We start from the raw sequence: 57,671 nt of genomic DNA on the forward strand, positions 1-57,671 counted from the left end.
AAGCCTCAAATGATGCCTAACTCATCGCCTACATAAAAACGAACTTAAATTTAGATTAAGATATCCTGAATTTTACCTTAACTTTTTTGCATTTAATGCCGCCCTCTTCCATAACAGCTCACAACTTTCATAAAAAGCACTGTGAGAAATAATGCATCATCTCTTTAATCTTCAATTAGTACAAGATATTTGACAATCTATAAACAGACTTATCCACAGAAAATGTGTATAACTTATAGAAATAAACTTATTTAAATATGTCGAGAACCCAGATAAAACAAAGGCTTTTAAAAAATTAGCAAAAAAGTTCAATATTTATTTGGAGAAGTATCCACAGGTCTGCAGCATTAGGAAGAGAATTAATCCATCGTTATTTTATACAAACAATAATTAAAAAAACAGTCTTGACTAGAACTATTTTTTTCCGCTTGGTTCGAAAAATTTTTATCCAAATAGTTTATATCCAAATTCACACTTTCTTAATTCGAACAGATCAAGATAAAAACTAATTCTTTATTCCGAAACTGACGTTGCGTATCATAAGCGCTTCCAAACTCATTTAGCGAAAATGAATGACACATCCTTTTCATAAAACGATATATATTGAACAAACATTCACACAATTAAATATTACAAAAGAACGAATAGAGTTGATAACTTTTGAAAATTGCCAGTTCAAACAATGCAAATTCCTTGAAACAATTTTCGGTAATACCAAATTTATTGATTGTGATTTTGAATCTTGTGATCTTAGCCTCACAAAATTTCCAAATTGCAAATTTTCAGAAGTCTCTTTTAATCACTCAAAACTTATAGGAATAAATTGGACCGAATTGAATTGGCCTCTAGTCAAACTTACAAGCCCGCTCTATTTTTATAACAGTAATGTGAGTCACTCTAGTTTTTATGGTTTAGAACTCTCTGATCTGCAGATGGAAGAGTGTAAATCTCATGAGGTTGATTTTCGAGAAGCCAATTTAAGCCACGCATGTTTTTCAGGAACTGATTTACTCAATAGTTTATTTGTTCATACGAATCTAACTTCTGCTGATTTTACAAACGCAATGAACTACAGCATTAATCCAAACGAAAATAGCATCAAAAATGCACATTTTTCATTCCCAGAAGTTATTACCTTATTAAACTATTTCGAAATCAAAATTAATGACTCTCCATTTAATTAACGTGAGTTTCGTATAAGAAAACGTGGATTTACTTCAAACCGTTCGGGCTGAGGAAGAAGGAGTATTGTGACTTCCAGTTGATCAGGTATAATAGCTGCTTTTTCAGCCGATCAGCCAAGCCATGCCCATAAGTACACTGCTCTTCCAACCCACACAAGCCAAACAAACATGGGGACAACTTCATGGAAGCAGCTTAGCGCTTGCACTGGCTGAGTATTGCCAGCAAACATCTGGAATTAAGCTGTTGATCGCACAAGATAATCTGAGAGCCAATCAATTACAAGCAGAGTTAACCTTCTTTCTCAATTCAAATTCGTCTCAAGAGTTACTGTTTTTTCCTGATTGGGAAACATTACCTTATGACCAATTTTCTCCACATCAAGATATTATCTCTGAACGACTGTATGCTTTAAGCCGTATCCAACAAGTTACTGACGCGATTATTATCACCTCAGCAAGTACCTTAATGCATAGGCTATGTCCTCCTGAGTTTTTGAACCAATATGCATTAATGCTTAAAGAAGGACAAAAATTAGACTTAAATGCTTTTCGTAATCAACTCCAGCAATCTGGATATCATTGTGTCAATAAAGTACTCGAACATGGCGAGTATGCTTTACGTGGCTCCATTATTGATGTCTATCCTATGGGTTCTGGTTTACCATTTCGTATCGAACTCTTCGATGATGAAATTGAAAGTTTACGAGAGTTCGATACTGAAACGCAACGCACCATAGAAAAAATCAAAGAAATTAATGTATTACCTGCCAGAGAATTTCCTTTAAACGAACAAAGCCAACTGATGTTTCGACGTGCGTTTAGAGAGTTATTTCCGGGAAACCCAAGCCAATGTCCGATTTATGAAGCAATCAGCGAGGGACAATTTCCATCTGGCATCGAATATTATCTTCCTTTGTTTTTTGAAAAAACAGTCACTTTTTTTGATTATCTTCCAAGCACAGCTAAGGTATGCTTCATTGAAAACATTCAAGATAAAGCAGAGCAATTCTGGCAAGAGTTAAATGAACGTTTTGAACAAAGACGATACGACATCAGTAGGCCTATTTTGTCTCCCTCAGCCTGTTTTATTAATCCAAATGAGCTACTAACCTTAGCAAATACTTACGAACAATTACGCTTATTTCATCATGCCTCAGATAAAAAAGGTGCAGTGAATTTTGAGATTGCCCCTGGTCCACAATTACCCATCGATAGGAAAACCCAAGAGCCTTTAAGTCATCTCCGTGAGTATTGCTCTAACTCTTCTAGACGCTATTTAATTGTGGTTGAAAGTGCCGGACGTCGTGAAGTATTACTTGATCTGTTAAAACCAAGTGGACTCACTGCTAAAGTACACTCATCATGGGATAGTTTTATTCATGATACAGCCAAACTCAATATCAGCACTGGGGCCCTTATTTACGGATGTGAATTAATACAGAATAATATTGTAATTATTGTTGAGTCGCAATTATTTGGAGAACAAAGTACACCCCAAAGACGTAGTTCACAAAAAATGGTTGATCCAGATCTAATTATTCGGGATATGGCTGAACTACGTATCGGTGCTCCTGTAGTGCATTTGCAGTTTGGTGTAGGACGTTATCAGGGATTACAGCATATTGAATCCAATGGGGTAGCTAGCGAATTTTTAGTTCTCGCCTACGCAGGTGAAGATAAAATTTATGTTCCAGTGACTTCACTTCATCTCATTAGCCGTTATACTGGGATGGATAGTGAGCATGCACCACTCCATAAACTCGGAACCGATCAATGGCAAAAAGAAAAGAAAAAAGCCGCCGAGAAAATTCATGACGTGGCGATTGAACTCCTTGACCTCTACGCCAAAAGAGAAGCACAACCTGGATATCAATATCAAGTCGATCATAATGATTATGCTAAATTTGCAAGTGATTTCCCCTTTACAGAAACACCTGATCAACTACAAGCAATTGAACAAATTATCAAAGACATGGAGTCTTCGAGACCCATGGATCGCTTAATTTGTGGCGATGTGGGTTTTGGTAAAACTGAAGTAGCTATGCGTGCGGCTTTTGTGGCCGTTCAAAGCAATAAACAAGTGTGTATCTTAGTACCAACTACACTTTTGGCGGGGCAGCATTTTGAATCGTTTAGAGATCGGTTTGCTGATTTTCCTATTAATATTGAGCTACTTTCGCGTTTTCGCACCAACAAAGAAAGTGAAGCCGTGCTTGCTGGATTAAAATCAGGAACCGTAGATATCGTTATAGGCACACATAAACTGTTTCAAAGCAGCATCGCTTTTAAAAACCTGGGACTTCTTATTATCGATGAAGAGCATCGTTTCGGAGTCAAACAAAAAGAGCACATCAAAGCACTACGTACCCACGTAGATATTTTATCGATGACAGCCACACCTATTCCCAGAACATTGAATATGGCTATGGCAGGAATTCGTGATATTTCATTAATGACCACCCCTCCCGCAAAACGTCTAGCGATTAAAACTTTTTGGCAGGAAAAAAAGGATCCTATTGTTCGTGAAGCCATTTTAAGAGAAATCTTAAGAGGCGGCCAAGTATTTTTCTTACATAATAATGTGGAAACTATTGAGCGCATCTGTGAGGACTTGCAAACCTTAGTGCCTGAGGCCAAAATTCGTAGCGCTCATGGGCAAATGCGCGAGCGTGAGTTAGAACGAGTGATGTCTGATTTTTATCATCATCGTTTTAATGTTTTGGTATGTACAACGATTATTGAAACGGGTATCGATATCCCTACAGCAAATACAATTATTATTGATAGAGCTGATAAATTTGGCTTAGCACAACTTCATCAGTTACGGGGGCGTGTAGGACGCTCTCATCATCAAGCGTATGCCTATTTGCTTACACCAAATGAAAAGTCATTAACTTCGGACGCCGTTAAACGTCTCGAAGCAATTGTCTCCTTAGAGGATCTGGGAGCTGGATTTACTTTAGCAACACATGATCTGGAAATTCGTGGCGCAGGAGAGCTTTTAGGTGAGGAGCAAAGTGGTAACATGCACGCCATAGGATTTAATCTATTCATGGAAATGCTTGATAGAGCCGTAAATGATTTAAAAGCAGGGAAAATACCCGAGTTATCTGCACCCATGCATCAAGGCCCGGAGATCGATTTGCGGATTAGTGCAGTCATTCCTGATGAATACATTTCTGACGTCCATAATCGACTTATTATGTATAAACGAATTTCTAATGCAAAAGATAATCAGCAATTACACGATTTACAAATTGAGCTTATCGATCGATTTGGTTTGTTACCCCAACAAGTGAAGCATTTATTATTGATTACTGAATTAAAATTAAAAGCAGAAAAAATGGGGATCCAAAAAATCAGTGCTGGAGCTCAGCAAGGCAAAATAGAATTTGGTGAAACTCCTTCCATAGACACTGGCGTTTTGATCAGTTTGATTCAAGTACATGCTAAAAGATATAAAATGGACGGGCCTCAATGTTTACGTTTTACCTTGGACAGTACTTCCGCGGAAGAGCGTCTTTTTGAGATTAGCTCCTTGCTTCATAAATTAGCAGGTCAAAAAAGTTCTTGAAGAATAAAATAGCTGAGAGGAAAATGCTCTAATTTCATGCTTAGTGAAACTTAATATGCATAATATTTTTGATAAATAGAAACGTAAGATCCGTCTTTTTCTATGCTTAGAATCGCCCCATTTATTTTCTTGATTAAGGCCTCTTTATCCGGAAGAGCGATTATTCCATAACCATCACCCATGGATAAAGAAGAGCCTACAAGTTTAATGTCGTAATAATTATTATTGAGCAATATATAAGCAAGAGCATTATTAAGCGCAATAACATCTATTTTATGATGTACTAAATTTAATATGAGGTCTGAATTTGAATTATAGGGGATAATCTGATTGGAGTTATGATAAGGAGATTGAGTTAACAGGCTATAAAAAGTATTTTTAATTACGCCAATTTTTTTATTTTTTATATCAGTTACTTTATTGATAGGGCTCCCTCTTAAGGCAATAAACTGTATTTTGCTTACAGCATAGGGAACACTCATAGCATATTGGGTAAAGTCAAGTGAGGTATAAGGCCTTGGAAGAATGAGCAAATCGATCTTACCCTGTCTTAAAACCTCAAATTGATTGCTCAACGTTATTTCACGATAAGTACATTTTTTATCAATCCGTTCGCATATCTCATTCATAAGATCAATACAAAAACCAAAGTAATAAGGACCATCAGCCGTATCCACTTTCTCAGAAATAGGAAGTCCTGAAACAGCAACCCCAACTTTTAACGGATTACAATAAGAAAGAGTGCTGATGAACAACATCATGATACATATTATTTTTTGTCTCATTTTAGAATTTGACTTAAGTCCATGTCATGCTGATATATTTTACTTTAGGAAGTTAAGTATGCTTTGTCAAATTCTCTCCCAGAGCCTGAATGTAAAGACCAAATAGAATCGCAAGTTGGGCCTTAGCCCAACAAAACAATAAGAAGTGAAACCCGATAAGTAGGTTTTTAATGAGTGCCGCCCACTGTCAAAGCATCTATTTTTAGTGTTGGTTGTCCTACACCAACTGGAACTGACTGCCCTTCTTTTCCACAAACACCAATTCCTCGATCCAATCCTAAATCATTTCCTATCATACTGATTTTTTTCATCACATCAGGACCATTACCAATTAAGGTAGCTCCCTTAACTGGAGCAGTAACCTTCCCATCCTCAATAAGATAAGCCTCGCTCGCGGAGAACACAAATTGGCCAGAAGTGATATCAACTTGCCCACCACCAAAATTAACTGCATACAAGCCGCGCTTCACAGAGCGAATAATTTCTTCTGGTTCATATGAACCAGCTAACATATAAGTATTTGTCATTCTCGGCATAGGTACATGCGCATAAGATTCGCGTCGACAATTACCTGTAGATTGCATGCCCATCAATTTGGCATTCAATTTATCCTGCATATAATTCACCAAAACACCATTATCAATTAAGGTAGTACATTGCGAAGGAGTGCCTTCATCATCAATAGTAATTGAACCACGTCTGTCTTTTAAGGTACCGTCATCTACTACGGTAACTCCTGGAGCAGCAACCTGTTCACCAATACGACCAGAAAATGCGGACAATCCCTTGCGATTAAAATCACCTTCTAATCCATGCCCTACTGCTTCATGTAACAAAACACCTGGCCAACCAGGGCCAAGTACAACTGGCATGGTTCCTGCTGGTGCAGGTCGAGCTTCCAAATTAATTAAGGCTTCACGTACCGCTTCACGGGCGTAGCTTAAAGCATTTTCTTTTTCGAGAAAATAAGAGTAAGCTACTCGACCACCGCCTCCAGAGCGGGCAGACTCTCTTCTTCCATGTTTATCCTCTACAATGACACTTACATTGATACTTACTAATGGTCTAACATCTGCGATCATCTGTCCGTGCATCCCTGCTACCATTACAACCTCATAACAGCCACTTAATGCAGCATTAACTTGAATTACGCGAGGATCAATCTTACGTGCTTCTTTATCGATTGCTTCTAATAAAGCAATTTTTTCTTGTTTACTCATACCTTCAATGGGATTTAAACCTTGATAACGACTTACAGCAGCACTTTTTACATGAATCGATTGAGTTGGCATAGAGCCAGTCAGTGCAATGGAGCGAGCAGCATCAGCTGCTCGTAACATTGACGGCAATAAAATATCATCACAATAGGCGAAGCCTGTTTTATCACCGCTAACTGCGCGAATCCCTACCCCTTTATCCAAAGAAAAGCTACCACTTTTCACTACTGAGTCTTCTAGGTACCAAGACTCATAATGACAGCTTTGAAAATAAAGATCTGCATCATCAATATGGTGATTCATCATGGTTTTAAATAATTTTTCAATCCCCGTCTCATCCAAAGCCGCGGGAGCCAATAAAACTTTTTTCGCTGTAATCAGTGCTTCTGTCATTTAATTACCTATAATAAAATATTTATCAAATTTAAACTGTATTAAGCAGACCTTATATCTATAAGTTTAATACATGATGGTCTAAACAAGGGAACTTTTGGCGTAAATCTTGCTGATTTTTTAAATCAATATCTGCAGTAACAAAACCAATCCCCGTTTTTTTTTGTCCAAGCACCTTACCCCAAGAATCAACAATCATGCTATGGCCATAGGTAGTTCGTCCGTTTTCATGTATCCCACCTTGATTTGCTGCCAAAACATAACACAGATTTTCAATAGCTCTTGCCCGCAATAAGATATCCCAGTGCACAAGGCCTGTTGCTGCTGTAAATGCGGAAGGAACAGTAAACAACTGAGCTCCTTGAAACATTAATTGCTGATAAAGTTCAGGGAAACGTAAATCATAACAAACAGTTAAACCTATTTTTCCAATTGGTGTATCGACAAGAGCAAGCTCATACCCACGCTCAATAGATGAGGATTCCAAGTAAGATTCATGCGGTGATACATGTACATCAAATAGATGAATTTTATCGTAACGCGCGGCACATTTACCTTGCTCATCATAAACAAGGCAACTGGCGCGAACTTTAGAGCCAGAACTTTTCAGAGGAATAGTTCCGGCAATTATCCATAAACCTAACTGCTTTGCTAATTGACTCATTTTTTGTTGAATTGGACCTTGGCCATAGATTTCCCCTATCTCCAATTTGTCCGTCTCATGTAGTCCCATAAATGCAAAATTTTCGGGCAAAAGAACAAGATCAGATTGAGCCTCTCGTGCTTGGAACACGATTTTTTCTACTTGTTGCAAGTTATCAGTGACTTTTGCTGAGGAAACCATTTGTACTACTGCTGCCCGCGCCATATAAATCCCCAATTTATGACATCAAACTGTCAAACTAATGCCTATTGTAGACATAGGATGCAATAATGTAAAACCTAACGAAACTAAGCGCTGCTTCTTTAGATCTATGCTATATACTTGAATTTATAGTTTATTTCACTTTATGGAGAGACAATTTTTTATTGTACCAGCCTATTCTCTAAATTTTGTCCAGCGCAAAATAGTCCGCTAAGTTCCGTGCTTTACTTAAAGAGTCTAAAATTTTATTTATAATATTAATGGAGTATTATTGAATTTAAAATAAAAATAATAGGTTTTAGACTTGAAATATGGGAAACTTACCCTTAGATATGCTAGACTAAATATATAGAAAAAGAGGAGATCTAAACAATGAACCGAAATAATGTCACTGTACTTACGCGACGTAATGAATCTGTACTCGCAAGCAACAAAGTATTGCGTAATACTTATCTGTTACTAAGCCTAACCTTCTTCTTCAGTGCGTTTATGGCCTTTATCTCCCTTACAAGTGGTGCTCGGCCGATGAATCCCCTACTTATGATAGTTGGCGTGTATGGGTTAATGTTTTTAACTCAAGCACTGCGCAATAGTGTTTGGGGCTTGGTAAGTGTTTTTGCTTTCACCGGATTTCTAGGTTATACACTAGGTCCAGTACTTAATTTTTATATCAGTAGTTTTACAAATGGGCCACAATTAATTGCTACTGCTTTAGGCGGTACGGGTATGATTTTCTTTGCATTATCAGGTTATGCACTAACTACTAAAAAAGACTTTAGTTTTCTTGGCGGATTTCTTTTTGTAGGTGTAATGGTTGCATTTTTAGCAATGATTGCAGGAATTTTCATTCATATTCCCGCATTACAACTCGCTATTTCTGCTGCCTTTATTCTTATTTCTTCTGGATTAATTTTGCTACAAACCAGTGAAATTATTCATGGAGGGGAAACAAATTATATTTCAGCTACAGTAGGTCTTTTCGTATCCATATACAACTTATTTGTAAGCTTGCTTAATATATTAAGCGCCTTTTCTGGCCGCGACTAGTTATCAGTCTCCTCTACCTAAATCCCGGTTGTTTATCGCCGGGATTTTTTTATCTGAATAGTGTATCTGGTGATGTAAGCGAATAATGACATAATTCATCCAATAGTCATTTTACTTATCCCCCAAAAATAGTTGATAATTTTCATGTTACTTTTTAAATACCCTAGTGCTCACGATATTTTTAATAAAATTATCAAATTGAACTTATATTAATATATATCGATCAAATTAAATCGTTTAGAAAAACTTATCGTATACTAATCCTTATGCTATAAGTTAGTGGAAAATATACGCATGGCTTGCCGAGGCGAAATCTCAGTAGTGATTAGTTGATGATCTTTTAATACGATGAAATTAGATGGTGATTTTTTTATAGTCTTAACATCTAATCTATTTAATAGGACACTATATGAAAAAAGTAATCACGTTTTGTTTTTTATAGAGTATGACAATGCTAGTCTATGCTCAAACCTGCCCAACAGTAAATGAGTGATTGGTGAAAAGAGGTGGATTATTATGTTGTTCCACCATCTTGCTCATGAGGAGATTAATTTTGTTTCCAAGTGGTTTTAGTCTTGAATAGATTTGGTAGCTCAGCAACTGTTTTCTTTACTGTTTGCTCTAAAATAAATAGATCCCTTATTTTTCGGTAATAAACACCCAATGGAACAGGATAGTTCGGGAAAGATAAAGAAGCCAATTGCATAGCAGCAACAAAATTACTTGGATCGTGCTGATAAAGCTTCTCATCAGCGGTTGAAACACAGACAAACTCATCGCCGTGTCTATGAAGTACTTTCTCTTTTTCTAAGCCGTATAACAAAGGTTGTCCCTCTTCTAATACTACTGTATTTTCAGCCCGATTATTTTTTACTGCAAACTCATCAAACGCACCATGATTAAATATATTACAATCCTGATAAATTTCTACAAAAGAACACCCTTGATGTTCATGTGCCTTCTTTAATATAGAACCTAGATGTTGCGGATCTTTATCTACTGCACGAGCAACAAAACTTGCACCGGCAGCTAAAGCTAAAGCAAGTGGATTCACAGGCTCATTTGTCACACCTTTAGGCGAAGTTTTAGTGACTTGTCCTTTTTGTGACGTGGGTGAAAATTGACCTTTAGTTAAACCATATACTTGATTATTAAATAACAGTATATTTACGTTCACGTTACGGCGCAAAATGTGAATTAAGTGATTGCCCCCAATACTTAAGGCATCACCATCACCAGTAATTACCCAAACACTTAAATCATCACGCATCGTTTTTAAACCAGTTGCTACTGCAGTAGCTCGACCATGAATAGTATGAAAGCCATAGGTATTCATGTAATAAGGCAATCTGGCTGCACAACCTATTCCGGAAATAAAAACGTGCTGTTCTGGAGACAAACCCAATTCAGGAAACATTTTTTGTAATGCCATCAAAATGGCATAATCGCCACAACCAGGACACCAGCGCACCTCAGTTGTATTAGTAAAATCGTCACGTTTTAAATTCTTATTCATAATGTGCTTCCGCTTTTAGAGTATTCACTAAATGACTAACAGTAAACGGCTGACCATTCACTTGGCTAATCACTTGCACATTCACCAAATAAGTCGCACGAAGAATTTGGCATAAATGGCCTGAATTTAATTCTGCAACAAATACCTTACTGTAATTTTTTAATAATTCACCTAAATCATTAGGCAAAGGATTTAGATAGCGTAAATGAATAAACGCAATGGCTAATCCTTGTTCTGAACACTGTAAAACCGTAGATTTTAAGCTACCATAAGTACTACCCCAACCAATTAATAAGATTGAAGCGTTAACCTCTCCTTCAATGATCAAAGGGTTATATTCACGGGCCATTCCATTAATTTTTTGCTGACGTAAATGAACCATTTTTTGATGATTCTCTGCATCATAGCTTACCCGTCCATCATCTCCTTGCTTTTCTAATCCACCTAATTGATGAATATAACCAGGTGTACCTGGTTTATTCCAGCTACGACTTAAAAACTCGTCGCGAATAAATGGTTTTGGAAAACGATTAAATTCGATTTTAGGGAGTTTTAATGATCCTATCTCGGGTATTTTCCAAGGTTCAGCAGCATTTGCTAAATAAGCATCAAGTAAAACAATCACTGGAGTCATATATTTAATCGCTAAATAAAATGCGTCCAAAACAGTATAAAAACAATCAGCAGCAGATTGAGCTGCTAAAACAGGCAATGGTGCCTCTCCATGACGCCCATATAGAGCTTGTCGTAAATCACTTTGACTTGTTTTTGTTGGTAATCCAGTGGAAACACCTGCGCGTTGTACATCAAGTACAACGATAGGTAATTCAGCTGCTACCGCCAATCCAAGACTTTCACTTTTTAAATCCAGTCCAGGTCCTGAAGTTGTAGTCAAAGCCAATCTACCCCCATAGGCAGCTCCAATACACGCACAAATCGCTGCAATTTCGTCCTCTGCTTGTAACAACTGCACTCCAAAATCAGTTAATCGTGCACATTCATGCAGGATCGCTGAAGAAGGTGTAATTGGATATCCAGAAACCAGCATGGGTACTTGTGTCGAAGTAGCAAGTGTTGCGAGAGCTAATCCTACCGCCTCAACCCCAGTGATTTGCCGATACTCTCCTGCCTCTCGACGTGCTTCACCTAACATATAATCACGCCGACTTAATTCCAAAGTCATAGCATAATTATACCCAGCCAATAAAGCCAACTGATTGGCTTGAGCAATTACGGGATTGGTTTTGAATTTTTTAGCAATAAATGCTTCACAAGCTGCTGTAGGTAAATCAAATAACCACAATACCAATCCTAAAACATAAAAATTTTTAGCTTTTATGGCTTGAGGTTTTGTTAATTCAAGAGCAGAAACAGCCTGTAATGTTTGAGTAATTAAAGGAAATGAAATAATCTGGTAGTGTTCAGAGCAATTATCAAGAAAGCTTTTATCGATACCTGCTTTTTGCCAATCTTTTTCCTGATAACTGTCCTCATTAATAATCAGTAAACCGCCCTGATTTAAATGTTGTAAAGAGTTTTTCAAAGCTGCAGGATTTAAAGCAACAAGCACATCAAGAGATTCACCCGCAGTAAAAATAGCATGTTCCGCCATTGCTAATTGAAAACCAGATACCCCAGCTACTGTCCCTGCCGGTGCCCTGATTTCTGCAGGAAAATCGGGTAAAGTTCGTACATCACGTCCAGTAAGTGCGGCACTAAGAGTCAATTGCTCACCAACCAATTGCACTCCATCGCCAGAATCCCCAGCAATCCGAATTACAATCACGTCAGTTAGTGACATAAAGTCTCGCTTCTTGCATTAATTGGCGCATGTGTCTTACTGCTTCTTTCATACCACAAAATAAAGCCCGAGCAATAATAGCATGGCCTATGTTAAGTTCATGTAACTCTTTTATAGCTGCAATAGGCTGCACATTATGATAGTTGAGTCCATGACCCGCATTGACAATGAGATTTAAGCTTGCTGCATATTCTGCGGCGCGCTTCATTCGCTCTAATTCATACTGCTGCTGCTCAACTCCTGTTGCGTCTGCATAACATCCTGTATGTAATTCAATTACAGGAGCACCTATTTCTGCAGCAGCCTTAATCTGTTCCAAATCAGGATCAATAAATAAAGATACCTCACTACCCATCACTTGCAAACGTTTTACTGCTTGTTCTACGATTTTCTGGTGAGTAATAATATCTAAGCCACCTTCTGTGGTTAACTCTTCTCGCTTTTCAGGAACTAAACACGTGTGTTCGGGAGAAATCTCTTCAGCAAAATGAAGCATCGCCTCAGTAACTGCTAATTCAAGATTCATCCGTGTTTGTAGCACTTGTCTAATTAACCGAACATCACGAGCTTGTATATGCCGTAAATCCTCTCTCATATGCAAGGTAATCCCATCTGCACCCGCTTCTTCTGCATCAATCGCAGCTTGAACAGGATCTGGATAACGAGTACCCCGTGCTTGACGTACAGTAGCTATATGATCAATATTAACACCCAATAATATCGGCTTGTTCATTCTACACCTTACATATCAAAATTAAGAGTATACGGCCCATCTGGAGTTAAAAACAAGTTGATTCAATATAAGCTGCACGCCTCTTAACGCGGTAACTTATTTAGCTTCAACAAAATACAAAGCTCGTGATTTAATCTCACGCCCTCCTATAAGATGATCTATGGCCTGACGCATAATTATTTTTGCTGATTTAAGATAAGCTGCTTCACCTAAATCATCTTGTGCCAATGCAAGAATATGCTCACCAGGGATGCCTCCACTATCGATCACAAATCCTTCGCCTGCAACAAATTGATAATATAAATCAGCAACAATTACATTTTCGGTTCTCGCTTCCTGCGTTAATGAAAAAGAATAGCCACAAGTGCGCAGCAAAGTCCATTCAAAGCGTCTTAGTAACGCCTCTAATACTAATCTATCTTTTGCTGAGACTAGGTTATTTAAAGTAAATAAATAAGCATCAAACAACATCGAGTCAGAATAATTAGGACTTAGAGCATAATAGAGAACTTCATTGATATATAAACCGGCAACAAGGGCATTACCTATAAGGGGCAATGTTGGTGAAATGCTTTCAATAGATTGTATGTAATATCGCTCATAACGCTCAGTAATATTTATCCATAAAGGAGTAAAAGCTTGTAAAAGCGCCTGTTTTTTAGGAGTACGACCTCCTTTATAAAGACATTGAACTACCCCAAACTCTCGCGTCAAAAAACTGACTCGGGCACTGGTGTCTCCAGACCATTGTTTGTGTAACACCCATGCCTCTACAGCCCTAATGGTCATAACCGAGTTGTTTTAGAATACGCTCGTCATCTGACCAGCCTGATTTCACCTTACACCAGCATTGGAGAAAAACCTTTTTGCCTAATAACTTTTCCATATCCATCCTGGCAGTTGTTGCTATTTCTTTTAACTTTTGTCCTTTATCACCAATAATCATGCGCTTATGATTATCTTTATCAACTAATATTAATGCATGAATGCGTACAAGAGTACCCTCGTCCTTAAACGCTTCAATATCTACAGTAACAGAATAAGGCAATTCTTGCCCACAGAAGCGGAATATTTTTTCACGTATAAGTTCTGCACATAAAAATTTTGTGGGTCGATCGGTTAATTGATCATCTGGAAACAAATGCGGTCCCTCAGGTAAATAAGCCTGTAATTTTGCTTGTAATTGATCAACCTGCATCCCTGTTTTTGCCGATATAGGAATAATTGCTGCAAACTCGTGTTTTGCATTCATTTCCTCCATCCATGGTAACAATTGATCTTTATCATCAATTTTATCCACTTTATTCACAACCAAGAGACTGGGTACTTTAGCTTGTTTCACCAAACTTAGAACATATTCGTCTTCTTCCTTCCAATGGGTGCCATCGACTAAAAAAGCGATTACATCTACATCACGTAATACACTAATCGCTGTTTTATTCATCATACGATTCATTGCTTTTTTGTTTCCTTGATGAATACCAGGTGTATCCACGTAAACAAATTGATAGTCTCCTTCAGTACATATACCTAAAATACTGTGCCGCGTGGTTTGAGGCTTTTTTGAGGTAATACTTACCTTTTGCTGCAAAATACAATTCAATAAGGTTGATTTGCCCACGTTAGGCCTACCAACTAAGGCGATATAGCCACAATAACTTGTCATTAATTAGATCCCTACTCGTATAACTACTCTGGTTGCCCTACCCCAACTATTTAGTAAAGAGGCGCGCTCTTTTAAATCTACATCCTACGACTCGCTCTAAGCAATCCTTTTCTCTCTCAGGGCTTGTCTGCAAAGTGTCAATCATAAAGAGAATAGCTATTCTGTTTATTTTTAAAACATTGTATCAGTGCCCCTATAAAATTTCTAGTTATACGGTTTGAGCCACTTGATATTTCACTAAAAAACCAAGTATCCTGTGCACTATGTGAACAACGGAAAGTTCTAATGCCTGATTTTGTAACAACAAATGGCCACACCCAAATTATCGTTCCCTTAACCATTATGCCCCATCGCCATCAGGCATTGCCTACTTTAACAGGCAGTCCTTTTAGCTATGAAGCAGGAACAGTGTTATACGGCCATTATAATATGGAATATCTTCTCCCTGGAGGTGACATACTTCGTTTAATTGCCAACCATAATCAAAAAACTGTACAGCTTATGTTATTCACCCATCAACCGGACTTAATTCAACTTCTTCCGGGTGATCGCCCTTCTTCGTTAGTAGCAAATGTAATAAGTAAAATTCATCGCTACCGGATACGATCTACAAGTTACAACCAACCCCTGACGCAGCTACAAGAACAAAAATTACAACTGGCTAACGAATGCATTGCTTCCTTAAAAAAATTGTTAAAAAAAGAACGGCGATTGCACAACCAGGATCACGAAGGCCACGAAGCATTAAGAAGAAAAGTAATTGAAATTGTAGGGCATTGCTCCGATCAAAATCGCTTGTTGGCGACCTCGCCCTTGATATCAGAAGGATTTCTAGGCAACCTTCTTTATGAGGCTCATAAAACAGCACAACATTATTCCTTCAATCGTGTCTATTCAGTGTCACGGCAAGATCAAATGGATTTTAGTAAAATAATAAAAAATTCCGCGATACAACAAGAATTACCCTGCCTTGTTTGGGATAGTGAACTCCACATAGGTCATAATAACAAAGACTTGGATGATGCTCTAAGAGTCATTTGTGATTACTATAAATTACCTCCTGCAACCAATTTAAGTAATGTTCCAGCAAACAGATTTGCACAACTTACAACATTTTTCAGTAAATTATGGGATGATGGTCATGATTGGATCAATTACTTGGCTATGGATGCTAAACCTGAGCATAAAACAGAAGTACAACAACGCCTAGATGGGGTTACTATAACGCAGATAAGCCCCTACTATCGATTACAAGGATTTCCACAACAAGGTTATCCTGATTTAAAAAGCCTAATTTACAAACTCACCAGCATTTCCAGCGCACCAATTCTTGCAAAAAACAGCAAACATGCAAAAAAAATAATCAGTCAACATCCTCATGGCAGCTGGGCAATTATTCCAAACAAAGAACTTATTCTGATAAGACTAGAAAACAAAGTGGTGGAATTGCGCTATTTTGTTCACGATAACCTTTTCTACCCATTACCCGAGGGACAAGATCTATATACTCTGGGACAAATTAGTAAACGCCATCTCTATTTACCTGAGCGGGCAAGTCTAAAGCTCAAGGCATTTATTTCACGTATCCCAGGATTTTTCAATAAATTTTACAAAAGTATGCACCGATTTATTGTTCATGATTTACAGGATGATTTTTTCAATCATATTCATGAAACACATACCCAAAAACCGATGAAACACAATTCAGACGAACTCAAGAAGCAAAGGGTTAACATACGAAACTCTCTCATTTTGGCCCTTGAAAATAAAGGATTTTTAACCACTGGCCAAACTTTGGAAGAGTTTATTAAGGAGCAAATTAGCAAAAGTCCCTATATAATTGCCCGCCCCAATCATCCCCCCAGCCCTCATCCCTATGATAATCCTGTACATCGGGTTTTAGGAGTAATACGCCATGCTGCAGGTTTTTTTATAGATATCAGCGAACAAAATCCTTTAATCGGTACTTTAGCAATGGCAGCCTATGCCTATGGCGGCGGCGCGGTACTTGCTCCTGAATTACTCAAATCAATTTTAACCAAACTCCATTTACACGGTTTAATTGCAGGTATTGAACCCACCCAAAAGTTAGCCCGTTGGATGAGTCATGGAACCATTTCCGAAGCCATTTCGGCATCAGCAATCTACTGGCAAACTACGGTAGCAGGAGGTAATCTCGATAAATTTTTTGTTGAAGCAATCAGTATACTCAAAGAAGATCCTGGAGAGGTTGCGATTATTGCATCCTTAGCTCTTGGCTTAGGATATAGTTTGACCAAACTTATACCCTCCTTAGGAGAAGAAATGGGCGATTTTCCCTATACCAACTATGCAGCTTTAGGTGGAAAAGGAGGTGCTGCTCTATATGATACAATTATGCATCCAGGAAATGATTGGTTTCTTGGTACCTGTAAATGGTTATGCAAAGGCTTTGTTACTTTAGGTAAATTATGCATTGCTCCTTTTTTTGAAGGCTATTATTATGGTTTGGATAATGGTTTTCTTAATGGATGGAGAAAAAGCGGAGTTCTTCTTAAGAGCTTAAGTAAACAAATATTAGCAGCCAGTATTGATTTTGTCTTAGCCTTATTGACTATTCCACTACTCGAGTTAAGTGCTCTTTTGATTCACGTGCCATTTCGGGGTATTACTAATTTATGTACAAAAATTCTTGCTATTCTTGGCAATGTTAGTGCATCTGGTGAATTATTAATCTCTTTTTCTGCAAGAGAGCCCTCAGAAAACTTAATTGCTAATTTCAGATTTTCACCACTTTACGGTTTTACCTCGCCTTTTGGACATTTTTCAGATAATCCATTGGTCAATATTAGTATCAATATTATTCGTGCGCTCTATTTACCACCGTTACAATTAATTAAAAACTTAATTGTGTTACCTATTCTTGATGTTATTTCTTTCTCCACTCGATTATTTCTTACTGTTCTAGACCCCATAACTCGAATAATTACCTATGCTTTAGGCAGCGTATTAATTACAATAGGTGAAGCTTGGGATAATTCGTTTGGTATATTATTTACAGCAAGTTCAAAAGGAATGGTCTCTGCATGTAATTGGATAGACAATAAGGCAGGCTCAGTAAAACAAACTGCATTATCATTCATTGAAAATCAAAGGGGTCAATTATATCACTGGGCTTTTGCGCAAGAAGATCTTAAATTACACACTACCTTGGATGATGCAAAATATTATTCCAGCGATCCTAGACGCTACGAACTAATTCCTCATTCAAACAGTCATTGCTTATTAAATGCATTATTAAATACCCATAATGAGGCCTCGTTTAAAGATGAATGCCATCATACTCCCTCTCATTATCAAAGATTATTCGCAATAAAAAAATCGAGTAGGGAACAAATCACTAACTCTCAAAATCAATCAGTTAACAGTTGTACTTAGGGTGTTATTCTCAGGAAACACCGCAGAGGGCTCATGTTTTATCGAGCAATATTGTGTATAATTAGATCAAGATGATGTGAATAGGATATAAAACTTATGACAACCGAACTTTTAGAAATCGCTTCTGAAGCTCCTCAGCTTACACCATTGGAACTAGAAACCATCAATCAAAAATTGGATAACGCGATACAATTAAAACAAGACTCTGGTGAGCTTCAATTAAAGCAAGATACTAGTGAACTTCGATTGTCTTCCTCAGAAAGTGATATGGATCCTAATCCTTCAAGTATCGATCTTAGTAAATATGGCTTAAAAAATCCTGAGGATATAAAGATTTTTTTATTAACGCCCGCAGGCGAAACAGTAATTCATGAAATTGGTACCGAAATATCTCTTGACCGGGCCCGCGAAGAAGAACTGCAATTTGAAATCCAGCAGCAAATTTTAGAGCAGGAGCGGATAAGAGCTTTTTTATTTCATTGGCTATTAGAAGAAGAAGCTGAAGCCCAAAAAATCCAAGACGAAATAATCATGGAGCAACAGGAAAAGGTTCTTAATAAAAACGAACATACCCCCTCAACCCAGCCTTCTAAACCTAAATCGGATTTTAATACTACATTAAGAGGTTATGATAGTTCTATAGACAAACTTTCAAAAGAACAACGCGCGCTTAGTGAACGTATAGAAAAGTTAGAAAAGGAACAACAATTACTTGTCGAAAAATATGATGATTATGAAAAAAGTCTTGATGATTTTTATGAGTCCTCTCATTTATATACCAATGAAGAACAAATCAATGAAGATGTCGCTAAACTTACTAAAGAAAAAGATGAGATTAATGAAACAATTAATGTTACAGATGACCCGCAGGAAAAACACCAATTAGAACATAAGTTAAAAAAATGCGACCACAAAATAAGAAACCTGGAAGATATACGATCTGTTCTAAAAGGTGAAAAACGATTTGCTGATGCGAATGGACGTTTTGAGGATGAAAATGGTAACCCAATTACCTTCAAAAACGCAGCTTTTGTTCTTTCTAAAAATCAAAAGATAGAAAAAGAACACGATAAATGTTATCTCCTGGAAGAAGGACAAACATTAAGTGCGATGAATGAAGAGGAAAAAACTAAATCTCACCAAATGTATACCCATGCAAAAAAAGATCTCCAAATTGTTAGGCATGGCCTACATGATGCCAAAAAGGAGGAATTACAATTAAATGCATTGCAACTCGCAAGAGATAAAGCAGAACACAGAATGCTCCAAAATCAAATTAATTTGATGCACGCAGCTAGGGCAAAGTTAATACAACAGGCATTAACCCCAAACACTCATTTAAATGTTCCTCAATCAACCATGACCCCACAAAAAGTAGCATCAATTAATCATCCTACTGCGGTATCTAAGCCCTCACCAAAACCAGCACGACCTATGCAAGAAGTGTTTGGTGATTTTGTAAAGAACGCTCCAAAACCTATGACCTGGGGTATGTTATTTAAATTTGTAGAAGAAATTCCTAATCCCAAAGCGAGAAATGATGCAAATAAAGTTTTAGTCGATCAGTATCAAAAAGAGAAAGATCAGGAACTGGATCAAGATCCTAAAAATACCAAACAGAAAGAAAATTTAGCAGATATATTGAAACACCCAGAAAAATTTAAAGCATGGTTAAAAAACACATTAAGCGCAGCGCCTGTCCCTGATGCAACAATGCAAGATCTATTGAAAAATATGGCTACTAACTCACAAAACCCATATGATCCTGACGTAACCTCATTAAAGAGTCCATTAGAATTACAACAAGACCCCCAACAAGAGCAGAGCAACACTCCTATGAAGCAATAAAAATCATGTAGCCTAGAGAATACAAAAACAACGTCTAGGCTACAACGCATTTATGGCTCAGAAAATTTCCTTATTATTTATAAAACAAAGAAATATTATTAATTTATTTGAATAAGAATAACAATATACTTGCCATTACAAGCTAACTCTTCTAACATTGGGTTTTGCGTCTTAACCAATATGAATATTGTTTACTAAAAATATAATTATCGGCGGAATTTACCATGATCTTAGATAAATTACTGGGCAATCAATCTGTAATCATATCACTAGATGTAGACAATTTTTTATTTGAAAGGTTAGAACAAATTCGAGAAGCTGGATTCAGTTTAGTAGAAATTAACTCTACAGATCAAAAACTATTGGAACAGGCAATCAAACATTGTCCATCGATTAGAATTGGTGCTGGTAATATTATTGATACGCAACAATTGGAAAACTGTTATCAGGCTGGCGTACACTTTGCGACCAGCCCTGGTTATTTACCCGCGATAGCACAAACAGCAAATGTTTATTCAATGAATTATTTACCTGGAGTTGCAACTATTTCCGAAGCGATGGCGGCGATGAGCCTGGGATATATGCATGTTCGCCCTTTTCCTGCCGATCTGACTTTTTGCACACTTTTAAATAAATGCCTTCCCAACTTAAGATTATTCCCTGCTGAAATTGAATGGGAAGAAGCAGAACATTTCTTAAACTTACCTGCTGTAGCGGCAGTAAGTATTCATAATCCCGATGCCAAACAACTAAGTGCGCTTACAACAAATATTTTAGCATAAAAAGTATTATTTAAATCTAGAGTTCAACATGGTGCGCATAGCCAATTGATTGGTACGCATCAATTATTAATGACACTTGGAAATGACGGATACATTTGTTTGTTGATGTTTCGTTTGAAGTTCACGGCTGATATTAGAGATCTTATTTTCATTAATTATCAGAGGTAAAAAGGCTTAACCCACTGGCTGTACTAACCCAATTTACTAAATTATCAACAAAAATACGGATAAGTCGTTCGTCAGCACGCTTTTTTAGAAAATGACAATAGAAATCAATCGTGGGTGTATAATTAGCTAGTCTTAATGGAATAAGATTAGGGTTCAATAATCTTTCAAAAATAATACACCAGCCCATTCCATATTCCACAAGAGCAATATTATTATAAATAATGTTGGCTTCAGCTCTTATTTTCAGGGTCAATTTTTGTTTTTCGACTTCTTTATCGATAATTTTACGTATCATAAAGTTTTTTTCCATAAGTATGGCATCAAATTCTGCCAATTCAGCCAAGGATAATTCTTCTTTAATCTTTGCCAATGGATGTGATGGCCCTACTACAAATATAAGTTTTTCACTCCACAATCGAATGGATTTAGTTTCAGGGGTATTGTCCACAAATGGTGAAATAATAAGATCATTGCCCCCTTCCTTTAAACTATGAACTACGTCTTTATCAGCTGTAAGATTAGTGTTAATAAAGTAATTTAAGCCTAGAGAACTCATATAAATCATCATAGGAGGAACAATAGTTTTTGCTACATATGCGGTGGTACCAAGGTTCAGTAACATTTGTGGTTGGTTTACATTTTTTCCTGTATTTTTAAGCAATTCAGTATTAAGGTGCATCATTTGGCGGACATAAGGCAATAATTGCTTTCCCTTCTCCGTCAGCTCGGTTCTTAATCCAGAAGAAATAAAAAGCTGGGTATTCCATTCCGATTCAAGTTTTTTAATCCTTTTACTTAAAGCAGGTTGAGTAATATGTAGCTTTTTAGCTGCTAACGAGATGGAATGAAGTTCTACAACTGCTAGAAAGGATTGCAGGTCGGTAATGTTCATTTATTTAAACATCCTTTACGATACGCTTAAATTAATACTAGGCCAATTTTGATTGCCGCACAAAAAATATACATAAATTGGTTATAACTAATAAAAATAAGTAATAGCATTCTAATTCCACCATAATGTTATGCTGTCATAATATGTTTAATATTTACACATTAAGGTAGAATTATGACAATAGTAGAATTATTATCTCATTTCAATAATAAAGAGCCTAAGAATCTAACTCCAGAAATAGCCCATAATATTGCTCAAGTAAAAGAAATATGTGACCACGAGTTTTATAATCAGTCTTTTTATGGTAACAGTGCGTTAAATCGGCTCATGCTTTTGAATGAAAAGATAGCTAATCTTCTTACTCCAGAAGTTATCGAGTATTTATTTACTAATGAACCAACGGAGGAGAGTAAAATATTCCGTAATTCAAGCGGTATGATTGCTCTTAAAGATGCTATTTTTCATGGCCTTAATGACGGTTTAATGGTCATTAAATTCATGACCAACAATGAACAACAATTTGGACCCGAGCAATACGAAGCTCAAAAAGCAAATTATGATAAAAATACTACTCGAATCGTAGAAAATATTAAAATTGCGGCGGGTATTACTGAAAATATTGTGGATAACAGCTCTAATGAAATATCACTTATTGACAAATTTGATCATATTGTTGCCACTATTGATAACATAAAAAAAGCTGATAAATCAGATAAATTACTTTATGTTCCTGGATATACTTCTCGAAGTATGCGTAGTCAGGTCAAGGGCGGTTTCAGCCATCTTTGTTCAGCTTTGGAAATTGAATTTGATCCTGAGTTTAACGAAGTAAAAAATGAAACTTTGGATTCTTTATGTGAGAAATTTCTTAATAGTCCTAATGCAATGCTAGAAGGGACAGTTATCCATCTATTTTATGATCGTGCTCACATAGAAGCGGCGCTAGAACAAGATACCGTCATAACCATCGGCAAAGTTGATTATCATTATCAAGATATTTTCAGGACTATGGTGAACAAAATCACCTCAGCTCCCGAAAAATATCCTGCTTGTGCCAAAGAGCAATTTGATTTACGTTTTACTCTGGTTATGAATGATTTGGAAAAACGTAAAAAAGAATTTGAGCCTGATTCATTGATAATTAGCTTGGATGCTAAAATTCAGTTTTTAAATCTTTTACATGAGATTAAGAATAAAGCTACAGCATTTAAGAATAATAATCAACCCGAAGCAGCCAAAGTAGCTTCTCAGCTGCATACTCGATTATTTACAGCAAGCATGGAGTACTTTAAGGCTCAATATGTGACACAAAAAAACTATAAGATATTTAACGAGCTCTGTACTAATGCCATTGATGAAGCAAGGCCAGTATTGGAAAAGCATCGTGGATGGAAAGATTTCTTTGCCAAACTCATAGTGGGAATCGCAACTTTGGGGATTGTACCCGCGGCTTTGGCAATAAAAAGCAAGATACAAACAGGAAGTTTTTCATTTAGGCTGTTAAAGACTGCAAGTCAAAAACAATTGGATTGTATCGAAGAACAGGCTCAAATATTAGAACCGATACACGCAATGTCTATGAATTAAACTCATCCTCATAGAGTGAGCCCCATCCCTATCTTGTTACACAGATAGGGATATCTTTTGCTACGAATACATCTAAGTTCTAATTATTTTTTATTTATTAACATATCCAAAACAAAAAGTCCGGCACCAATACAAATAGCGCTATCTGCTATATTAAAGGTAGCAAAATGATGGTGCTTATAATAAAGATCGATGAAATCAATCACATAGCCATGAAGGGCTCTATCAAATAAATTACCAATAGCGCCCCCTAAAATAAGGCTAATACCTGCGGAAAGTAAACAGGTTTGATTTTCAGCCTTATACAACCAAACAGCAAGAATAATACTTACAATAAAACTAAAGACTGCAAAAAACCATCTATGCCAATCTCCTGCGCCACTTAAAAAACTAAAAGCAGCGCCGGTATTATAAGCCAAAGTAAGATTAAACATTGGGAAAACAGGCAATGGATGGTATGGAGTTAAAAATATGCTAACTAAGTATTTGCTTAGCTGATCACAAACGATTACAGCTAAGCTCAGCATAAACCAATACCATTTTTTCATATAAATTGCCTCGTTTCCTCTTGGCCCTGAATGTTTCCTACACAGCGTAAACATAAATCGGGATGGTGCTCATTTTGGCCTACATCAGAACGCCTATGCCAACAGCGAGCACATTTTTCATACTGACTTGCTGCAACTGCAATAGAAATGCCATATTCAGTAGTTGCCAATCCAGCCGGAGCTAAATGTATAGGATGTACTTTTGCTTCCGAAGTAATTAATAAAAAACGCAACTCTTCACCCAAACGAGTTAATTTAGGTAAGGCTGTATTGTCTGCATATAAAGTAACTTCTGCAGCCAAAGCAGAACCAATCTCACCTTTTTGTCGTGTTTCTTCTAGGGCTTTATTTACTTCATCACGGATAAAATGCAACTCTTCCCAATTCTTCATATTTACTGAATCAACTTTAGGCCATGCCTCATACCAAAGCTCAGTAAAGATTGATTCTTGTTTATAACCCGGTATATAACGACCAATTTCTTCAGCAGTAAAGGATAATATCGGTGCTAACCAAAGAGTAAATGCTCTGATCATATGATACATAGCTGTTTGACAAGAGCGCCTGGCTCTGCTGTGTTTTGCCGAGGTATATTGTCTGTCTTTAATCAAATCAAGATAAAAACTGCCCATGTCAACGGCACAAAAATTATGAATCTTTTGGTAAATAATATGAAATTGATAATTATCATAAGCTTCAATAATTTCCTCTTGAAGTAGCTGACAACGCCTTAAAGCCCATTTGTCGAGCTCCAAAAGATCGTTTGCTTCTACACAATCTTTAGCAGGATCAAAATCGAATAAATTAGCTAATAAAAAGCGAGCCGTATTACGAATACGTCGATAAGCATCTGCATTACGCTTTATAATTTCATCTGAAATACTGACTTCATGACGATAATCCGTAGATGCTACCCATAAACGCAAAATATCGGCCCCATACTGATTAACGAGCTGATCTAACGCTACATAATTTCCTTTGGATTTCGATAATTTCTTACCTTCTGCATCTACAGTGTAACCGTGTGTTAATACAGTCTTATAGGGCGCTACATCATACATCGCCACCGAAGTAGTTAATGAAGAATTAAACCAACCGCGATGTTGATCAGAACCTTCAAAATAAATATCTGCAGGAAAAGCCAAATCTATATTTTGTTGCAATACACAGAAATGAGTAACACCTGAATCGAACCATACATCCATAGTATCAGTGATCTTTTCGTAAAACTCCGCATCATTGCCCAATAATTCTTTAGCATCCAACTCAAACCAAACATCAATTCCCGATTTTTCAATAAGTAAAGCAACTTTTTCAATCAATTCAAGCGTATCAGGATGCAATTCACGTGTTTTATGGTGTACAAATAAGGGCATAGGAGTTCCCCAAGCTCTTTGTCTTGAAATACACCAATCAGGCCTGTTTTCAACCATATTATAAATGCGTGCCTTCCCCCAATCAGGGACCCAATTGACCTTGTCAATTTCTCTGATAATGTTTTGTCTTAATTGACTTTTATCCATAGAAATGAACCATTGCGGTGTAGCCAGAAAAATCATCGGAGATTTATGCCGCCAACAATGAGGATAACTGTGTTTAATGCTCTCCTTCGCGAAAAGAACACCTTTTTCTGCTAAAGCTGATAAAATACGCTCATTAGCCTTGAGCACATGAAGTCCAGCAAATAGCGGAACATCTTCTGCAAAACAACCATTTGTTTTAACTGGATTTACTAAAGGTAAATTGTAGGCTTTACCAACTAAGTAATCATCGGGGCCATGAGCAGGCGCAGTGTGTACACTTCCAGTACCCGATTCAGTAGTAACATGCTCACCTAAAACTACAGGAACGATACGCTCGTATAGTGGATGATTTAGTTTTAAATGCTCAAAAACACTTCCTTTTGCAGAACCAAGAATCGTGTATTGGCTTATGCCATAACGCGCCATAGCGGATTCAACTAAATCTGTAGCAAGAATCAAATAAGACTCACCACCATCTACTAAAGAATAATCGATTGCTGGATGCAAACACACTGCTTCATTAGCAGGTAAAGTCCAAGGAGTAGTTGTCCAAATAGGAAGAATAACGGGTTTAACTTCTAATTTTAATTGAAAAGAATGAATAAATTCTGCAGAATTTACGGCAAAAAAAGCAACATCTATAGATGGCGAAACCTTCTCATCATAATCAACCTCTGCTTCAGCCAGCGCCGAACCGCAGTCAATACACCAATGTACTGGCTTGAAACCTTGCTGTAAATGACCATTTTTGATCATCAAACCTAAAGCACGGACTATATTGGCTTCATAACGAAAATCCATAGTAACATACGGATTATACCAATCACCAAAAACACCAAGCCGTTGAAACTCATCACGTTGAATATCAATTTGGCTCGCAGCATATTCACGGCATTTTGCACGAAAATCGCGAGCAGATACTTTATCTCCAACTCGACCTATTTTTTTTTCTACATTGAGTTCTATAGGTAACCCATGACAGTCCCAGCCAGGAACAAACGGCGCATCATATCCACTTAATGATTTGGATTTAACAATAATATCTTTAAGAATTTTATTTAACGCATGTCCGCAATGCAAATGGCCGTTCGCATAAGGAGGTCCATCATGTAAAATGAATTTTTTATTTCCTACTCGAGCTTTACGAATTTTTTCATAAACTTTTTTTGCTTTCCAATCAGCTAAGACTTCTGGCTCTCGAGTTGCCAAGCTAGCTTTCATTGGAAATGAAGTATTAGGAAGATTTAATGTATCTTTATATTCAGCCATAAGAGTTCACTCTGCGAAATCGTTAATTTTATAGTAATTATTTACCTGGAATTATGGAACAGCTGACCGCTCACTAAAGTTTTGTAGTGAATAGCTATAAGTCCCTAGATATGTTTTAGCTGCTTTAATATCCTCATGAATCTGCGCGAGCAAAGCATCCACTGCAGTGAATTTAACCTCATCTCGCAATTTGTGCAAGAAAAACACTTGCATTAACTCACCATAGATCGATTGATCAAAATCAAACAAATGAACTTCTAGAATATTTTTACTACCATCTACTGTAGGACGACATCCCACATTTGCGACTCCATATACCATTTTAGAGACAACACGAACTTGAACAACAAATACTCCATGCAAGGGCAAAGAGCAGCGATGAAGAGCAAGATTTGCTGTAGGAATACCCCACTGACGCCCGCGTCCATCTCCATGCAGTATACGCCCACAAATACTGTAAACTCTGCCAAGATATTTTGCCGCCGTATTCAAATCACCTTTCTGTAAAGCACTTCTAATTTTTGTTGAACTAATTCGGTCTTCATTAATACAAAAATTAGAATAAATTGCGACATCGCAGGCATATTCTTTACTGAGTTCTTTGAGTAGAGCAATGTCGCCTTCTCTATTTTTACCAAAACGAAAATCCTCACCTACAAGAAGATGTTTCACATTTAACATAGAAAACAAATAATCCCGAGCAAAACATTCTGCAGATGTTTGTGCCAGATCATTATTAAACTTAAAGCAATAAATATAATCAATCTGGCAACAGCGTAATACCTCTAGCTTTTCTCTTAAACTTGAAAGTCTTGCTGGTGCTTTCTCTTTCTGGAAATACTCCCTAGGCTGTGGTTCAAATAGAACAACAACCAAAGGCAATTTTAAATGATTTGCCTTAGCTCTTAAAGTTTTGATAAGACTTTGATGACCTAAGTGCACCCCATCAAAATTACCTATAGTTGCTACCACACCTTTGTTAAAAGCAGAAAAATGTTGAACGCCACGCAACAATTTCATAAGTAGATTCATCATATAAATCGGAATTTAATAGTATACCGGTTTTCTAGTCTCTTGAGAAATACAATGAAGGGCAAACGTTAATTAAGAAAAATTAGAATCTAATGAAACTAAGGATCTCCCATGACTTAAGAAATCCCTAGTTCAAATAATAACGCACTTATTAATGAGTTTGTTTCTCTGGAAGAACAGCGCGAACAATTAATACATCACACTCAGCACCATGCAAAATAGAGTTTGCTGTCGATCCTAATAGTAAAGAAAGACCGTGTTTTCCATGACTCCCTGTAACTATTAAATCAATATTTCGCTCTTGTGCTACTCTTAATATTTCATTTTTGGTAGAACCAAACTCTATGAATCTATGTTTTGCATCTACTCCTAATTTTTCGCCTAATTCATTAAGCTCTTTTTCAGCTTGCTCCCGGATAGACATTTCAACTTCTGCAAATCCAGCAAAACCAGGATAAGCATAAGCAGGAATAGGCTCTACGACATGGACCAGTATTAAATCAGCCCCATTTTCGTCAGCAATTTTTTTTGCCTTATGTGCGGCTATAATACCAACCTCATCAAAGTCAGTAGCAAACAATACCCTCTTATACATCATTTTCTCCTTAAAATTCTTATACTATTTAAAGACTAGCAGATTTAAAACTAATTGCATTATAAATGGAGACTTAGCGAGAGTACATGATTCAAGTTTTATTTTCTTAACTGATTTAAATCAATCGATATTTTTATTTTTTAATCGAATATGTTCTTCAGCCTTAGCTATTGCCTTGCGAATCGCCTGAGCCTCTTCTGATTGTGATGGCACTATATTTAACAAACGTTGCCAATAATCTATTGCATCTTCGTACGCATGACTGGTAAATGCATCCATGGCGAGCATAGATAATGCATCAGGTTGATTCGGGTTGAGCTTTAATAGCCGACTAAAGATTTCTGTAGTTTGTTCAGTAAATTGATAATTATTGAGCACCCATAAACTATGGGCATAATTCACCGCATACTGTTCATCTGTTGGATCAAATTGATACGCTTTTGCAAAAGCATTGACCGCATTTTGTTTTTCATTTTGGCTACTGTATAAACGGCCCAAAAGATACCAACCCTTAGCGCTTTTTGGATTGTCATCTAATTTTGCACGTAATTTATCAATTAACTCTTGTGGGTTCTTAATGTTTTTAAGTACTTCATTCGCTTTTTTTTGCGAGTCAAGGAGATGAACATATTGTTGCCATGAACCAAAATCCCCCCAATAAAAATAACCTAAGAAGGCGATTACAAAAACAATTGGAATCAGTAAGAAACCAGCAAGGAAACGACGCCTCAACGGATAAATTATAAAAATACTTGCTAGTACAGTTAGTCCAAACAGTAAACTCAGTAACCACCACTCATTCATAATAACTCACTTTATAATATCCTGGGCAAGCGAAACATAGGTACACTCACGAGCAAGTTACACTTGCTTATTCTCACGAGTCACTAAGCAAGTGCGCCAAAAAATAATAAACCCTAGCAATAAAAATAAAAAAGGACCATACCATAATAAAAGGGTAATTGATTTCACTGGTGGCTTGAATAAAATAAAATCACCATAGCGTGCTGTCATATAATCACTGATTTCGCTATCACTTTTACCCTCTTTAACCATTTGGTAAACTTGATCACGTAAGTCTTTAGCTAATTCTGCATGGGAGTCTGCTAAGTCTTGATTTTGACACACCAAACACCGCAAATCTTTTAAAAGATGATTAAATTGAGCTTCTTTTTTTGCTGAATCAAAAGGATAACTACTGTTTGCCCAAGTATATGAACCTAAAAAAAGAAAGAGGCTCCAAAAAATAAGTTTCATAAGAAGTTTATTCATCAAGCCAGCTCCAGTTGCTTCATTAAGGGAGCAATTTCTTTTAACCAAATTTCTTGGGTTATAATACCAGCATGGCGATAACGAATAACTCCGTTTTTATCAATCACAAAAGTTTCGGGTGCTCCATAAACACCTAAATCAATAGCAACTTTTCCTTTTCTATCTTGAAAGACTTCCTTATAAGGATTCCCCCATTGTGACAACCATTGCAATGCAGCAGCTGATTTGTCTTTGTAATTTAACCCGTAAATGGGTATTCCTTGACGTGCTAATTGCAACATAAAAACCTGTTCATCCACACAAGCAGCACACCAACTTGCCCAAACATTTAACAAAACCACGTGATCGCGAAGTTGACTGGAATTAAAGAAAAGCTTTGGATTTTGCAATTGAGGTAAGTGAAAATCAGGTAAGGTTTTCCCGATCTGGGTAGAAGGCAATTCATGGGGATTAAGAGATAATCCTCGCCAAAGAAAAACACTTAGCAGTAAAAAAAGAAAGATAGGAATCGCTTTCCAACACATTTTTCTCATGTGCTAAGCTCCTCAGTGCCTACTATTGCTGAACGCCGTATTTGATAATATCGTTTATCGGTTAGGGCAAGAAAACCACCAGCTAAAATCATAAAACCACCAAACCAAATCCAACGAATAAAAGGTTTATAATAGAGTCTTACAGACCATGAGTCATTGGCTAAAGGCTCTCCTAAAGCCACATAAATATCCCTAAATGGCGTAACATCAATTGCAGACTCTGTCATAGCCATTTGACCTACAGTATAAAGTCTTTTTTCAGGATAAATAACTCTCGCTTTGTCCTTATAGCTTATTTTAAATTGAGCCCTGGTGCCTTTGTAATTTGGGCCAGAAAGCGGCTCTTGGTGCATAAACTCTATAGAGTAACCACGCAAATATGCTTTTTTTCCTGGCGCCATCTGCACATCATCTTCTACTCCATAAGCAGTAGAAACTGCAATACCAATCACCGTAGCGGCAACACCCAAATGCGCCACAACCATACCCCAGTACGCTTGTCCTACATGAGATAAACCACGTTCGGTGACTCGTTTATATGCTGCCTGAGCAGTGCTTAAAATCACCCAAAAAGACAAACACAATCCCATAAAGGCTGAAGTATCAAACTCTCTAGTAACCATTAATAAAATAAATGGGAGCAATAAACTCAGCGCAGCCGTTCCCCAAAATTTTTTTAATACTAGCCGCCAATTATCTTTATTCCATTTTAAATGAATACCAACTCCCATTAAGAACAACATAGGAACCATCAAGGGAACAAATACAGAATTAAAATAAGGAGCACCTACAGATAATTTACCTAATCCTAAACCCTCGATAAGAAGTGGGTAAACGGTGCCCATTAAAACAGTCAGCATAATAACCACTAAAAAAACATTATTTAATAACAAAGCACTTTCCCGAGAAAAAGGGCTTGGATTCTTTTCTGAATGTAGTGTTTGTGCTCTAAAAAGAAATAATACCAAAGAACCACCAATAACAAAGAGTAAAAACCCTAAAATATATAATCCCCGTTGGGGATCAACAGCAAATGCATGCACCGAAGTTAGAACACCTGAGCGAACTAAAAAAGTACCAATTAAGCTTAAAGAAAAAGCGGCAATAGCAAGTAACATAGTCCACGCTTTAAATTGTTGTCGTTGTTCTGTCACTGCAAGAGAATGCAATAAAGCTGTGCCCACTAACCAAGGCATAAATGAAGCATTTTCAACAGGATCCCAAAACCACCATCCCCCCCAACCTAACTCACGATAAGCCCACCAACTTCCTAACGTAATCCCAGCGGTTAAACAGCACCATGCAGCCAGCGTCCAGGGTCTTGTCCATTTTGACCAACTGGCCTCTACTTTGCCAGCCCAAAGTGCAGCAATTGCAAAAGCAAAAGCCACAGAAAAGCCAACATACCCCATATACAACATAGGGGGATGAAATAAAAAACCGGGATCTTGTAATAAGGGGTTTAAATCACGCCCTTGTGTATTTAACACTTGAAATTGGCGTAAAAAAGGATTGGATGTAGTCAATAAAAAAAGAATAAATCCAATACTTAGCCAACCTAAAACAACCAAAACCCGTGTACGCATTTTCCTGTCAAGACCAGAACTAAAAAAAGCGACCAGCAACGTCCAAAAACTAAGAATTGAAACCCACAATAGCATGGAGCCTTCATGTCCTCCCCACACTGCGCAGACTTTATAAAACCAAGGTAAGGAAAGACTAGAGTTACTCACCACATAAATTACTGAAAAATCATCCTGTAAAAAACACAGGGTAAGCAATAAATAAGACAAGGCAATAAAGAAAAATTGCCAAACTGCATATATCGGAGCGGCATTCATCCAGTCATTACGATTCAATTGTATCCCAGCTAAAGGAATCACAGCTAACATGATGGAAAAAATCAAAGCCAAAATTAAAGAAAACAGTCCTATTTCTGCAATCATGAACGCACCTTTTGGGATAAAGCAGCCTTTACTTCAGGCGGCATATAATTGGCATCATGTTTCGCCAGTACTTGTGAGGCACGAAAATGTTGATTATCAATGAGTTGCCCCTCAGCCACTATACCTTGCCCTTCTCTAAATAAATCTGGAAGAATGCCTGTATAAGTTACAATAATTGTTTGATCAAAATCAGTTACCTTAAATTGCACTTCTAAACCCTGCTGGGCACGGATAATCGATCCCTTCTCTACCATACCACCTATGCGAATAGAGTGATGTTGGGGAGCCTCACCTGTAATAGCCTGAGTTGGCGTATAAAATAGACTGATGTTTTGTCTTAGCGCATATAAAACTAATGCAGCAGCTATAGAGATAATGCCCAAACTGAACAGTAAAATGATTAACTTACGTCTGCGTGCTGAAACCATTTTTTATCGCTTAAACCATTGTTGTAATTTTTGATGTGTTTGCTTTCTTTTCCATTTCATCCCTAATAAATTCATGACTAATACCACACTTACTAAGCCATAAGCGGACCAAACATAGATAGAGTACCCGCCCATAGTGAGCCATTCTAAAAATTGATTCACTTCAACTCCCCTTCAAATTGAATCTTGACCCAAGACTGCCTTTTTTCTCGAAACAATAACTCTTGACGGGCTTTCTCTAAAATAATCCATAGGCAATAAAGAAAAAAACCCGCTAGGGTCAACAATAAAGGATACAACATACTGCTATCAATCTTAGGCTTAGCAAAAATAGATAAAGTAGAACCTTGATGCAAGGAATTCCACCAATAAACTGAGTAATGAATAATCGGCAAATCAATAATACCGACTAGGGCCAAAATGGCAATAATCTTATCTCCATCCTCTTTATTTTTTGCCGCCTGATATGTAGCCAAAATTGCAGCATAAAGTAAAAAAAGTGCCAGCTCAGACGTTAAACGCGCGTCCCAAACCCACCAAGTGCCCCACATGGGCTTTCCCCAAATACTACCCGTGGCTAAAGCTAAAAAAGCCATATAAAGACCTGCTTGAGCAACAATGTGAATGAGAAGACCTGCTATTTTAATACGCCAAACTAAAAGCAATACTGCTAAAAAACCCATCCACATATAAAGTGCCATAGATAAAAACGCACTAGGAACATGAACATAAATAATACGAAAAGCATCTCCTTGTTGGTAATCAGGTGGAGCAAATGCTAATCCCCAAACTACGCCCACGATGAGTAACACTATGGAGCTTACGGCTAAACTTGGCGTAATACGTCCCGAAAATGTATAAAAAAATTTTGGCGATGCCAGCTGGTATAAAAATTTCCACATAGGAATAATTGAAATCAAAAAAACCGGATTTTATCATGTATCCTGATTTTCTCAAAACACGATGAATAAATTATTCAGCATAACTAATACGCATTATCCCAGCAATTGCATAAGGTAAAAAACCAATGGCAATCACAGACATGGCTAATAACAAAGCCAAATAAGCACTAATGGGCATGCCTTGCATCGCTATATTCAACGTTCCGCTTGCAAAAATCAATAAAGGTAATGTGAGTGGTAATAAAATCAATGCCATTAAAACGCCTTTTTGATTGCCAACTCCAAAAGCAGCAACCATGGCACAAAGAAACAATAAAGCGGGAGTTCCACAAACAATCGTCAATGCTAATACCCAAGTCTCCCATCCACTTAAAGAAAACAAGACAGCGACTACAGGACATAAAACAAGCAGTGGCAATAAATGAAACAACCAATGCGCGATTACTTTTGCACTCACAAGTAATGGCAATGAATAACCTGAAACAAGCCATTGTTCAATAACTCCATGCTCATAATCCTGTTGAAATAAACGTTCTGCAGAAAGCAATAATGATAGAAGGATTGCCATCCAGACTAAACCAGGGGCTATGGTACGTAATAATGTTACTTCTGGTTTTATAGTCAGAGGAAACATAAAAAGAAAAATTAAAAAAAACAAACAAGAATTCACTAAAAAGCGCGGCTGACGTACTTGAATCAATAATTCACGCTTACATTGTCTCACAAACAAGGAATAAGTAGAACTCACAAGCTATACTCCTGATAGTCAGAGCGATTGAGAGATAAATGCTGATGAGAGGTTAATAATACAGCCCCCCCTTGTTTGCGATGAGCCTCAATTTTAGACATAATCACTGCAATCGCTCGATCATCCAACGCAACTAAAGGTTCATCAAGAAGCCATAATTTGGCATCGGACATCCATAAACGAAGCAAACCTACTTGCCTGCGTTGTCCTGCTGATAATAAACCACATGGAAAATCAAGATAATGTCCTAGTTTAAAAATCGTGGCGAGCTCCTCTATTTCTTCTATTTTTTGAGATAAAATAGAGGGGGCATGAAGATCAAAATAACAATTTTCTCTTAAAGTTAGATTAGGATTAATGCCTGTCTTATGACCAACAAAACACATTTGTTGTTGATAAGCAGACCGATCTTTATCAATATTTTGTCCAAAAAATTGAATTTCACCATTCTGAGGGCGATATAAACCAGCGATTAATTTTAATAAAGTCGTTTTTCCAGCTCCATTTGCTCCACGTAGATGAAGCAATCCTCCTGTTGGCAAATGAAAAGATACATTATTTAACAAAAGTTGATCCTGATAATCAAAATCAAGGTTAATCACATTAAGCATAGATAAACGATACCCTGTAGATTTTGCCAACGCTCTGCAAATGCAGTAAAAGAAAATGGATTTATTTAAGTTTTAATAAATCTACTGCACCCAGGACTACAAATTATCCAAGGATAGTACTAAATCTAAAAAACAAAACAAGTTTTTTAGTGCAATTAAGATTTATATATAATATTTGTACGGCATAGAATATTTAATGTTTTCTATGCCGAATTCAATATGAAGGATTAATGTGGGGCGATTATAGTTGTATGTTCCTATTAGTGGTTAGTGCAAGTTCGTCCATAGCTTTGGATAAGCCAGATGCTCTTCCTTTCGCGAAAATGCCTATCCCTGTAGCCAAAACACCTACACCAACAGCCGCAGTTACAGCACCTGCAACTACGCCAATACCAGTAACAGCCAAAGCGACACCCACAGCAGCAACCGCTAATCCTAACGCAATCATCAAACCACCAAGAATTTTCATACCCTTAGAAGGCTTACCTTGTACAGTCTTAGCTTCGGTTTGGTAATCTTTAACAGGCATTTCACCCTTCAATAAAGATTGGGTATTATTTAAAATTCTTGTTAGATCCACAATTGATTCTTTACCTTCAGTTTTTAATGCTTCGATTTGGCTAACGACTTTCTGCGCATGCTCTCTAATTTGAATATTTAAAGTATCTTGTTGTAACTGTTCTTTTAATTTTTGTAGTGCATTCTTATATGTGAAGAACTCTACTAGTGGATGCAATATGACTGTTTTAAGTTTAAAAATATCACTTTCTCGAGGAAATGTTGTTTTTATGCGATCAGAATCAAAATGACTTTCAGCTAATTGGGGATATAGAGCCATTTCATAAGCAAGAAACGCTTTTTCTAATGTTGAATTACGCATAAAGGTGTTTTCACCTGTGTCTGGTGCTCTCTGGATGATGCGATGAGTTAAAGTATGCAAAACTTCAGGACTTAATTCTTTACCAACTGTTTCGACAAAATCTTTAATCGCATCCATTTGCGTATGGTTTGAATCAGTAACGGGTTTATTTGGATCAACATAGCCACTTTCAGGAGCGCGTTTAAAAACATTGGGAAGAAGCAGTTGATCTAGCATTTGTTCAGAAATTGTGCCATCTTTTAAAGATTCACCATATATTTTCATTAGTTCATGTGTTTGTTGCAAAGGCATGTGATACTCCTAAAAGCCCAAAAAATAAAGGTCAAATTATATACAATATAGCTTAAGGAAATATTATCACCTCAAATTTGAACCACCCGCCTTAGAGTTTCTTTCGGTAACAGCTTTCATTGACGCTAATCCGCATTATCTACGGTTATCAAATAAAAAGATAAAAATGGAATAATTGATCCTGGATATCGAATCAAAAAATAAGGTACTTTTTGAACATAAATAATAAAAATAAGGCATTATTTTTTATAAAAAATAAAAAATCATAAATTTTTAAAAAAAACAGCAATCAACACTTGACTCAAAACCTATCTCGGAGTCTAATAGCAACCCTCGGGGCCAGATAGCTCAGTCGGTAGAGCAGAGGACTGAAAATCCTCGTGTCGGCAGTTCGATTCTGCCTCTGGCCACCATGAGAATCAAGCACTTACGGGCTCTTTCCCATTTACGGGGGCACTCACTATTTAACAACACAGGACCCTAACACGAGTTCTGTAATTTTCAAAGTTACGAAAGCCATAAGCTCTTCTTTGAATCAACTTCATCTTTCTATGAAAGCCTTCAGTAATCCCATTAGACTTTCTGAAACGCCACATACGCACTATCTCTTCCTTCCATTGACAGAAAGTCTTTCCAAGAGCTGCCAGGGCTTTAAACGGACTATTTTTTAACTCATCAAGCTTATCTAAAAATAGAGGAATCATTTTTTTACACCAATCTTTATTCATGGATTTATGTAGGAGCAATGAATGAAGTTGTTGCTGAAATTGATATATAGCATTTATTGCTGGGTTATCTTCGAGAAAGGCATCACGTTTAAGCATTCGTTGGGGTGATAATCTATCAGGGCGTGTACGCAGTAAAGCCAAGATGCCTCTGTTATTTTTTATTTGGCCCGATAATTCGCGGTAGGTCATCATACATTGATGTTGAAGTAAGCGAATGACATGAAAGCGGTCAGCCACTATTTTGGCATTGGGAAAATGTTTTTTAACAATGGAACGGTACGTACTACTTAAGTCCATACACACTTTAACGCGTTCCTTTCCTACCAAAGAAGCAAGATAACTCGAAAGGTCTGTCTCACTTCTTCCTTTAACAATATCAAAAATTTTATGTTTCTTAAGGTCACAAATCGTTGTGGCAAATCCTTGTTTTCGACTAAAAAAATGTTCATCAATACCCAGAATGGTTGGGCATGGTGTATTCATTAGCTCTCTGGCTTGTTCCTGATAGTGCCGATGATACCAGCGTTCTATGGTTGCCTTACCTTTATTAAATTGCTGAGCGAGGTCTTTTTGAGATATACCCCGTGTGTGGTCATGAAACACGCACGCTTGTAAACGCCATGTCGAACGTTGATGCTTATTGATACCAGGGAATTGTTGGTTACCGTATCGCTTACATCGATTACAATAAAGTTTATATGCTTTGAAACGTAATAAAGTACGACGATTACCAATTAACTCGTGAGCCACTGTTCGCATATAAGATGATTTTTTACGCACCTCTTTGCTATGACAATGCGCACAGCGGGGTAATCGATGGTATGAAATATCCAATATAAGGGGTTGATAGCCACTCACCTTTTCTATAGTAAATCCAGGTAAATTTAAGATAAGATTATGCTTAGGCACTTTAATCTCCAATTTGATCGCGAAATCAATTAGTTAGTCTATACTAACTCGATTAAAGTGCCCCCTTAATTGGTGTAGAGCCGCAATGTAGACAAGTTGTGAGTACTATGGGTCCAATAGTTCTTTTTGATAAGTCGTTCTTACAATCACTCTCTCTTAATGAGTCAGTCTGGTTTAGCAATTTTTTTAATCCTATAGTTTGTCCTTTATTTTATATTGAAACTTTGGCAGATCTTGCAAAAACATCTAAAGATGGAAAACATCCCGAAGAAATAGTAAAGCGAATTGCACAAAAATTTCCAGAAACAAGTGGTTCTCCTTGTACTTTTCATCTTGATTTAAGTTTAATGAATCTACTTGGATCTCGAGTACCTATGAGAAGAGGTATTCCTTTACAAGGAGGAAAATTAGTAAAAAGCGGAGGAAAGTCAGGGGTCGTTTATGAAATAACTCCAGAACAAGATGCCTTCAATAGATGGATGAAAGGTAATTTTTCTGAAGTTGAACGAAATTATGCTAAGCAGTGGCGAACTAAATTATCAAACTTAGATTTAACTAGTTTTTCTTCTGAACTTCAAAAACTAGGTATTGATACCAAATCATGTAAAACACACGGTCAAGCCAAAGTAATTGCTGAAAATATTATCTATGGTGAAGATAAAATATTTGAACGTATGCATTTAATCTGTCTTCTTTTAAGAATACCAGAAGAATTCATGCATAATATATTTGCCTCTTGGAATAGCATAGGTAATATGCCAATTGTGCGTTATGCCCCCTATGCCGCCTATGTGGCTACAATTGAATTATTTCTTCATATCCTTATTGCTTCCAAGGTTGAATCAGGAGAAAGAACCTCTCACTCAATAGATATTGCATATCTTGCATACCTTCCTTTTTGCGATTTTTTTGTCTCAAATGATAAGTTGCACTCAAGATGTGCACCTTTATTTCTTGAAGAGCCGCAACAGTTCATTAAAGGAATTGAGTTAAAAGAAGGTTTAAAACAAATTGATAAATATTATGATGAACTACCTCTTTTAGAAAAGGAAAGAGGAGTTAGTTCATTTGCTCAGACACCGCCCAAAGAAGGCTCATTCTTTATAAGTCAAATTTGGGATCACTACTTTCTGGATTGGCGTACAAAAAAGGAGATTGACGAAAAAAAAGTTGAATCTAAAATAGCAGAAGAAATTATTAATATGGCTAATGCACCTTCTATTAATCCAGATGAAATAGATTTCGATCCTCAAAATCCTGATACTCTGACCTTAAATCGGATGATCCGAAAAAGAAAAGGTAAATGGTATCAACTTCCTAAAGATTTTGACCCAAATAAAAAACGATAATAACTTTACTGTAATCTAACGAATTTTTTATAAAAATCTACCATACGAGAATTAAAAGTGAAGCAATCCATTTCAACAATAGCTATTTGCTTATTAACTCGTCCCATTTGGCATCAATGAACATTGCAAATCTTAAAAGCATGGCAATAGCTGTAAATGCTTCATTTTCTTCTATTCGAGATTTGGAGCCATGAGCAGCCTCATCTCTCCAATAATTTAAAAGTGAACTAAAACTTTTGAATTCATTTTGTAAATTTTTATTTGCTTTTCCGATTAGTTCATTTTCTATCTTACTTCGTCCATGAGCAGAGCGATATTGTTGTAGGATTATAGACTCATCTTCTATTTTTGAAATAGCAGTAGCAAGTAAAATTGACTCTGCTGCTGCACCAGACATGGCACAACAAGCTAAATATGCATGAGCCCCATAACATCTGATGGCTTCTTGAGCTTTTTGATGAAATCCAAATCCAAACTTATCCTTGTATGGCTCAAGCATTTGAGCAAATCTTTCAGGCTCAGTTGGAATAAAATCATTTTGTGAGGATTCATTTAACCATTGCCTACCGAATGGAGTAATTGAGTATCCATTACCAGCATTACCATCTTCTGTGGATTGTCCATTATATCTTGAAATCCCTGGACGTATAATACCTCTTCTGCAAAACTCCCAGGCAACAGAATAAAATAAAGGCATAAGATAACTCATAGCATCCGCTTCATTTGTAGTGCCATTAGATATTGAAAAATAAACTCTTATCAAATTAGGAAGATAAATATCATAACCATATTGAGAATACATTCCATATCTGGGATTTCTAAGCATTTCAATAAAAATTTTTGTAATATCTTCCTGTTTTAATTGCGAGTAATCAAATTCCATTTAATCTCCAAGTTCAATTATTTCGTTCTTGCAATCAATCTCCTTTTCTATATATTAATCTCATTACAAACTTGATCAAATATTATGGCTCAAGATTTTAACATGCAAAGAAAGTGTACGCTGGATTTAATGAAAGTGGAGAAAATTTGTCCAAAGTGATATCGTGTTTTTATTTACTAATATGTACGGGAAAAACTGCGCCGAACCGGATGAGCGCGTATTTGAACTGTCATGCATGATATGCAGAGCAAAATTATGCCTAACTTTGTAAAATCCAAGTTACCGCCTTTTTATTATATGGTGGAAATCTATTGCCTTTTGCAAGAGGTATCGTTGTCGAGGCAATACCTTCAGATCTCCAAACACCACTTTCTGGACAAACACCACCTGTTTTTCCACGTGTACCTATTGGACATTTCCTTGTATTCATAATACATCTCCTTTTTCGATACAATTAAGTATAGTTCATATCCGTCTATATCTGCGTCACTGCCATTCTGTGCAGTGACGCAGGAATATCCGACATTACAAACACTCCAACATCAATACTTAAAACCCCATTTGTCCTTACGCACCAAATAAGATAGGACAAAATATTCCCTGAAATGGTATTGCTCCCAGATCTGCACTTTGCTATTTTCTAAATAAAGCATGACTGATGAATCGGTGAAATTCCGATGAAACGCTTAAGCGTCTTATGCTACGCCACTCTCATTCCCTAACCTTGTGGCTGGACGTACAGTCGGGAAACCTTTCAGGAACCTTTACCGTTCGGTAAGGGGAGTTCTTTGGAACTCTAAGTCATTGTTAATTTGACCATGGATTGGGGATAAAGCCCTACTTTATCGCTTTCATTTACCTTTATTTATTTGAGGAGAAAAGAACCAGAAAAACCTAGTTGTAATGGCGAGATCGTTTGCCTTATAACGATTGATTTGCCCCCTTCTTCGAGCTTTACGGTTTTACCGGGTTTCAACAGAGAGTGAACCGCTCGACCAACACTAAACAATACACAGGGCAAATTCTTTTTTAATTAATTTTTGCAGATGGGAAGATGCGTACACAATCCTTAAGACAATTCGCTAATCGATATATTAAACTGGACAGGCAAGGTAAATACCTGTACCGGAAACACCGTGCTTATGTCATCCGTAAGATGATTGATGATTTGTTTGTTATCCGACAGGTTCCACCTTCATGGCAGGCTTTGCAGTCTGAGCAGGTTCACAAGCTGGTGCGTTACTGGATTAACCCAGTCACCATCATGCGTTATATGACCATTATCCGCCGCTTTTTACAGATGAACGATTGTTCTGTAGCCAATATCGATAATCAATCGCTTGAACTATCAAGACCTAAAGCAAGAAAAAAGAGGAAAAAAATAATCCCTCCAGATTTTTGGAGGTCACTTAATGACCCTTTAGCAAGAGTAATCATGGGATTACAAACCGAGTTTGGACTCACGTTCAAAGAAGCGATTCTGATTCAACCACATATCCAAGTTCGTGAATGTTCTCTCTGGATAACCCGAGACATTGCTTTTAACTCCACCGACCGCACCATACCGATACGAACTGAAAGCCAGAAAGCGGTACTCAATCTTTTTAACTGGCTCACAAAACAATATGGTAATCTGCTCCAATTAAAATCTTATGGAGAAATCCGTGTCATCTGGCGCAGTGAATTGGCCAAGCACCGTTTATCCTGCACTAAAAGCTGGCGTTATTTGTATGCAAAGCAAATGTATGCGTACCTTCTGCCTAAATATGAAAATTACAAGGCGTGTTGGCAGATTCGTGATGAGATGGGAATTAAATCGCGAAATACTTTGTGGTTATATCTTAAAAACTAGCTGGGACAATTGGGACACGTGGGATAGCGCATAAACACTGGGGTCGAGCCGTCCCAATATGCCCCATAACTTAAAAATAATGGGACAAATTTCTAGGATATTACTCCCCACTCCAGATTTTATCTGTAAATACATAGACCCTGGGTGTTCCTACTCCTTTGACTCTTGGCTTATGAGTAGGCATGCCATCTGTTGCCGGCTTTAACCAGCCTTCATTTATTAACACACGAGCAACTGTTCGTGGTTCAAATCCTTGACATAATTCTTTTTTAAATACTTCCGCTAATACCATATAGACGCGAAATCCCGCATCATCGGTAGAATAAAACCCGGCACGATTTTGAATCCGTTCATTGTTTGGCGTTCTTACATTATCAAACCGACTGGCGCCATGGGACTCAAAAAAGGCTCTAACTTGCGCTAAGATTGCCCTGTCTTCTCGATTACCCTCCATGCCAAAATGTTCCAACCATGCTCGATAACATTTATAGGCTGCGTAAGTAGACTCGCCTTCTTTCCATCCAGTCAATCCGTATTGGCTGGCCACTTCACCAGCAACAGCGACCAGTGCAAAACGTCGCGCCACGCGGATAATCTGTCCCGTTGAATCTGGTAAAATAACACTATTCACAAATTCTTGTATTCCATCAGTAATGTGTGTTGCAATGCTTTGTTGGTTTGCAACCACCTTTTGCAACCATGCCATACCCACAGCACCATAATACTTGCTGGAATATTCTTTCAAGGATAAAGCCATGGTAGCCGGACTGAGCTGATTATGAATTTTTTCAAAAATCCCCATGTGAAACCCAGCATCGGCTTCAATATCCGCTAACCTTATTTCTTGGCCTGCATTGGGTTTCTGCCCAGCTCTGGCCATCAAAGACATTAAAGATTCCTCCCCTGCTGAGAGAAAAAATAATGACCATCGAGATGATTGTTTCACTGTGCCCTGGCGCGAGGCCCGTGTTTTGCCTTGACCATTGGCCAGCAAGTAAGCAGCCTCCCCTGCTTCTTTAGGCTCCATCTGACTTAACTCATCCAGAATCAGTAAGCCATCATTATGTAAAGCTGCCAGCCCCTCAAGCCCATTGGTCGTACTGCGCCATAATCTGCAATATGCTTGTGGATTTCCCCAGACCGAAGCCGCTACTTTTAAAGCAGTACTTTTACCGCTTGAAGAAGCACCTCTAAAATGAAACCCACCTGAATCTTCACCAGCAATCTTTGCCAAAGCAGGGGCAAAAGCAGCAGAGATGGCAAAAATTAATCGAGAATTACCCGAGGCAAGACGTCCTATTGATTCTCGCCAATCATCAACTGTACCCGAGACAGACATCGCTGATTCGACCGCATGTCTATTTTGAAAAACAATTTTCTCTGATGATTGTAACGCGGTAACAAAGAGGTTTTCATGCCAGCCCAGCTTATCGACACAACGCGCTCTGTCTTCTACTGGAAAGACCTGCAAATAGGTAGTCAGTAAATCTCGGGAAATCTTATGGGGTGAGATGCTCAAACCAAGACGCGCCAATTCCCGCCTAACCTCGGAAGCATCGCCTTGTAACAAAGCCAGGGGCATTGCCCATTGATGGAGAACTCCATCATCATCTAGCCACTCAAGCAATCGACCCCACTCCCCGCTTTTGGCATCACGCGTTTTAGCTACCACATACAAAGGAGAACAAATCCAGCGCGGCGCCATTGGATTACCGTCTTTGTCTTTTCCAAGGAAAGACACACCTTGCTCATTTAATTTAAAACAACCGCCAGCGTATTCATAGGTTATAGGGTTGTGACCTTTTTTGTTTTTTAATGTAATAAGTTGATTCTGCAGCATCAATGTTTCTCCAGCAGCATTCATGGAAGATAGAAACTCTATCCTGAACAATCTATTTCTATGGAATTTATTCGTTGACCAGTGAAAGGAGTTCCCCTTCATCACCAGTAGAGCGATAGATTTTTTGTTGTTGGAGAAAAGACAGCACGTCACTTTTGCGATACAAAACCTTATGGCCTATTTTAAGATAGGGTACGCCCTTTCCTTCCCAGCGATTGCGCTCCAAAAGTTGGGTGGAACAATCCAAAACAGCTGCCAAAGTGTGTTGATTAAACAATGCGGAAGTTGGTGCAGACTCAAATTCGTTTAACAGTTGTAAACGAGATGGTTTTTTATTCATATAGAACCTCAAATGATTATTCATTCAGCTTAATGCCGACGGTATGCGTCCTGCTCGATGAATATCAGTTGACTGTCCGGCCGGAGAATAGTCGTGATATTTCATTTTTCCATGACTTTTACAGGACCGTGGACCCGTAAAAGTTTACAGCTCGAAAGAAGTATTGCTTGGAATTTAAAAGGGAGTCAAGCGCTTTCAAGGCCTGTGATCTCATTGATATTCAATGATATTCATTGATACTAAAAAAATTTTTCTGATAGAGTCTGTCCCATTTGTCCCAAGTGAACATTGCATATTGGGACACCTAAAACCCAATGCTTATGCAGTTGTCCCACTTGCCCCACCTGTCCCACTTATTATTTAATAGTACTACAAATATTTGCAGTAGCATTGATACATCGTATATACTAAATAGATACATTGTTGATACAATTGGTGGGCTTTATGAAAATACATGCAAAAATTCAAAAGTGGGGTAATGGTTTAGCATTACGTATAGGTGGTTCAATACGGGAAATCCCTCAATTTAAAGAAGGATCAGAAGTAGATATAGAAGTTACTGAAGATGGCTTTACAGTGACAAAATCCAAAAGAAAAAATCGATTTCCCTTTAAGGAAGCAGATCTTTTAAAAGGATTATCGCCTGAAAAAGCTCATGCCGATTTACTGGCTTCGCCTTTATCCAATGAGGTTGAACAGTAATGGGAAAATCCTATATACCAGAACGCAATCATATTATATGGCTTGATTTTGAGCCAACAAAAGGCAAAGAAATTGGAAAATATCGCCCTACTTTGGTCTTATCTTCAAAAGAGTACAATGAAGCAACAGGGTTAGTGATTTGCTGCCCTATTAGCACTAGTATCCGCGGTGGAAGTACCGAAGTTCCAGTGAATAATTTGGATCAACCATCCGTTGTTGCTGCCAGTTTAATCCAAACCTTATCTTGGAAAGATAGGAAGGCAAAATTTATTATAGAAGCGGAGTATCCCGTCATGGAGGAGGTACTATTTCGGATAATTCCTTTAATTGGAGCTGACCGACTTTTTGAAGAGTCTTTGTGATGGAAAGATTCTACAAAAGGACAAACGACTAATGAAGACTGATATGGAAATTTAGGGATAACGTATTGGATTTTTCGGAATAATGCATTGGATAATTCGGGATAACAGTCTGGATTTTTCGGAATAAGAATGAAGAGGATATAGTCCTAGAGCGAGATAATAATCAAATCATCGGAATTGAAGTTAAGACTTCTGCTACCATAAAGCAACATGATTTTAAAGGACTAATCAAACTGGCAGAATTCAATCCAGCAAAATTTCAATATGGAATTGTCTTTTATTCTGGCAAAGAAGTATTACCTTTCTCACAAAATAATATTCAACTATATGCTCTGCCAATAGGTTTATTTTTAAAATAACTACTAAAACAAGAGCCTCTGAAGAGGCTTCAAATTAGTATTACTAAACGAACTACCGAGTAATCCTCGGTAATTAACTATTGTACTTCTACATCACAAGACATCTGACTAACTAAAAAATCACTGATTCGTTGCATAGGTTTTCGTAAACGCTCCACATCCCGCATAATATACCCTGCAGTAACATCATTAGTCATCTTATGATTTAACAAACGTTTTAAGGCGTAGGCAGGCAAATCCAAACTTTCTGCTGTTGTGGCAAATGTTCTTCTTAGGTCATGAACCGTAAATGGCACGCCAGATAACTCAGCTACTTTAAGCATAGCTTTTCTTGGTTCCATAATATGCCCACTTTGGCTTGGTGCAGGAAAAACAAATTCACTAGATTTGAACTGTTTTCTACGCCAAAGCAGTTCATATAGAAAATCAGTCATAGGCAATGTATGGATTTCTCGATTTTTTGTATCTTGAACAGTAAATGTTTTGGCTTTGAAATCTATATCATTCCAACACAAGGAAGCAGCTTCCATTCTGCGTAATCCAGTGAACAGAATTAATAAAAAGTAATCTTTCCACATCATGGCTTGGGGATAATCATCCTGTTCCCCTAAACGAGTCAATCCTTCATGCCATGCAGCAAGTTGATGACTCTTAATCACCGTACTCTTACGATCCACTCGAAACCAACTGCGTGTATGAGATAAATATTCAACTGGATTAACTGCAACCACAGGCTGGCCATTATCCAGTTGATATTCGTGAACTGCAAAATTAAACACCGCACGCAACACCCGCATGGCATAATTAGCCCTAGCCTTGCTATTAGTCTGGCCGTATTGAGTATGACGCTTGGCGATCATTTCTCGTGTAATATTGATTAGTGGCTTATCCAACCAATCTGGCATTACCTGCTTTAAAATGCCTTGATAATCTTTAATGGTTAATGATTTAAGATCTTTGCGTGCTTTCAGATAATCATTAAATACTTGATTCAAAGTCATTGATTTAATTTTATTAGCTTTCTTCTCCGCAATTGGATTATCACCTTTTGCAATTTGACCTAACACGTGCTTTGCCTGCTTGCGCGCTTCCTCGGCCGTTAATTGCCCATATTTTCCAAGAGTAATGCGTTTTACCTTATTAGCAATTCGTGTTTCTACAATAAAGCTTTTTACTCCATTGGCTGTAACTCTTAGCGCAAATCCCTTTAATTGCTCATCCCGGTAAAAAACTTGATCTTTCCCTTCAGTTACATTGATTTTATCGATTATCGACTTGGTCAGTTTGATTGCTTTATTACTTTCCATAAAATTACCTTCACAAAAATTACATGTAGACACCATGTAGACAGATTATTTAAAACGCAATAAAAATAAAAAAATCTGAATAGCGCCTAATATACTTGATTTTAAAGGGATATTAAAGGATTTTAAAATTTGATAAGGAGCGTTAAAAGAGATTAAATTAGGACTGAAAATCCTCGTGCCGGCAGTTCGATTCTGCCTCTGGCCACCATGAGAACCCGAGTATCATCAATAAGTTAGCTCATCCCCAAATCCGAGGGCATTAATCAAGAACACAAAACTTTAACCCTTAGTCTGTAATTTTCAAAATTTATAAACCCCTAAGCACGCCGCTGAATCAGTTTCATCTTGCGATGGAACCCTTCTGTGATTCCATTAGCAAGTAGCCCGTTTGCTTGCAAACGGGAAAACCAACCTATCAATCCTCAACAAAATAATAATTTATTTGCTGATGTATAAAAATACATGGGATAAATCGTAATTAATTCCATCCTTTTGCGGAATAGAATTTTATATAGTTTTAGTTTAGAAATATCAGATGTACCACGAGTTTATTCATATCTGACCCTCTCGTGCCAGACGTGCGCTATACACTTGATAATGGGGGAATTAACTGAATCTAATGAGTATTTATTTTGACTTCCCTCTTCTAACCTCCCGCAATTAGATACTGATACTTTATTAATTGGCCAGGATGGATAGGCTGATGGTCGCTTGGGTGACTACCATAATAGTCGAGTCGCACATAATGACAGCAGAATCAGCGCTGACTTATTCCAAGAAAAGATATTAGGGCGATCCCAATTGCTAGCCAAAATGCAGCAACTTGCCGACCATGATGCCAGTCAGCTACAAGAACAATTGATGCAAGCCGCAGCACAGCGCCCCCCGAAGAATTATTGTTTTAACTCGAGTTCCACAGAAATGTCTAATCAATAAATCTGACGCATCACCATATTATTTCATTACCCAAGTGGTCATAAAGACCCATTGGCTAAAGAAGTCTTTGATCATGCCTTTGTAGTACTAGATAGAGCCGCTTTTTCTAAAATACAAGATATGAGTACCTGGGGACCAGATGCTGTTATATGTGATCCGTGGGCTGAGAAAATTTTTGATGTAATTGCTTTATTAAATATACCTAAAGCACATGTTTAAATATTTACTTAAAACTCCATATCAATAGGCATTTTATTCGGATCAAAATTAGGAATTTTTTTACTGTCACACTTTTTAAAAACTATTTTTTCTTTTGCAACCCCTTTGCATACAAGAACATCTCCGTATTTATCATAGATAACTAAAAAAAAGTTGCTTTCTACGGTTTTGCTGAAATTTTCATCTTTAATGACCGCATGATATTGGTGAGGGTTATTTACATTTCTCATTTTATCTAAAATACATTCCGCTAATTCAGCACCAATCTTATTTTCATCTTCATAACAATGATTCATTATTTTTATTAGATATTCAGGTGAGGATGCAGTTTCTTCTGCATGTATTGATAGGGCGAACAAGAATGACACCATTAAAACAATAAATCTCATAGTCACAATCCTTTGTAATCATGAAGTTTTAAACTTAACCATAAAAGGTGTGTCTCGTCAACTTAAGATTAAATAAGAGTTTCTGAGGTAAACGTGAAAAATTCTTTTTTCAGTGGTACCGTATTTGTTTTTACCAATCATGCTCGAATTTCAGTGGCCGATTATTAGCGCACCACCTTATCTATTTGTGTTGTTCGGGTTGATGGCGTGCGCCAATAGCCCATTTTAGGTATGGGGAGTGTAGGAAGATATCTCTTCAACTTTCAACCAATGACATTTAAAATAATCAATTAGTTTGATAAACACCCTTGATGTATTAAAATAGTACATATATAAATCAATTATTGATGATATTCCTTTTTAAAGGGTAAGAATCACTGTGCTTGCAAGGAATACCAATTAGTTAAGTTGAGATTCTACTATGTCACACGATAAAATCGAGAGGCCACTTGAGACGGTTAAGGAAGATCTAGAAGATAGTATAGAGTCCCTAAAAAGTAAACGTCCAGATTTAGAGAAAAAATTAAATAAATTAGTTGATAAATTTGTGTCAATGACAAAAGAACAATTAATCATTTTAAATAAACGGTTAGAGGATTTTGCAAAATTACATGACGCTCTTCTAATAAGTAAAAAAGAAAAAGAATGGATGATTCAAATTGCTCCAAATTTATTTAAAAAGGCGGATGAACAATATAAGAAAATTGAAAATAAATTATTAAAGAGCAAAAAACTAGATGAAATTGCAGACCCAACCTGGGTGGAATTAAATGAAAAATTTAAAGGCGAATTAGATAAGATTAAGAACCCTACCGCACAAGTAAAAAAAGAATTCTTAAGCCATTTTGGAGATAAAAATCTTCGGAAAGTTGCTGGAGACTTTTTCGATGATTACAAGGCATTTATGGCTAAATTAGAGGAACAAAAAAGACAAGTTATAGAAATTATAGAAAGAAATGGTGGAACAATTGACGAAGCTGTATTGGATGCAGAAATAAATAAACAACTAAAACTGGTACAAGCTCAAGTGATTTTAGCAATGTCTGCAGCTAAAGCGGAAGAAAAAGCTACGCATCTAAAATTAGCTGGATCAGCTCTTGTTGGAGTATCTTTTGCACTTGGTGGTGCTGGAGCAGGAGTTGCCATACTTGGAGTAACAGGAACTGTTGTCCCCGTGGTAGGAACCGCAATAGGAGCAACAGTAGGATTGGTGGCTGGAGGGATCCTTGGTGGAGTAAAGGGGTATCATGCTTATAAAGAAGCAAAGGCCATGTACCAGGCTCAACTTGCAAAGACATTTAAAGATCCTCATCATAAATTTGAAAAATCAGTCTCTATGGATGTAGGTATAGCAAGTATCAAGACTCGGGAAGCATTTGCTTGGTTAATGAAGGGACCGCAAGAAGCCGACTTTGAGAGAATGATTTACCAATACCAATTGACTAATCCGATGTATGATGTAATGGATCCTCACGAAAAAGAACTACTGGAAAAAGATTTTCGAATAAGGTTAAGTTCTGAATTCGCCGCTAGCAGAGATGCTTATTTTTCAATGTTGCATGATATAATCCGATCAAGCACTGCTGATTCAGCATTACAAGCTGCAGCCGGACTCACTGTTGCACCGCCATTTGATACCTATTCAGCACTAGATATTTCCACACAGTTTACCTCCATGTGTCATACGCAAATAGGGGCCGCTCGAGCTATGGGCGGGCTAAAATCACTCCCAGAATTTCCTATTGAGGATCATATCTCTGTCCGAAACTCCAAAGATCTTGCATATGAAGCAGCTACTCAGCTTGCTTCTAATGCAGAATCTTTAGCAACCCTAGCTCACCAGATAGCCCTCTGTACCAATTTGGATGAAGCGACACGGAAAGAGATATTAGAAGATATTCGTCAATCATTAGGAGATACGATCGCTACTTATGATGAGATTGCCGAGAAGTATAAAGATGTTTGGGAATTAAAACCAAGTCTTAAAGAGGCTCTAATGACTGGAATGTTCGGAGATATAGAACATATGGGAGAGAAAGATAAACCTAAAAAGCAAAACTCCAAAGAACATAGATCCTATTCTGCAGCAATAGATTATATGAAAGATTCCCGATTCCATCATGAAGAATATGGATTTCACCAAAGTCAAAACAAATCAGGAAAAAAAGAGAGTAAAGCAAAAGAAGCAGCGGAATTAGGAGATACAATACTTAATGTTATGATTATAACTGGGGTAGAAATTTTTCATGGGCCAGTTGAGATAGCCAGCCCTGAGGTATTACATACAGAACATACCGTTGGGTCAAGTGAGTTTACTGCAATTGGATTAGGAGTTGGTGGAGCTCTTGCTGGACTTGCACTTGCTTCTGGTGCTGGGGCATATTACTTAAATGCAAAAGCCAAAGGAAAAGCAGAAGAGTTATGCATATTTGGGAATATATCTAAACGACGAGAAAAGTTACATGAAAATCTTCATGATAAGGTTGAACTAGCTTACCTTAAAGAAGATAGATTACATACTTTGATAGATGCACCAGATACAATGATACATCTGGACAGAGCCAGTAAGATGGATACACTTGTCTCTTCCAAAGCAAAGTCAGGACATGAAAAACACCATATTAAAGGTTCTGGATGGAGTCAGAGTGAGGTTGAATTGCCAGTAACAAGAGGTCAAAAAAAGTATGGTGAGGAAGCATTAACTAAATTAAATAAGTCTCTAAAGCTTCTTATAACGGAAATTTCGGACCAAATGGACTTCCTTCCAAAAGCGCAGCAATATTCTGATAAAGCGTATTCTGATCTGATGGATAGTCATTTCTACAGCAACATTATGAAGATACTTAAAGATATAAGTACATCGAGTCGAAATGATAGGCTGGGTCTTGCATCTGAAGAAGCAGTTATAAAATCATTAATCGAGAAGATTGGAGTAATTAATAAAATAGTAGAGGAATTCCCAGACGATCTCAGTAACAAGGAAGATTATCATTTACAAAAAATCGATTCAATGATAGGAGAACTTGAGAAACTGATGAAGAATTATAATAAACATTCGAAAAGAGCTGCTGAAGGGCCAAGAAATATTAAAGCAATCGCAATGGATTCTGAAAGGATGGATGATCTATTACGCCATTTAGTAAAATTGGTAAAAGGGGACTTTACAACGGATCCTAAAATTCCTCCTCCACAGCGAGAAAGCATTCGAGAAAGAAAAATTAATGAAATAATTGTTGCAATAAAAAAGATAATAGATCGTCAAAAAGGAGAGCTTCCTGAAAGTACCAACATCAAATTGGTGAAAAAAGTTTTAGAACTTATGGGATCAAACGAGATACCAGAAAAGATCGCTGAGAAGCTAAAAGCAGAACCAGTAATAAAGCAAGAAATGATTGAGAGAATTATCAAGAAACAGAAGCCTGATGCGGAGGAGGAAGAGAGGTTAATACCGCAAATGTGATGACCCAGTATATCACTGAAATAAAAAAATTTGACACAGTTTAACATAAAAGCTTACATTATGATTAAATTATATTCATCTTGCTATCACAGAGGAGAATAAGTATGGAAGATGGTGATAAAGATATTATGTCTGATTTTGATAATGATACTCAAAAAATTATCCAGAAAATTGTAGATTATTGTAGAAAGGGCAATATTTGGGGGATTAGAGATATTCTAAGGTCAGTACCAGAATCTGAACAAGGATCTTTGTTAAATCAATATGATAAATTTGGTGATACAGCACTGATAGCGGCATCTTCTAATGGACATGTTACCCTGATGCAATATTTACTAAAGATACCTGGTGTGGATCCAAATATAGGAACCGAAAGAACTCAGTTCACCCCACTAATGCTGGCTGCAGCTAATGGTAATAAACAGATAGTTGAAATGCTTCTTCACATGCCTACCATCAACACTGAAATTAAAGGTATCAACAAAATGACGGCAGCTGAGGAAGCAATTTATGCTGATCATCCAGATGTTTCAGATATGATCAGAACTAAATTATAAAAAATTACATTAATGAATGTACTCCAGCTCCATTATAGGATGCTAACTCAAATTAAGAGATTTCTTACATGATATGTGCCATTTTGAGTATGGCTCATTGATTCATGTATCGAGTTTTCAAACTAGTATCCGTAGTGAATTACAAATTATTTAACCCCCTTTTTGGTTCCCAAACGCATCGTTTTTAGAATTTTACATATTCGGTATCGCCATTTAAATTTAGTGGGCCCTGATTCCTGATATTCTCTAAATGCAACGCAATTTACCTACAGACTCTATCTATTAAAAAGAAATTTCTTGGCTGTTTCTTTGGGTAGAAACAACACTAACTCAGCAACTATTAGAACTCTCGTTTGAAAAATAAAACATGCAAGGGGCTAATTCAACCATTCAGTTTCTGTTATGCTTAAAATTTAAAAAAATGATTTCCAATCATGAAATTGGCGGGACAAACAGACATAAAGCTCATTCCAAAAATTATTTCCTAACTAATTTTCTTGTAAGTAATTTTTTATAAAATTGAATAAAATACAAACCTATAGTCCAACCATGAAACATATAAATGTTTATTTTAAAACAAATAAACCACAAAATTATCACCACACTTTCTTCCAAGCCTCTGGAAATAAAAAAATCCGCGTGAGTGATTTAGTATCGCCTATTGATGAAAAAGAAAGACAAAAAATAATGTTACTGTATGATAAAAAAATGAGTAGCGTACTTGTCTATCTAAAATATGAGGACGCATTAGCAGCAAACGATATTGATAAAATTAATTTATTACGCGATGAAATGAATAACTTAATTGATGAAGCCTATCGGGATTGCTATTCTGAAATCATGAAAAACAAGCCGGTTAGCACTTTTATTGAATCTCATTTATTGGAACTTGAGATACAGATTAAAAAAATAAAAGAGAATTTATCTATTTCACGAGAAATTATAGAAGTATGTTGTTTTAAGTTGGGTGTCTTATGTGATTTAGCACGGAATACGTTACGAACAGACTCTTTTCCAGATGGAGAACTAAATAATTGGCTTGCAATTCCCTTAGCTGAAACCCATCTTTTTAAAAAATGTGTTCAACGCGTTGGAAGTTCTGGAACATATCAAGATTATGCAAATACTAAATTAACAATGCCGATTTTTAGTAAGAACGGGACTTTAGGTTTTAATACAATATTATATGCTGAATTAAATGGCTATTTTCCAATTGGATTTAGTTCCTCTCCCTATCCTGTTCATGGAGGCATATATGAAAATCAATCATTTTCCTCAAGCCAACATGATTATGGGCATGCCTATCAGAGACTATTAGATTTGAAAGAAAAGTCTCCACAAACTTTTTCACAATATAAGGACCTATATAATAAGTTAATAGAGCAAAAAAATTTAAACCAGATTGATGATCTCTCGTTTAGAAAAGATCTATTATTTTTATTTATGCTTGTGCATGAGCTTGCTTATTCGCCAGATAACAGTCAATCTGTAACAGACTTAATTAAAGAGAGAACCTTTCTTCCCTGTGAGGTAAATAATGATTTTTTGCGAGAATTAGAAGAGAACAAAGAGGATGACACCTTGACCCGAATTTTGGTTATAGAAACAATTGATTTCGTGTTCCCCTTAAAGGCGCTTGGCTATGAAATTGAGTACTCTGAAAACCAAAAATGGAAAAGTGCACCAAGCCTTCGAAAAGCCTTCCTAGACATCCTAGGTGAATTTAATGAACGACACCCTGAAATAATCATTGAACCTCATCAAAATATTAAACCTCATTTTTAACCGTCTCACTCAAATTCACGCTCACTGCTTAATGGTTAACTTGAATGAGACAATATTTTTATAATCTCAAGACTGACTTTTGTTTGATGATAAGAGATAGACTAATTAATACAGACACATAAAATCTTATCTATCAAATGACATTTCTATATGTTTGATTAGTGATGCGCGACTCGGTATAGTCGAACTAATTCTAATCTTCGCGATATATATTCTGCAACATGTCTGAGAAAATCTATTGGGTTTATATTTTGCGATGTAGCAATCACACCTATTACACGGGTTACACAACTAATCTTGAAAAACGGTTTCAAGATCACCTCGCAGGCAAAGGAAGTAAATATACGAGAAGTTTCAAGCCACTTTCAATTGCTCAAAGTTGGGAAATTAAGGGCAATAAAACAAAAGCTATGCGCATAGAGCGTTACATCAAAACACTTTCGAAAACTCAAAAAGAGGAACTTGTTCAAAACCCAACCTCTAAACTCTTAGTAAATATACTATCAAATGAATTTTGAGCTTTAGATTGCGTATTTGAGATTTTTATATTTTATCAACTTATTGCATTATGCGTTGGATAAGAACAGTCTATTGAGTCACCGTTTATTCCAATTAATTATAGGATTGCGCTCTTCTTCAATTTGTATTTTTACCTCTGGGTGTTTTTTCCAAAATGTATGGGTAACATTTAATGGGGGCGGTGGGTTATTTACAATGGCTGTTTTGTTAGAAGAGCGAGGATGATTCAATATTGACATTGAAGGCATTATCAAGTTGGACTTCTCCTGTTTTTCTACCCGATTGTGTCTTACTTCAGACCGAACAGTATTATCAGGGTTTGGAGAGAAAATATTTCTTATTTTTTGCACCACATTATACATAAAATTTTCAATGAAATGCGGTACTCCCAATACACCTCCATGTTCATAGCTAATTGCCATAAATGATAATCCTACACTAGTAAAAACACCTATTGTTCCACCAATGAGCGATCCAACTATCGTACCTATGCCGGGCATTATTGCAGAACCTATTAAACCACCAATTACAGCTCCGATTCCTGTTCCCATTGTAAAATAAATACCCAAGATTGTGATCCCATAAAAACCCTGATGATCTCTATACTTATTACCGGTCAAAAGAGTACGGACTTTTCCCATTATGGTTTTTGATTCAGTCAATTCATTATTGGGATCATATTTTAATTCATCTATTTGATAAAAACGGAAATCAGCGCCATATTTCTTATCCAATTTTGAGGCAGCCTCATAAAAATCAATAAAATCGATTTTATTATTAAATAAATAAACACCATGATTTGGGTCCATATATCTAATTCCCTCTTTTTGCTGGCTTACATAGCAAGCATGTGCACCTACTGATGCTCGTTTTGATAAAAGCAATTCCTTTTCTTCATGTCGTTTAGCAAAATTATATATTTTTTCAGCCTGTTTTCTTGGATTAGGGCAAAAATGCTCTCGAGTCAGTCGTTTTCGTTTTATAATGTCTTGATCTTTATTACGATCCAATTGATTTTTTTGATAATTATGAATTTTCTCATTAAGCTGCACAAAATAATCAGGATTTTTGTATGGAGAAATCTCAGGATCCACCATAGAAAAGGTAAAACCATAACATTCGCCTTTAGAACCTCCTAATCTGAAGGATTTTCCTTGCTTTAATTCCGCAATTCTATAAGGGAAAACTTGAAATTTCTGATATTCTATGGAAAGAGATGAGTTTGATGGAGTATTAACTCTGTTATATTTTCTTTGTATTATTGTTAAGTCATTTAAAATAAAATGCAGTTCATTTTTTTTAGAGATGTGGGTATTCATTTGAAGATATTTTGCGATTAACTCGATTTCATTCGACAGATTTGCATAATCATCTTGATTCACTCGATTATTGAGTTTATCCCTCAATGTTAATACAAATTCTTTATCCACTGGAGATAGAAAAGAGGCTGTGCGAAAGAAATGGAGTCTTCTTGATTCATATTTCTTTAAATATTCATCAATAAGGTCTATACATTGATATAAACTCATCGCTGTTACTCCTATTATCCTGTAAGTTTTTATCAAATCACCAAGGACTATCCACTTCAGGAATGATTACAGTTGATGCTTATATTTAATCAATGGGTGTTTTTTTTGTACAGTGAATTATATGAATAGCTGATATTAATTCTAGTAATAATTAATATTTATCAATACGTAATATGAATTTGTGCGTTTTTTATCGCCGAAAAATATTAAGCACGTCTTGTCTCTTAAAAGAAAACATTCTCATGATTATGTGAAACAATTGGGTTTCTGCAATAATGATTTAATTATTTCAATCATCCATTGTAGTGGTTTGTAATTAGTTAATCGCATATGATAAAAAAAATAAATACTGAATTCCTTATTGGGAAACGGAAAGGGTTTTATAATAAATTGATATCTGTCTTGCAAAAAAACAGCCAGCTTCATTGGAACTGTTGCAATTAAATCAATGTACTTCACTATTTCCATCGCGCTAATAATGTTAGACACTGTTATTTTTATATTTCTGTGACGATATTGATGTAAAGCCTTATATAAAATATTATCTCCTTCCAAGTAACTGACTTTTATATCTATTTGTTCCGACTCTAAATACATGTCTTGAGTTAATTCTCGATTTGCAAGTGGATGGGCTTTATTCATAATACAGGCGGCTTCTTCTTCGAGTAACAATTCTTTATTAATAGTAGGTCCCGTCTCAATAAACCCTGGAGCGATAACAAAGTCCAGCTCATTTGCCAATAAATGTTCGAGACTAAAATATTCACTTACAGAGGAAACATGTAAGGAAAAATTAGGGGCATTTTTAGCTAAATAAGCGCATAAACGTGGCAGGATCATGTATTCTCCATGACCAGCTAAAGCCGTTTTAAACAGAAACTTTTCACTTTGCGGCTCAAAAATGTCTTCCTGAAAAATAGAATTGGAGGTATTTAAAAATTCATTAATTTTGGGTTCTAACTTCAGTGCTTTTTGCGTTGGTTGCAGTCCTTGAGGTCTTCGAATGAATAAAGGATCATCAAAGAGATCCCGTAATTGTCTTAAGATATGACTCATTGCAGTTTGACTGATACAAGACTTTTCGGCTGCCTTTGATACAGAGCGCTCGGTTAGCAAGGTACTAAGATGTAATAACAAATTAAGGTTAATTTTTCGAATATCCATTTTTGCAGAACCTTATTTCTGAATAAATATCCCTGTTAATTTCAATTTTAATCTTTTTCTTTTCAGATAGCCTTTGCAATAAAGCATTCCCATGCTTTTAATAATCTTATAGTTAACAGTATTAATATTGGTGAGTAAACAATATTGGTATAAGTGGATAGCAATGATAATCATTATTCCAATAATTGGCTCTATTCAATGCCCTCGATCGGAGTATACTTCCCATATTATCTAAAACACCAATCATTGAAAACCCTATAGCTGGCCTAATGTATATGGGCTCATCCGTTTTCACAAGTTTCCGGCTAATGAAAAATAAACTATTGCATACATAAATCCAATTATTAATGAAATTTTATTCAAGTGTAGACGAATTTCTTAGCAGCCAAATTAATAATACACGTACAGCCATCTAATATGATGATAATT

At 36.8% G+C, this 57,671-nt stretch carries 50 protein-coding genes, 1 tRNA gene and 1 pseudogene (1 of these 52 cut by a window edge); 19 read left to right on the plus strand and 33 right to left on the minus strand.

Annotated elements, in window-relative coordinates:
* The 3 genes from DYH34_RS10350 to mfd form a co-directional block, all read left to right on the plus strand.
* Positions 1–20, plus strand: the final stretch of a protein-coding gene (locus DYH34_RS10350; RefSeq protein WP_058464487.1) for a DNA recombination protein RmuC. 1,204 nt of this gene lie to the left of the window's left edge; the window shows 20 of its 1,224 coding nt (coding positions 1,205–1,224); its start codon lies off the left edge, out of view; the stop codon is at positions 18–20.
* 552 nt (positions 21–572) lie between these two features.
* Positions 573–1,184, plus strand: a complete 612-nt coding sequence (locus tag DYH34_RS10355; RefSeq protein ID WP_058464486.1) for a pentapeptide repeat-containing protein — start codon at positions 573–575, stop codon at positions 1,182–1,184.
* A 121-nt stretch (positions 1,185–1,305) separates the two neighbouring features.
* The gene (gene mfd, locus DYH34_RS10360) at positions 1,306–4,758 is read left to right on the plus strand and encodes a transcription-repair coupling factor (RefSeq protein ID WP_058464485.1); all 3,453 of its coding nucleotides are present in this window, start codon (positions 1,306–1,308) and stop codon (positions 4,756–4,758) included.
* A gap of 50 nt (positions 4,759–4,808) precedes the next feature.
* Here the strand turns inward: mfd and DYH34_RS10365 are convergent, their stop codons facing one another.
* From DYH34_RS10365 to DYH34_RS10375, 3 genes are all read right to left on the minus strand, one after another.
* Positions 4,809–5,519 (minus strand): transporter substrate-binding domain-containing protein, encoded by a 711-nt coding sequence (locus DYH34_RS10365; RefSeq protein WP_162263051.1) that lies wholly within the window; start codon positions 5,517–5,519, stop codon positions 4,809–4,811.
* 191 nt (positions 5,520–5,710) lie between these two features.
* Entirely contained in the window at positions 5,711–7,153 is a 1,443-nt protein-coding gene (tldD, locus tag DYH34_RS10370) for a metalloprotease TldD (protein WP_058464483.1), read from the minus strand.
* Between the two features lie 58 nt (positions 7,154–7,211).
* Positions 7,212–8,021, minus strand: a complete 810-nt coding sequence (locus DYH34_RS10375; RefSeq protein WP_058464482.1) for a carbon-nitrogen hydrolase family protein — start codon at positions 8,019–8,021, stop codon at positions 7,212–7,214.
* Between the two features lie 369 nt (positions 8,022–8,390).
* Here DYH34_RS10375 and DYH34_RS10380 point away from each other — a divergent pair, with 369 nt between their 5' ends.
* Positions 8,391–9,065, plus strand: coding sequence for a Bax inhibitor-1/YccA family protein (locus tag DYH34_RS10380; protein WP_058464481.1), 675 nt, complete (start codon positions 8,391–8,393; stop codon positions 9,063–9,065).
* Positions 9,066–9,612: 547 nt separating this feature from the next.
* Here DYH34_RS10380 and DYH34_RS10385 read toward each other — a convergent pair.
* The 5 genes from DYH34_RS10385 to era all read right to left on the minus strand — a co-directional run bounded on the left by DYH34_RS10385 (position 9,613) and on the right by era (position 14,781).
* Complete coding sequence (locus DYH34_RS10385; RefSeq protein WP_058464480.1) at positions 9,613–10,581, minus strand: 2-oxoacid:ferredoxin oxidoreductase subunit beta; 969 nt, start codon at positions 10,579–10,581, stop codon at positions 9,613–9,615.
* Positions 10,574–12,382, minus strand: coding sequence for a 2-oxoacid:acceptor oxidoreductase subunit alpha (locus DYH34_RS10390; protein WP_058464479.1), 1,809 nt, complete (start codon positions 12,380–12,382; stop codon positions 10,574–10,576). Before DYH34_RS10390 ends, DYH34_RS10385 begins: the two co-directional genes overlap by 8 nt.
* Complete coding sequence (pdxJ, locus tag DYH34_RS10395) at positions 12,369–13,115, minus strand: pyridoxine 5'-phosphate synthase (protein ID WP_058464478.1); 747 nt, start codon at positions 13,113–13,115, stop codon at positions 12,369–12,371. The genes DYH34_RS10390 and pdxJ overlap by 14 nt, the downstream gene beginning before the upstream one ends.
* Before the next feature lie 96 nt (positions 13,116–13,211).
* Positions 13,212–13,904: a DNA repair protein RecO gene (gene recO / locus DYH34_RS10400; RefSeq protein ID WP_058464477.1), complete on the minus strand. Its 693-nt coding sequence runs from the start codon at positions 13,902–13,904 to the stop codon at positions 13,212–13,214.
* Positions 13,894–14,781: a GTPase Era gene (era, locus tag DYH34_RS10405; protein WP_058464476.1), complete on the minus strand. Its 888-nt coding sequence runs from the start codon at positions 14,779–14,781 to the stop codon at positions 13,894–13,896. Before era ends, recO begins: the two co-directional genes overlap by 11 nt.
* Positions 14,782–15,066: 285 nt before the next feature.
* On the opposite strand from era, the gene DYH34_RS10410 reads away from it, so the two are divergent.
* The 3 genes from DYH34_RS10410 (at position 15,067) to DYH34_RS10420 (ending at position 20,828) form a co-directional block, all read left to right on the plus strand.
* On the plus strand, positions 15,067–18,198 hold the full coding sequence (locus DYH34_RS10410) for a hypothetical protein (RefSeq protein WP_058464475.1): 3,132 nt from the start codon (positions 15,067–15,069) through the stop codon (positions 18,196–18,198).
* A 96-nt stretch (positions 18,199–18,294) separates the two neighbouring features.
* Positions 18,295–20,046, plus strand: a complete 1,752-nt coding sequence (locus tag DYH34_RS10415; RefSeq protein ID WP_058464474.1) for a hypothetical protein — start codon at positions 18,295–18,297, stop codon at positions 20,044–20,046.
* 224 nt (positions 20,047–20,270) lie between these two features.
* Entirely contained in the window at positions 20,271–20,828 is a 558-nt protein-coding gene (locus tag DYH34_RS10420; RefSeq protein ID WP_058464473.1) for a bifunctional 4-hydroxy-2-oxoglutarate aldolase/2-dehydro-3-deoxy-phosphogluconate aldolase, read from the plus strand.
* 151 nt (positions 20,829–20,979) lie between these two features.
* Here the strand turns inward: DYH34_RS10420 and DYH34_RS10425 are convergent, their stop codons facing one another.
* Positions 20,980–21,888, minus strand: coding sequence for a LysR family transcriptional regulator (locus tag DYH34_RS10425; protein ID WP_058464472.1), 909 nt, complete (start codon positions 21,886–21,888; stop codon positions 20,980–20,982).
* Positions 21,889–22,062: 174 nt separating this feature from the next.
* Here DYH34_RS10425 and DYH34_RS10430 point away from each other — a divergent pair, with 174 nt between their 5' ends.
* Positions 22,063–23,475, plus strand: a complete 1,413-nt coding sequence (locus tag DYH34_RS10430; RefSeq protein ID WP_058464471.1) for a hypothetical protein — start codon at positions 22,063–22,065, stop codon at positions 23,473–23,475.
* 83 nt (positions 23,476–23,558) lie between these two features.
* On the opposite strand, the gene lspA is transcribed toward DYH34_RS10430, so the two are convergent.
* The 14 genes from lspA to DYH34_RS10500 all read right to left on the minus strand — a co-directional run bounded on the left by lspA (position 23,559) and on the right by DYH34_RS10500 (position 36,053).
* Positions 23,559–24,023, minus strand: a complete 465-nt coding sequence (gene lspA, locus DYH34_RS10435) for a signal peptidase II (protein WP_058464470.1) — start codon at positions 24,021–24,023, stop codon at positions 23,559–23,561.
* Complete coding sequence (gene ileS, locus DYH34_RS10440; RefSeq protein ID WP_058464469.1) at positions 24,020–26,815, minus strand: isoleucine--tRNA ligase; 2,796 nt, start codon at positions 26,813–26,815, stop codon at positions 24,020–24,022. Before ileS ends, lspA begins: the two co-directional genes overlap by 4 nt.
* 51 nt (positions 26,816–26,866) lie before the next feature.
* Complete coding sequence (gene ribF / locus DYH34_RS10445; RefSeq protein WP_058464468.1) at positions 26,867–27,835, minus strand: bifunctional riboflavin kinase/FAD synthetase; 969 nt, start codon at positions 27,833–27,835, stop codon at positions 26,867–26,869.
* A gap of 163 nt (positions 27,836–27,998) precedes the next feature.
* On the minus strand, positions 27,999–28,442 hold the full coding sequence (locus DYH34_RS10450) for a universal stress protein (protein WP_058464467.1): 444 nt from the start codon (positions 28,440–28,442) through the stop codon (positions 27,999–28,001).
* A gap of 120 nt (positions 28,443–28,562) precedes the next feature.
* Positions 28,563–29,246 (minus strand): TPR domain-containing protein, encoded by a 684-nt coding sequence (locus DYH34_RS10455; RefSeq protein ID WP_058464466.1) that lies wholly within the window; start codon positions 29,244–29,246, stop codon positions 28,563–28,565.
* Between the two features lie 57 nt (positions 29,247–29,303).
* A complete protein-coding gene (locus DYH34_RS10460) occupies positions 29,304–29,714 on the minus strand; it encodes a cytochrome c-type biogenesis protein (protein ID WP_058464465.1) in 411 nt (136 codons plus the stop codon).
* Positions 29,714–30,247 (minus strand): DsbE family thiol:disulfide interchange protein, encoded by a 534-nt coding sequence (locus DYH34_RS10465; RefSeq protein WP_058464464.1) that lies wholly within the window; start codon positions 30,245–30,247, stop codon positions 29,714–29,716. Before DYH34_RS10465 ends, DYH34_RS10460 begins: the two co-directional genes overlap by 1 nt.
* Positions 30,244–32,193, minus strand: coding sequence for a heme lyase CcmF/NrfE family subunit (locus DYH34_RS10470; RefSeq protein ID WP_058464463.1), 1,950 nt, complete (start codon positions 32,191–32,193; stop codon positions 30,244–30,246). The genes DYH34_RS10465 and DYH34_RS10470 overlap by 4 nt, the downstream gene beginning before the upstream one ends.
* Positions 32,190–32,621, minus strand: coding sequence for a cytochrome c maturation protein CcmE (gene ccmE, locus DYH34_RS10475; RefSeq protein ID WP_058464462.1), 432 nt, complete (start codon positions 32,619–32,621; stop codon positions 32,190–32,192). The genes DYH34_RS10470 and ccmE overlap by 4 nt, the downstream gene beginning before the upstream one ends.
* 3 nt (positions 32,622–32,624) lie before the next feature.
* Positions 32,625–32,783, minus strand: a complete 159-nt coding sequence (gene ccmD / locus DYH34_RS10480) for a heme exporter protein CcmD (RefSeq protein WP_058464461.1) — start codon at positions 32,781–32,783, stop codon at positions 32,625–32,627.
* Positions 32,780–33,523 carry a heme ABC transporter permease CcmC gene (gene ccmC / locus DYH34_RS10485; RefSeq protein ID WP_058464460.1) on the minus strand — a complete coding sequence of 248 codons (744 nt, stop codon included), beginning with the start codon at positions 33,521–33,523 and terminating at the stop codon, positions 32,780–32,782. Before ccmC ends, ccmD begins: the two co-directional genes overlap by 4 nt.
* A gap of 70 nt (positions 33,524–33,593) precedes the next feature.
* A complete protein-coding gene (ccmB, locus tag DYH34_RS10490; protein WP_058464459.1) occupies positions 33,594–34,271 on the minus strand; it encodes a heme exporter protein CcmB in 678 nt (225 codons plus the stop codon).
* Positions 34,268–34,882 carry a cytochrome c biogenesis heme-transporting ATPase CcmA gene (ccmA, locus tag DYH34_RS10495; protein WP_058464458.1) on the minus strand — a complete coding sequence of 205 codons (615 nt, stop codon included), beginning with the start codon at positions 34,880–34,882 and terminating at the stop codon, positions 34,268–34,270. The genes ccmB and ccmA overlap by 4 nt, the downstream gene beginning before the upstream one ends.
* Positions 34,883–35,123: 241 nt before the next feature.
* Positions 35,124–36,053, minus strand: a complete 930-nt coding sequence (locus DYH34_RS10500) for a hypothetical protein (RefSeq protein ID WP_058464457.1) — start codon at positions 36,051–36,053, stop codon at positions 35,124–35,126.
* Positions 36,054–36,390: 337 nt separating this feature from the next.
* On the opposite strand from DYH34_RS10500, the gene DYH34_RS10505 reads away from it, so the two are divergent.
* Positions 36,391–36,466: transfer RNA gene (locus DYH34_RS10505), tRNA-Phe, on the plus strand.
* 51 nt (positions 36,467–36,517) lie between these two features.
* On the opposite strand, the gene DYH34_RS10510 is transcribed toward DYH34_RS10505, so the two are convergent.
* Positions 36,518–37,690, minus strand: a complete 1,173-nt coding sequence (locus DYH34_RS10510; RefSeq protein ID WP_115342601.1) for an ISL3 family transposase — start codon at positions 37,688–37,690, stop codon at positions 36,518–36,520.
* A gap of 107 nt (positions 37,691–37,797) precedes the next feature.
* Here DYH34_RS10510 and DYH34_RS10515 point away from each other — a divergent pair, with 107 nt between their 5' ends.
* Positions 37,798–39,039, plus strand: coding sequence for a hypothetical protein (locus tag DYH34_RS10515; protein WP_058465239.1), 1,242 nt, complete (start codon positions 37,798–37,800; stop codon positions 39,037–39,039).
* An 82-nt stretch (positions 39,040–39,121) separates the two neighbouring features.
* On the opposite strand, the gene DYH34_RS10520 is transcribed toward DYH34_RS10515, so the two are convergent.
* Positions 39,122–39,922: a hypothetical protein gene (locus DYH34_RS10520; protein ID WP_058465240.1), complete on the minus strand. Its 801-nt coding sequence runs from the start codon at positions 39,920–39,922 to the stop codon at positions 39,122–39,124.
* Between the two features lie 259 nt (positions 39,923–40,181).
* Entirely contained in the window at positions 40,182–40,352 is a 171-nt protein-coding gene (locus DYH34_RS18065) for a hypothetical protein (RefSeq protein WP_165481813.1), read from the minus strand.
* A gap of 624 nt (positions 40,353–40,976) precedes the next feature.
* On the opposite strand from DYH34_RS18065, the gene DYH34_RS10525 reads away from it, so the two are divergent.
* On the plus strand, positions 40,977–41,774 hold the full coding sequence (locus DYH34_RS10525) for a hypothetical protein (protein WP_058465241.1): 798 nt from the start codon (positions 40,977–40,979) through the stop codon (positions 41,772–41,774).
* Between the two features lie 100 nt (positions 41,775–41,874).
* Here the strand turns inward: DYH34_RS10525 and DYH34_RS10530 are convergent, their stop codons facing one another.
* On the minus strand, positions 41,875–43,614 hold the full coding sequence (locus tag DYH34_RS10530; protein WP_115342664.1) for a DUF927 domain-containing protein: 1,740 nt from the start codon (positions 43,612–43,614) through the stop codon (positions 41,875–41,877).
* 67 nt (positions 43,615–43,681) lie between these two features.
* Positions 43,682–43,954 (minus strand): MerR family transcriptional regulator, encoded by a 273-nt coding sequence (locus tag DYH34_RS10535; protein ID WP_058465242.1) that lies wholly within the window; start codon positions 43,952–43,954, stop codon positions 43,682–43,684.
* 444 nt (positions 43,955–44,398) lie between these two features.
* Between DYH34_RS10535 and DYH34_RS10540 the strand changes: the two genes are divergently transcribed.
* Complete coding sequence (locus tag DYH34_RS10540) at positions 44,399–44,656, plus strand: AbrB/MazE/SpoVT family DNA-binding domain-containing protein (protein WP_058465243.1); 258 nt, start codon at positions 44,399–44,401, stop codon at positions 44,654–44,656.
* Positions 44,656–45,018, plus strand: a complete 363-nt coding sequence (locus DYH34_RS10545) for a type II toxin-antitoxin system PemK/MazF family toxin (protein ID WP_058465244.1) — start codon at positions 44,656–44,658, stop codon at positions 45,016–45,018. Before DYH34_RS10540 ends, DYH34_RS10545 begins: the two co-directional genes overlap by 1 nt.
* A gap of 436 nt (positions 45,019–45,454) precedes the next feature.
* On the opposite strand, the gene DYH34_RS10555 is transcribed toward DYH34_RS10545, so the two are convergent.
* The gene (locus tag DYH34_RS10555; RefSeq protein ID WP_083502766.1) at positions 45,455–46,684 is read right to left on the minus strand and encodes a tyrosine-type recombinase/integrase; all 1,230 of its coding nucleotides are present in this window, start codon (positions 46,682–46,684) and stop codon (positions 45,455–45,457) included.
* A gap of 263 nt (positions 46,685–46,947) precedes the next feature.
* Positions 46,948–47,058 (minus strand): annotated as a pseudogene (locus DYH34_RS18730) (transposase); the annotation flags it as partial.
* Between the two features lie 337 nt (positions 47,059–47,395).
* Here DYH34_RS18730 and DYH34_RS10560 point away from each other — a divergent pair.
* Positions 47,396–47,620 carry a hypothetical protein gene (locus DYH34_RS10560; RefSeq protein WP_058465245.1) on the plus strand — a complete coding sequence of 75 codons (225 nt, stop codon included), beginning with the start codon at positions 47,396–47,398 and terminating at the stop codon, positions 47,618–47,620.
* A gap of 51 nt (positions 47,621–47,671) precedes the next feature.
* The gene (locus DYH34_RS18070; protein ID WP_157061459.1) at positions 47,672–47,839 is read left to right on the plus strand and encodes a hypothetical protein; all 168 of its coding nucleotides are present in this window, start codon (positions 47,672–47,674) and stop codon (positions 47,837–47,839) included.
* Between the two features lie 8 nt (positions 47,840–47,847).
* Here DYH34_RS18070 and DYH34_RS10565 read toward each other — a convergent pair whose 3' ends face one another.
* Positions 47,848–48,228 carry a hypothetical protein gene (locus DYH34_RS10565; protein WP_238589508.1) on the minus strand — a complete coding sequence of 127 codons (381 nt, stop codon included), beginning with the start codon at positions 48,226–48,228 and terminating at the stop codon, positions 47,848–47,850.
* A gap of 553 nt (positions 48,229–48,781) precedes the next feature.
* On the opposite strand from DYH34_RS10565, the gene DYH34_RS10570 reads away from it, so the two are divergent.
* From DYH34_RS10570 to DYH34_RS10585, 4 genes are all read left to right on the plus strand, one after another.
* Complete coding sequence (locus DYH34_RS10570; RefSeq protein WP_131775167.1) at positions 48,782–51,688, plus strand: hypothetical protein; 2,907 nt, start codon at positions 48,782–48,784, stop codon at positions 51,686–51,688.
* 104 nt (positions 51,689–51,792) lie between these two features.
* A complete protein-coding gene (locus DYH34_RS10575; RefSeq protein WP_058465247.1) occupies positions 51,793–52,245 on the plus strand; it encodes an ankyrin repeat domain-containing protein in 453 nt (150 codons plus the stop codon).
* A gap of 549 nt (positions 52,246–52,794) precedes the next feature.
* Entirely contained in the window at positions 52,795–54,030 is a 1,236-nt protein-coding gene (locus DYH34_RS18200; RefSeq protein WP_174905303.1) for a hypothetical protein, read from the plus strand.
* 221 nt (positions 54,031–54,251) lie between these two features.
* A complete protein-coding gene (locus DYH34_RS10585; RefSeq protein ID WP_058465248.1) occupies positions 54,252–54,548 on the plus strand; it encodes a GIY-YIG nuclease family protein in 297 nt (98 codons plus the stop codon).
* A gap of 78 nt (positions 54,549–54,626) precedes the next feature.
* On the opposite strand, the gene DYH34_RS10590 is transcribed toward DYH34_RS10585, so the two are convergent.
* Together DYH34_RS10590 and DYH34_RS10595 are read right to left on the minus strand one after the other, a co-directional pair.
* Positions 54,627–56,078, minus strand: a complete 1,452-nt coding sequence (locus DYH34_RS10590; RefSeq protein ID WP_058465249.1) for a hypothetical protein — start codon at positions 56,076–56,078, stop codon at positions 54,627–54,629.
* 246 nt (positions 56,079–56,324) lie between these two features.
* Complete coding sequence (locus DYH34_RS10595) at positions 56,325–57,242, minus strand: LysR family transcriptional regulator (RefSeq protein WP_058465250.1); 918 nt, start codon at positions 57,240–57,242, stop codon at positions 56,325–56,327.
* Between the last annotated feature and the right edge of the window lie 429 nt (positions 57,243–57,671).

The sequence above is a fragment of the Legionella cincinnatiensis genome (assembly GCF_900452415.1).
In the GTDB taxonomy this organism is placed as follows: domain Bacteria; phylum Pseudomonadota; class Gammaproteobacteria; order Legionellales; family Legionellaceae; genus Legionella; species Legionella cincinnatiensis.

Bases quoted from the DNA above. Each gene is read 5' to 3' on its own strand.
- DYH34_RS10355 (WP_058464486.1), top strand. From the start codon at position 573: ATGACACATCCTTTTCATAAAACGATATATATTGAACAAACATTCACA.
- mfd (WP_058464485.1), top strand. From the start codon at position 1,306: ATGCCCATAAGTACACTGCTCTTCCAACCCACACAAGCCAAACAAACA.
- DYH34_RS10365 (WP_162263051.1), bottom strand. From the start codon at position 5,519: ATGATGTTGTTCATCAGCACTCTTTCTTATTGTAATCCGTTAAAAGTT.
- tldD (WP_058464483.1), bottom strand. From the start codon at position 7,153: ATGACAGAAGCACTGATTACAGCGAAAAAAGTTTTATTGGCTCCCGCG.
- DYH34_RS10375 (WP_058464482.1), bottom strand. From the start codon at position 8,021: ATGGCGCGGGCAGCAGTAGTACAAATGGTTTCCTCAGCAAAAGTCACT.
- DYH34_RS10380 (WP_058464481.1), top strand. From the start codon at position 8,391: ATGAACCGAAATAATGTCACTGTACTTACGCGACGTAATGAATCTGTA.
- DYH34_RS10385 (WP_058464480.1), bottom strand. From the start codon at position 10,581: ATGAATAAGAATTTAAAACGTGACGATTTTACTAATACAACTGAGGTG.
- DYH34_RS10390 (WP_058464479.1), bottom strand. From the start codon at position 12,382: ATGTCACTAACTGACGTGATTGTAATTCGGATTGCTGGGGATTCTGGC.
- pdxJ (WP_058464478.1), bottom strand. From the start codon at position 13,115: ATGAACAAGCCGATATTATTGGGTGTTAATATTGATCATATAGCTACT.
- recO (WP_058464477.1), bottom strand. From the start codon at position 13,904: ATGACCATTAGGGCTGTAGAGGCATGGGTGTTACACAAACAATGGTCT.
- era (WP_058464476.1), bottom strand. From the start codon at position 14,781: ATGACAAGTTATTGTGGCTATATCGCCTTAGTTGGTAGGCCTAACGTG.
- DYH34_RS10410 (WP_058464475.1), top strand. From the start codon at position 15,067: ATGCCTGATTTTGTAACAACAAATGGCCACACCCAAATTATCGTTCCC.
- DYH34_RS10415 (WP_058464474.1), top strand. From the start codon at position 18,295: ATGACAACCGAACTTTTAGAAATCGCTTCTGAAGCTCCTCAGCTTACA.
- DYH34_RS10420 (WP_058464473.1), top strand. From the start codon at position 20,271: ATGATCTTAGATAAATTACTGGGCAATCAATCTGTAATCATATCACTA.
- DYH34_RS10425 (WP_058464472.1), bottom strand. From the start codon at position 21,888: ATGAACATTACCGACCTGCAATCCTTTCTAGCAGTTGTAGAACTTCAT.
- DYH34_RS10430 (WP_058464471.1), top strand. From the start codon at position 22,063: ATGACAATAGTAGAATTATTATCTCATTTCAATAATAAAGAGCCTAAG.
- lspA (WP_058464470.1), bottom strand. From the start codon at position 24,023: ATGAAAAAATGGTATTGGTTTATGCTGAGCTTAGCTGTAATCGTTTGT.
- ileS (WP_058464469.1), bottom strand. From the start codon at position 26,815: ATGGCTGAATATAAAGATACATTAAATCTTCCTAATACTTCATTTCCA.
- ribF (WP_058464468.1), bottom strand. From the start codon at position 27,835: ATGAAATTGTTGCGTGGCGTTCAACATTTTTCTGCTTTTAACAAAGGT.
- DYH34_RS10450 (WP_058464467.1), bottom strand. From the start codon at position 28,442: ATGTATAAGAGGGTATTGTTTGCTACTGACTTTGATGAGGTTGGTATT.
- DYH34_RS10455 (WP_058464466.1), bottom strand. From the start codon at position 29,246: ATGAATGAGTGGTGGTTACTGAGTTTACTGTTTGGACTAACTGTACTA.
- DYH34_RS10460 (WP_058464465.1), bottom strand. From the start codon at position 29,714: ATGAATAAACTTCTTATGAAACTTATTTTTTGGAGCCTCTTTCTTTTT.
- DYH34_RS10465 (WP_058464464.1), bottom strand. From the start codon at position 30,247: ATGAGAAAAATGTGTTGGAAAGCGATTCCTATCTTTCTTTTTTTACTG.
- DYH34_RS10470 (WP_058464463.1), bottom strand. From the start codon at position 32,193: ATGATTGCAGAAATAGGACTGTTTTCTTTAATTTTGGCTTTGATTTTT.
- ccmE (WP_058464462.1), bottom strand. From the start codon at position 32,621: ATGGTTTCAGCACGCAGACGTAAGTTAATCATTTTACTGTTCAGTTTG.
- ccmC (WP_058464460.1), bottom strand. From the start codon at position 33,523: ATGTGGAAATTTTTATACCAGCTGGCATCGCCAAAATTTTTTTATACA.
- ccmA (WP_058464458.1), bottom strand. From the start codon at position 34,882: ATGCTTAATGTGATTAACCTTGATTTTGATTATCAGGATCAACTTTTG.
- DYH34_RS10500 (WP_058464457.1), bottom strand. From the start codon at position 36,053: ATGCCTTTGCAACAAACACATGAACTAATGAAAATATATGGTGAATCT.
- DYH34_RS10515 (WP_058465239.1), top strand. From the start codon at position 37,798: ATGGGTCCAATAGTTCTTTTTGATAAGTCGTTCTTACAATCACTCTCT.
- DYH34_RS10520 (WP_058465240.1), bottom strand. From the start codon at position 39,922: ATGGAATTTGATTACTCGCAATTAAAACAGGAAGATATTACAAAAATT.
- DYH34_RS18065 (WP_165481813.1), bottom strand. From the start codon at position 40,352: ATGAATACAAGGAAATGTCCAATAGGTACACGTGGAAAAACAGGTGGT.
- DYH34_RS10525 (WP_058465241.1), top strand. From the start codon at position 40,977: ATGCGTACACAATCCTTAAGACAATTCGCTAATCGATATATTAAACTG.
- DYH34_RS10530 (WP_115342664.1), bottom strand. From the start codon at position 43,614: ATGCTGCAGAATCAACTTATTACATTAAAAAACAAAAAAGGTCACAAC.
- DYH34_RS10535 (WP_058465242.1), bottom strand. From the start codon at position 43,954: ATGAATAAAAAACCATCTCGTTTACAACTGTTAAACGAATTTGAGTCT.
- DYH34_RS10540 (WP_058465243.1), top strand. From the start codon at position 44,399: ATGAAAATACATGCAAAAATTCAAAAGTGGGGTAATGGTTTAGCATTA.
- DYH34_RS10545 (WP_058465244.1), top strand. From the start codon at position 44,656: ATGGGAAAATCCTATATACCAGAACGCAATCATATTATATGGCTTGAT.
- DYH34_RS10555 (WP_083502766.1), bottom strand. From the start codon at position 46,684: ATGGAAAGTAATAAAGCAATCAAACTGACCAAGTCGATAATCGATAAA.
- DYH34_RS10565 (WP_238589508.1), bottom strand. From the start codon at position 48,228: ATGAGATTTATTGTTTTAATGGTGTCATTCTTGTTCGCCCTATCAATA.
- DYH34_RS10570 (WP_131775167.1), top strand. From the start codon at position 48,782: ATGACAAAAGAACAATTAATCATTTTAAATAAACGGTTAGAGGATTTT.
- DYH34_RS10575 (WP_058465247.1), top strand. From the start codon at position 51,793: ATGGAAGATGGTGATAAAGATATTATGTCTGATTTTGATAATGATACT.
- DYH34_RS18200 (WP_174905303.1), top strand. From the start codon at position 52,795: ATGAAACATATAAATGTTTATTTTAAAACAAATAAACCACAAAATTAT.
- DYH34_RS10585 (WP_058465248.1), top strand. From the start codon at position 54,252: ATGTCTGAGAAAATCTATTGGGTTTATATTTTGCGATGTAGCAATCAC.
- DYH34_RS10590 (WP_058465249.1), bottom strand. From the start codon at position 56,078: ATGAGTTTATATCAATGTATAGACCTTATTGATGAATATTTAAAGAAA.
- DYH34_RS10595 (WP_058465250.1), bottom strand. From the start codon at position 57,242: ATGGATATTCGAAAAATTAACCTTAATTTGTTATTACATCTTAGTACC.